The 42,921-nt window shown below is 72.9% G+C and carries 34 protein-coding genes and 2 pseudogenes (1 of these 36 cut by a window edge); 15 read left to right on the forward strand and 21 right to left on the reverse strand.

Annotated elements, in window-relative coordinates; all coding sequences use genetic code 11:
* The 3 genes and pseudogenes from mhpA to ACZ6Y1_RS06025 all read right to left on the reverse strand — a co-directional run.
* Positions 1-1,175, reverse strand: a pseudogene (mhpA, locus tag ACZ6Y1_RS06015) (bifunctional 3-(3-hydroxy-phenyl)propionate/3-hydroxycinnamic acid hydroxylase MhpA); it reaches 513 nt to the left of the window's first position.
* A 7-nt stretch (positions 1,176-1,182) separates the two neighbouring features.
* The gene (locus ACZ6Y1_RS06020) at positions 1,183-2,133 is read right to left on the reverse strand and encodes a fumarylacetoacetate hydrolase family protein (protein ID WP_469623566.1); all 951 of its coding nucleotides are present in this window, start codon (positions 2,131-2,133) and stop codon (positions 1,183-1,185) included.
* A 27-nt stretch (positions 2,134-2,160) separates the two neighbouring features.
* Positions 2,161-3,315, reverse strand: a complete 1,155-nt coding sequence (locus ACZ6Y1_RS06025; protein ID WP_469623569.1) for a VOC family protein — start codon at positions 3,313-3,315, stop codon at positions 2,161-2,163.
* Between the two features lie 135 nt (positions 3,316-3,450).
* Here ACZ6Y1_RS06025 and ACZ6Y1_RS06030 point away from each other — a divergent pair, with 135 nt between their 5' ends.
* Entirely contained in the window at positions 3,451-4,086 is a 636-nt protein-coding gene (locus ACZ6Y1_RS06030) for a TetR/AcrR family transcriptional regulator (RefSeq protein WP_469623572.1), read from the forward strand.
* Positions 4,087-4,315: 229 nt separating this feature from the next.
* On the opposite strand, the gene ACZ6Y1_RS06035 is transcribed toward ACZ6Y1_RS06030, so the two are convergent.
* From ACZ6Y1_RS06035 to ACZ6Y1_RS06065, 7 genes are all read right to left on the reverse strand, one after another.
* Positions 4,316-4,978 (reverse strand): DinB family protein, encoded by a 663-nt coding sequence (locus ACZ6Y1_RS06035; protein WP_469623574.1) that lies wholly within the window; start codon positions 4,976-4,978, stop codon positions 4,316-4,318.
* A 159-nt stretch (positions 4,979-5,137) separates the two neighbouring features.
* Positions 5,138-5,473, reverse strand: coding sequence for an ArsR/SmtB family transcription factor (locus ACZ6Y1_RS06040; protein WP_469623576.1), 336 nt, complete (start codon positions 5,471-5,473; stop codon positions 5,138-5,140).
* Between the two features lie 184 nt (positions 5,474-5,657).
* On the reverse strand, positions 5,658-6,068 hold the full coding sequence (locus tag ACZ6Y1_RS06045; RefSeq protein WP_469623578.1) for an STAS domain-containing protein: 411 nt from the start codon (positions 6,066-6,068) through the stop codon (positions 5,658-5,660).
* A 16-nt stretch (positions 6,069-6,084) separates the two neighbouring features.
* A complete protein-coding gene (locus tag ACZ6Y1_RS06050; RefSeq protein ID WP_469623723.1) occupies positions 6,085-6,456 on the reverse strand; it encodes an ATP-binding protein in 372 nt (123 codons plus the stop codon).
* A gap of 50 nt (positions 6,457-6,506) precedes the next feature.
* The gene (locus ACZ6Y1_RS06055; RefSeq protein ID WP_469623579.1) at positions 6,507-6,929 is read right to left on the reverse strand and encodes a pyridoxamine 5'-phosphate oxidase family protein; all 423 of its coding nucleotides are present in this window, start codon (positions 6,927-6,929) and stop codon (positions 6,507-6,509) included.
* Complete coding sequence (locus tag ACZ6Y1_RS06060; RefSeq protein ID WP_469623727.1) at positions 6,926-8,581, reverse strand: SulP family inorganic anion transporter; 1,656 nt, start codon at positions 8,579-8,581, stop codon at positions 6,926-6,928. The genes ACZ6Y1_RS06055 and ACZ6Y1_RS06060 overlap by 4 nt, the downstream gene beginning before the upstream one ends.
* 74 nt (positions 8,582-8,655) lie before the next feature.
* Positions 8,656-8,997, reverse strand: a complete 342-nt coding sequence (locus ACZ6Y1_RS06065; RefSeq protein WP_469623581.1) for an ArsR/SmtB family transcription factor — start codon at positions 8,995-8,997, stop codon at positions 8,656-8,658.
* Between the two features lie 342 nt (positions 8,998-9,339).
* Between ACZ6Y1_RS06065 and ACZ6Y1_RS06070 the strand changes: the two genes are divergently transcribed.
* Both ACZ6Y1_RS06070 and lanKC read left to right on the forward strand, forming a co-directional pair.
* On the forward strand, positions 9,340-9,699 hold the full coding sequence (locus ACZ6Y1_RS06070) for a zinc ribbon domain-containing protein YjdM (RefSeq protein WP_469623584.1): 360 nt from the start codon (positions 9,340-9,342) through the stop codon (positions 9,697-9,699).
* A gap of 252 nt (positions 9,700-9,951) precedes the next feature.
* Positions 9,952-12,540 carry a class III lanthionine synthetase LanKC gene (gene lanKC, locus ACZ6Y1_RS06075; protein WP_469623587.1) on the forward strand — a complete coding sequence of 863 codons (2,589 nt, stop codon included), beginning with the start codon at positions 9,952-9,954 and terminating at the stop codon, positions 12,538-12,540.
* 375 nt (positions 12,541-12,915) lie between these two features.
* On the opposite strand, the gene ACZ6Y1_RS06080 is transcribed toward lanKC, so the two are convergent.
* Positions 12,916-13,464 (reverse strand): rhodanese-like domain-containing protein, encoded by a 549-nt coding sequence (locus ACZ6Y1_RS06080; protein ID WP_469623589.1) that lies wholly within the window; start codon positions 13,462-13,464, stop codon positions 12,916-12,918.
* Between the two features lie 1,492 nt (positions 13,465-14,956).
* Between ACZ6Y1_RS06080 and ACZ6Y1_RS06085 the strand changes: the two genes are divergently transcribed.
* From ACZ6Y1_RS06085 to ACZ6Y1_RS06095, 3 genes are all read left to right on the forward strand, one after another.
* The gene (locus tag ACZ6Y1_RS06085; protein ID WP_469623592.1) at positions 14,957-16,402 is read left to right on the forward strand and encodes a hypothetical protein; all 1,446 of its coding nucleotides are present in this window, start codon (positions 14,957-14,959) and stop codon (positions 16,400-16,402) included.
* A 66-nt stretch (positions 16,403-16,468) separates the two neighbouring features.
* Positions 16,469-17,977 carry a DUF4246 domain-containing protein gene (locus ACZ6Y1_RS06090; protein ID WP_469623595.1) on the forward strand — a complete coding sequence of 503 codons (1,509 nt, stop codon included), beginning with the start codon at positions 16,469-16,471 and terminating at the stop codon, positions 17,975-17,977.
* Between the two features lie 204 nt (positions 17,978-18,181).
* A complete protein-coding gene (locus ACZ6Y1_RS06095) occupies positions 18,182-19,282 on the forward strand; it encodes a carboxylate-amine ligase (protein WP_469623597.1) in 1,101 nt (366 codons plus the stop codon).
* 22 nt (positions 19,283-19,304) lie between these two features.
* Here ACZ6Y1_RS06095 and ACZ6Y1_RS06100 read toward each other — a convergent pair whose 3' ends face one another.
* The 4 genes from ACZ6Y1_RS06100 to ACZ6Y1_RS06115 all read right to left on the reverse strand — a co-directional run bounded on the left by ACZ6Y1_RS06100 (position 19,305) and on the right by ACZ6Y1_RS06115 (position 25,372).
* Complete coding sequence (locus ACZ6Y1_RS06100) at positions 19,305-21,746, reverse strand: SpoIIE family protein phosphatase (protein ID WP_469623601.1); 2,442 nt, start codon at positions 21,744-21,746, stop codon at positions 19,305-19,307.
* A gap of 95 nt (positions 21,747-21,841) precedes the next feature.
* The gene (locus ACZ6Y1_RS06105; RefSeq protein ID WP_469623604.1) at positions 21,842-22,327 is read right to left on the reverse strand and encodes a DUF6328 family protein; all 486 of its coding nucleotides are present in this window, start codon (positions 22,325-22,327) and stop codon (positions 21,842-21,844) included.
* Positions 22,328-22,361: 34 nt separating this feature from the next.
* Positions 22,362-23,426: a tRNA (adenosine(37)-N6)-threonylcarbamoyltransferase complex transferase subunit TsaD gene (gene tsaD / locus ACZ6Y1_RS06110; protein ID WP_469623731.1), complete on the reverse strand. Its 1,065-nt coding sequence runs from the start codon at positions 23,424-23,426 to the stop codon at positions 22,362-22,364.
* Positions 23,427-23,539: 113 nt separating this feature from the next.
* Positions 23,540-25,372, reverse strand: a complete 1,833-nt coding sequence (locus tag ACZ6Y1_RS06115; RefSeq protein WP_469623607.1) for a glycoside hydrolase family 15 protein — start codon at positions 25,370-25,372, stop codon at positions 23,540-23,542.
* 175 nt (positions 25,373-25,547) lie between these two features.
* Here ACZ6Y1_RS06115 and ACZ6Y1_RS06120 point away from each other — a divergent pair, with 175 nt between their 5' ends.
* From ACZ6Y1_RS06120 to ACZ6Y1_RS06135, 4 genes are read left to right on the forward strand one after another with little or no spacing between them, the layout of a single operon-like run.
* Complete coding sequence (locus tag ACZ6Y1_RS06120; protein WP_469623610.1) at positions 25,548-25,868, forward strand: three-helix bundle dimerization domain-containing protein; 321 nt, start codon at positions 25,548-25,550, stop codon at positions 25,866-25,868.
* Positions 25,868-26,872 carry a polyphosphate kinase 2 family protein gene (locus tag ACZ6Y1_RS06125; RefSeq protein WP_469623613.1) on the forward strand — a complete coding sequence of 335 codons (1,005 nt, stop codon included), beginning with the start codon at positions 25,868-25,870 and terminating at the stop codon, positions 26,870-26,872. Before ACZ6Y1_RS06120 ends, ACZ6Y1_RS06125 begins: the two co-directional genes overlap by 1 nt.
* Positions 26,873-26,925: 53 nt before the next feature.
* Positions 26,926-29,646, forward strand: a complete 2,721-nt coding sequence (locus ACZ6Y1_RS06130) for a cation-translocating P-type ATPase (protein ID WP_469623616.1) — start codon at positions 26,926-26,928, stop codon at positions 29,644-29,646.
* Positions 29,647-29,669: 23 nt separating this feature from the next.
* Positions 29,670-31,451 (forward strand): SulP family inorganic anion transporter, encoded by a 1,782-nt coding sequence (locus ACZ6Y1_RS06135; RefSeq protein WP_469623620.1) that lies wholly within the window; start codon positions 29,670-29,672, stop codon positions 31,449-31,451.
* Between the two features lie 18 nt (positions 31,452-31,469).
* On the opposite strand, the gene ACZ6Y1_RS06140 is transcribed toward ACZ6Y1_RS06135, so the two are convergent.
* Both ACZ6Y1_RS06140 and ACZ6Y1_RS06145 read right to left on the reverse strand, forming a co-directional pair.
* Positions 31,470-32,813 (reverse strand): diacylglycerol/lipid kinase family protein, encoded by a 1,344-nt coding sequence (locus tag ACZ6Y1_RS06140; protein ID WP_469623622.1) that lies wholly within the window; start codon positions 32,811-32,813, stop codon positions 31,470-31,472.
* 297 nt (positions 32,814-33,110) lie between these two features.
* Positions 33,111-33,473, reverse strand: a complete 363-nt coding sequence (locus ACZ6Y1_RS06145; protein WP_469623625.1) for a transglycosylase family protein — start codon at positions 33,471-33,473, stop codon at positions 33,111-33,113.
* 457 nt (positions 33,474-33,930) lie between these two features.
* Here ACZ6Y1_RS06145 and ACZ6Y1_RS06150 point away from each other — a divergent pair, with 457 nt between their 5' ends.
* Positions 33,931-34,917, forward strand: coding sequence for a MerR family transcriptional regulator (locus ACZ6Y1_RS06150; RefSeq protein WP_469623629.1), 987 nt, complete (start codon positions 33,931-33,933; stop codon positions 34,915-34,917).
* A gap of 34 nt (positions 34,918-34,951) precedes the next feature.
* On the opposite strand, the gene ACZ6Y1_RS06155 is transcribed toward ACZ6Y1_RS06150, so the two are convergent.
* The 4 genes and pseudogenes from ACZ6Y1_RS06155 to ACZ6Y1_RS06170 form a co-directional block, all read right to left on the reverse strand.
* On the reverse strand, positions 34,952-35,518 hold the full coding sequence (locus tag ACZ6Y1_RS06155) for a sigma-70 family RNA polymerase sigma factor (protein ID WP_469623632.1): 567 nt from the start codon (positions 35,516-35,518) through the stop codon (positions 34,952-34,954).
* 113 nt (positions 35,519-35,631) lie between these two features.
* A complete protein-coding gene (locus tag ACZ6Y1_RS06160; protein ID WP_469623635.1) occupies positions 35,632-37,005 on the reverse strand; it encodes a cryptochrome/photolyase family protein in 1,374 nt (457 codons plus the stop codon).
* Positions 37,006-37,197: 192 nt separating this feature from the next.
* Entirely contained in the window at positions 37,198-38,742 is a 1,545-nt protein-coding gene (locus tag ACZ6Y1_RS06165; protein WP_469623638.1) for an SDR family oxidoreductase, read from the reverse strand.
* Positions 38,743-39,133: 391 nt separating this feature from the next.
* Positions 39,134-39,451 (reverse strand): annotated as a pseudogene (locus tag ACZ6Y1_RS06170) (hypothetical protein); the annotation flags it as partial.
* 123 nt (positions 39,452-39,574) lie between these two features.
* On the opposite strand from ACZ6Y1_RS06170, the gene ACZ6Y1_RS06175 reads away from it, so the two are divergent.
* From ACZ6Y1_RS06175 to ACZ6Y1_RS06190, 4 genes are all read left to right on the forward strand, one after another.
* The gene (locus tag ACZ6Y1_RS06175; protein WP_469623641.1) at positions 39,575-40,762 is read left to right on the forward strand and encodes an acyl-CoA dehydrogenase family protein; all 1,188 of its coding nucleotides are present in this window, start codon (positions 39,575-39,577) and stop codon (positions 40,760-40,762) included.
* Positions 40,763-40,838: 76 nt separating this feature from the next.
* Complete coding sequence (locus tag ACZ6Y1_RS06180; protein ID WP_469623644.1) at positions 40,839-41,297, forward strand: RrF2 family transcriptional regulator; 459 nt, start codon at positions 40,839-40,841, stop codon at positions 41,295-41,297.
* A 143-nt stretch (positions 41,298-41,440) separates the two neighbouring features.
* Positions 41,441-41,542: a putative leader peptide gene (locus tag ACZ6Y1_RS06185; protein WP_469623647.1), complete on the forward strand. Its 102-nt coding sequence runs from the start codon at positions 41,441-41,443 to the stop codon at positions 41,540-41,542.
* A 300-nt stretch (positions 41,543-41,842) separates the two neighbouring features.
* Positions 41,843-42,921: ABC transporter substrate-binding protein (locus ACZ6Y1_RS06190; RefSeq protein WP_469623650.1), on the forward strand; the 1,079-nt coding region annotated here is incomplete at its 3' end.

Genomic DNA, 42,921 nt, shown 5'->3' on the forward strand with positions numbered 1-42,921 from the left:
CCGTCCTGGCCTCCGGTCATGGCCCAGCCCATGGCGACCGCGAGCCGGATCGCGTGCCGTGCGTGCGGCTTGCGCTCGCTCTCGTACGTGTCCAGCAGCCGTTCGTCACCGCCCTGGCCCAGGACGCGGGCCAGCTTCCAGGTGAGGTTGTGGGCATCGCGCAGGCCCGAGCAGAGACCCTGACCGATGAACGGCGGGGTGAGGTGGGCGGCGTCGCCGAGGAGGAAGACGCGTCCGCTGCGCCACCGGTCGGCCACCCGCGCCCGGAAGGTGTACTGCGTCTCCCGTACGACTTCGAAGTCCCCGTCGTACGAGGGCGACAGCCACGGGGCGATCAGTTCGCGGACCGGTTGCCGCCCGTCTTGCAGCCGGAACTCCCAGCGGTAGCGGTCCTCGCCGACGCGCATGAACGTCGCCGGCCGGTGCGGGTCGCAGACCTGGTCGACCCCTTCCCAGCAGCGGACGTCGGCCTTCGTGCGGACGTCGATGACGGTCCAGCGTTCCTCGAACCGCAGGTCCTCCCACGCGGCGCCGATGGCGGCACGGGTGAGGCTGCCCGCGCCGTCGCAGCCGAGGACCGCCTCGGCCCGCAGATGATGCTCACCGTCGTCGTCGCGGTAGCTCACGCGCACGCGGCCGGCCGGGTCCGGGCCGACGCCGGTGACCTCGACACCGCCCCGCAGCTCGCACTCCGGGCGCCGGGCGAGGGCGTCGCGCAGCAGTCGTTCCAGCTCGGGCTGGTCGAACATGCTGGTCTGCGGGTAGCCGTGGTGGCCGTGCTCGGAGCGCCGGAACTCGGCCATGACCCGGTGCCGGGCGTCCAGCAGCCGCAGTCCGTTCGCGGGGCGGGCGATCGCGGCGAACTCCTCGCCCACGCCCGCGGCCTGGAGGATGCGGCGCACCTCGTCGTCGGTGGCGACGGCACGCGGGAGCGGGTAGACGTCCTGGTGGCGTTCCAGGACGACGGTGCGGATACCGCGCCGGGCGAGGAGGAGGGCGGCGGTCACACCCACCGGCCCGGCGCCGATGATCACGACGGGTACGGGGTCTGCCTGTGCGGGGTCTGTCTGTGCGGGGTCTGTCTGTGCGGGGTCTGTCTGTGCGGGGTCTGTCTGTGCGGGCCCGGGTGCGGGAGCGGGTGCGGTGTCCCGGGGGCCGGCCTGGTCGGCGGTCATGTGCGGCTCACCTCGGGTCTTGCTTCGCGTCCGTGACGGGCGTGCGCTGCTCGCCGAGGTCGATCCGCCCGTCCGCGGTCGAGATCGTCGCCGTGATCACGTCACCCGTGTGCAGGTAGTGCGGGTTACGTGCCTGGCTCTTGAAGAACGCCTTCCACTTCACGGCGGGCGGCAGCAGCGCGCCGATCTTCTCGACCGCCTTGGGCGGGGCCTTGAGGGCCGTGCCGCCGGGGGTCCCGGTGAGCAGCAGGTCGCCGGGGTCGAGGGTCTGGAAGCGGGCCAGCAACGTCAGCGCCTGTGCCGGGCGGACGATCATGTCGGCGAGGGTGCGGTCCTGACGCGGCTCTCCGTTGACCGACAGCTTCAGCCGCAGATCGAGGAGATGGGCGAAGTCCTCGGGCTCCAGCAGCGCCAGGCAGGGCCCGGTCGGTGTGAAGGTCGGGTACGACTTGCTCTCGTAGAACTGCGTCTTGGTCAGCTGCACATCACGGGCGCTGACGTCGTTCGTGATCACCAGCCCGGCGACATACGACGGCAGGTCACGCTCCTCGACCACGGTGCCGACGGGCAGGGGTGCGCCCATGACGAGCCCGAGTTCGATCTCGTAGTCGAGGAACTTCACGTGCGACGGCCGGACGATCGCCTCGCCCGGGCCACTCACCGACCCGGACGCCTTGCGGAAGAAGGCAGGCGGGATGTCCCCGGTGAAGCCCGAATCGCGGGCGTGGCTGCGATAGTTGACCATCTGCGCGACCACCCGGCAGGGAGTGGTGACCGGCGAGAGGGCGACCAGGTCGGCGACGGGCGTGCCCGCCTCCCCGGAGAGGGCGGCCTCGCGCACGGCCGCCCGGTCGGCGATCAGCTCGGCGGTGGTGGCGGCCTTGGTGTCGACGGGGACGGCGCGGTCGCCGAGGAGGACCCACCAGCCGTCGGCGGTGCGCAGGACGTTGGTGCTCATGTCAGTACCTTCGTGAGGGGTCGGGGTTCAGGATTTGGCGGCTTTGAGCAGGCCCAGCAGGCGTGCCGGGTCCAGCTCGTTGTCGCCTCGCAGGGCTTCGATGACGTCACGGATCCGCTGCGGGGAGGGGCTCGCGCCGAGGAAGTCACGGGTGGCAGGAGGTCCCCACTGGGCGAGGCCGGTGGTCGACATGGGGGCCCAGCCGGGCTCCAGGTCGCAGGAGAACAGGTCACCGTCGGCGAAGTGCTCCAGCATGAAGCGGTCGGGGTCGCGCCAGTAGTCGAAGAGCTGGCTGCCCTGGATGTGCCGGCCGATGCCCCAGCTGCGCCGGTAGCCGCGCTCGGCCAGGTACTCGCCGCCCGCGGCGATCGAGTCGAGGTCGGTCACCTGGTAGGCGGAGTGGACGTAGCCGTTGCCCGGGCCCAGGTGCATGGCCAGCGTGTGGTGGTCGACGGGCCGGCTGCCCTGGTCACAGCGGATGAACGCCATCGTCGGGCCGCGGTCGCGCCGGCCGTCCAGGAACAGGAAGTCGGACACGATCATCCCGAGGGTGTCCAGGTACCAGTCGAGGGCGCGCCCGAACACCCGTGTCTCCAGGACCACATGGCCCAGACGCTGGATGCGGGAGGGTTCACGCGGCGGGCGCTGGGTGACGTTCGTGCGACGGTGATCGGTGCCGGAGTTGAGCAGGAGCGGCTGCTGCTCGGGCAGCGCCGGCAGTTCCTGCCCGCAGTGCACGACGCGGACCGGGAAGCCGGAGGGGTCGAGCAGGTCGACCACCTTGCCGCCGCCGGGCACGTCCGCGTCCCGTACGGACGCACCCGTGGCGCGGGCCAGCCGGTCCAGGTCGGCCCGGTCGGCGGCGCGGAACGACGGGCCGATGAAACGGGAGGTCCGGCCGCGCCGGATCACCATGCACGGCGAGCCGGCGAAGGTGCCGCGCAGCCAGAGCTCGCCCTCGCTCCGGGCGGCGACACCGAAGCCGAAGTCCCGGGCGAAGACCTCGGCGCGGTCCAGATCGGGCTTCTCGAACTCCAGCCAGGCCAGGTCGGCCACCTTGATCACGGGGTTCCGGGACCGCCCGGGATGTTCGCCGCGCAGGGCGCCCTGCGCGCTGTGGAGGTCCTGATGGGCCGTCCTGACGTCCGGGACGCCGACTGCGTTGACGCGGGGTTCGGACATGGTGACCTCCAAGCAGCATTGCCGTAATGATGAAATCATCAAGTGTGACAGTTCCGTCGTCAAGATGTTCGCGGCGGGAAATGATGGATTCATCAGGACTGCGGTGGTCATCGGCTCGGCGGTTAGAATCTGGACATGCCTACGTCAGCCCCGACCAGCAACCGATTCGAGCGGCGTCGCGCCGAGACCCGCGGGGCTCTCGTCCGCGCGGCTCGCCGGATACTCGCCGAGACCGGGGACACCGGCGTCAGCATCCAGGCGATCGCCGAGCGCGCCGACGTCGGCTTCGGCTCGTTCTACAACCACTTCGATTCGAAGCCGGAGCTGTTCGAGGCCGCGGTGCAGGACGCGCTGGAGGAGTTCGGCCAGACCTTCGACGAGGGCCTGGCCGGTATCGACGACCCGGCCGAGCTCGTCGCGACGGGCTTCCGGCTCAGCGCCCGCATGGCCGAGTCGCACCCGGAGCTGATGCAGGTGCTGCGCCGCCGGGGCCTGGGTCACATCCACTCGGACAACGGTCTGGCCCGGCGGGCGCTGCGGGACGTCGAGGTGGGCATGGCCTCCGGCCGCTTCACCGCCGTCGACCCGACAGTGGCCCTGTCCGCGCTGGGTGGAACGCTGCTGTCCCTGGTGGAGCTGAGGTTCGCCCGCCCCGATGTGGACGGCGACGACGCCGCGGTGAACCTCGCCGAGATGGTCCTGCGCATGCTGGGCGTCCCGCCGGACGACGCCCACGAGGTCGCTCGTCGCCCCCTCCCCGACCTCGCCTGACCGACCACAGGCGCCCCACTCCTCACGCGGTGGACGACGAGCTTGGACGGAAGGTGACCGAGCGGCCGGTGAGGTGGGCCAGCCGGCTGGCCGGACTTCACCGGAGTACCGCGTCGGCGCGCGGGTAATGGGCACGTCCGCCGCTACGGACGTCCGGATTCGCCTGCTTCCCCCGGCGGACCTGCGCCGTCACGTCCGCGACGGGCAGGGGCAGGGGGCAGAACCGTGGTCAGGCGCCGCCGGGGGTGGACTCGGCGGCGAGGGTGCCGACGAGCGTGGTGGTGAACCCGCGGGCGACGGCAACGCCGACCGGTGCGGCCGACCTGGCGGCCTGCTCGATCTTCGCACGGTGGGCGGCGCGGGCTTCCTCGTCGATCTGCGTCTCGTGCTCGGCGCGCAGCCCGGTCCGGCCGTCGAGTCCCTCGCGCAGGATGTCGGCGTGGCCGGCGTGCCGGACGGACTCGCCGAGGACGTGGACCATGACGGCGAACAGGTTCGTGTTGGGGTAGGGCTCCGACCACCACGGCACGTGGCCGGGGGCGTCCAGGGCAAGCGCCTCGATCGTCGCGTCCGAGTGTTCCCACGTGCGCCGGTAGAACCCGATGATCTGGTCCCGCGTCTCGCCCTCGGCCGCCCACTGATCGCTGCCGTCGGAGTCCTGCCACCGGGGCAGCGGTTCCGGGGAAGGGCGGTCGAAGACCTCGCCGAAGTACCTGGCCTCGACGGTGGCCAGGTGTTTGACCAGGCCGAGGAGGTTGGTCCCGGTTGCCGTCAAAGGCCGGCGGGCGTCGTATTCGGACAGGCCGTCGAGCTTCCAGAGCAGCGCCTCGCGGTCCCGCCGCAGTCTCCCGTGCAGGTGGTCCTTCGCGAATTCACCGAATTGATCGATCACGCTGCATGCGCCTTCCGTGTGGTCACTGGGGTGCGGGTTCGGCACGGGGGAGAGCGGCCGTCTTCCGGTGTCAGAAGCGCGTTGAACCCGCACTAACGGAAGACGGCCGCCGCCTGTGGGGTGCGGGCCCCGCAGGGCCGGCACCGGGTGGGGTGGCGTTCAGGTGTGGCGGCCGGCCTTGAGGTCCGCCAGGAGTTCCGCCTGGCCCTCCAGGACGCCGGAGAGGATGCCGCGGGCGACCCGCAGGAGCTCGGCGATCTGGGGATGGGTCAGGCTGTAGTGGACGTTCGAGCCCTCCCGCCGGGTGACCACCAGGTTGGCCTTGCGCAGGACGGCGAGCTGCTGGGAGAGACTCGCCGCCTCCACGCCGACCTCGGCCAGCATCTCGGCCACCGCGTGCTCGCGTTCGGACAGGAGCTCCAGGACGCGGATGCGCACCGGGTGCCCCAGCGTTTTGAAGAACTCCGCCTTCAGCTGGTAGAGCGGCGTGCTCACCTGTGTACCTCTCCCCTGACTGCCCATCTCGTCCACCCGGAACCGTTCCTTCGTAGGGACATCCGTTCGCCCCTCATCACACCTTGCGACCTCCACAATTGCAGATCCCTGCAACTCGCGGGACTCGGTGGGGCGCCTTTCGTGACCTTCGGCCGGACCGGACCCCTGGACGGTGCCGCTGGTCTCAGACGAGTGCGGACGCCTCGGGCGACTGCCCGGTGGGCCAGTCGTCGGTGGTCCACTGTTTCACCGTCCCGCGAGCTCCGTGGGCGGCCAGGGCGGCGGCGAGGTCGCAGTGGACGGGCACGGGCGGGCAGGTCCCGTCGGGGACGAGCGAGCCGTCCGCGGGGATCGCGGCGAGCTCGAGCCGGCGCCCGCTCTCGCCGAGACGGCGGGCGGCCTGGGCGACGGCGATCTGCCCGCCGGCCGACCAGCCCATCAGCCCGGTCAGGTCGAGGATGACCGGTCCGGTGCCCCGGGCGAGCGCCCAGCCGATCGCTCCGGTGAACCGGTCGGTGGCCTCCGCGCCGAGATACCCGGCCAGGGACAGCACGCCCAGGTCCTGACGGGTGGTGTAGCGCCATTCGATCGTCATCGTCAGCTCCTCGACGTCACAGGGGAAGGGTGATCCAGATGGCCTTGCCGCGCCCGTCCGCGTCCGCCCGCACGACAGCGGTGCCGCCGAGCTCCATCGTCATCTCCACCACCAGGGCCAGGCCGCTGCCCGGCGCGGTGCCGAGCGCACGGAACAGGGCAGGCTGGTACGGGTGACGGTCGTGTACGGCGAACGCAAAGGCGCCGGGTCCGTGGGCGTAGGTCACGGTGATCATCGGTGAGGACACCGCGGCGTGACGGACGGCGTTGGTGACCAGCTCGGCCACGATCAGCAGCGCCGGTCCCACGCTCGGATGGCGGAGGCCCACCCCGCATTCCACGAGGACCAGCTCGGTGGTCTCCCGGGCGATACGCACGGCCGAGCCCATGGCGGGTACGTCCAGCACGTGCCGGTACGGCAGCGCGTCGACCTGGATGCTCACCGGCCCGCCCCCGGAACGGGGCGGGCCAGGCGGAACCCGGAAACGGACTGCGGATGCAGCCGCAGCAGGGTGTCGTGGGGACCGTGCGCCCAGCCGCGCAGGGTGCGCCGGTAGTGCGCGGCCTCATCCGGGTCGGCGATGATGTCCGCCGGGCCGTGGGCGCTGACCGTCCAGCCGGTCCCCGCCGGGGTGCTGATCTCATCCACGTGGTAGGTCAACAGTGCCCGGCCGGGGATCGCGGCGGCCTGCACGGGGGCTCGTACGACGAGGCGTCCGTACTCCATCACGTGTGCGGCGGGGCGGACGACGGCCACCTCCCGCCGGCTGTAGACGAGGCGGCCCTGGGCGGAGCCTTCGAGGAGCCACAGGGCCTCGGTACCGGAGACCTCGATCATGCGGAGGTCGGCGGGGATGGTCATCGTGAGGCCTTCCGGATGCGGTGCGGTCGGTGATGCGTACGGGGCAGCAGTCCCGCCTGCTCCAGGTACTTGCGGGCGCCGGCGATCGCCTCCGGGGTGGTGGCGTACTCGCGGCCTTCGAGGCGCAGCAGCTCCAGGGCGCCGGTGGCGTCCAGGGCCTGGCGCTGGCCGGGGCGGATGCCGGAGGTCATGACGGCGATGCCGCGCCGGCCCAGCTTCTCCACGGCGTCTTTGAGGACGAGGGCCCCGGTGGCGTCCAGGGTGGTCACCCGTGCCATGCGCAGGATGACCACCTTGACGTCGGCGACCTCGGAGAGTTCGAGGAGGAAGCGGTGGGCGCCGGCGAAGAACAGGGGTCCGTCGATGCGGTAGGCCACGATGTGCTCGGCCAGCAGTGCGTGCTCTTCCTCGCTGTGCTCGCCGGGCACATCCGGGCGGAAGTCGACCTGCTCCATCCGCGCCTGGCTCGCCACGGCCTTCAGCGCGAGGGCGCCCGCGACGACGAGCCCGATGATCACCGCGTACACGAGGTCGAGGAGCAGCGTGGCGGCGGCGGTCAGGACGAGGACGACAGCGTCCGAGCGGGTGGCCTTGGCCATCGCGCGCAGCGAGCCGACCTCCACCATGCGGATCGCCGTCGCCAACAGCACCCCCGCGAGCGCCGCCAGAGGGATCTTCGAGACCAGGGGAGCGGCGGCGAACACGATCACGGCGAGTACCGCGGCGTGGGTGAGCGCGGCCAGCCGGGACGAGGCGCCGGTACGGACGTTGACCGCGGTCCGCGCGATGGCGGCGGTGGCCGGCACGCCGCCGAACAATGGGGCCGCCAGGTTGGCGACGCCCTGCCCGAACAGCTCCTTGTCCGGATCGTGCTGCTGTCCCACCGTCATCCCGTCCGCCACCGTCGCCGACAACAAGGACTCCAGCGCGGCGAGCGCCGCGACCGCGACCGCCGGGGCGAGCAGCGAACCGAACGCGGACACGTCGAGGAAGGCGAGCGACGGGGCGGGGAGTCCCGGGGGCAGATCCCCGATCGGGGCGGCCGCGTCGAGATGGAAGACCTGCGCGATCACGGTCGCGGCGATGACCGCGACGATCGAGAAGGGGACCGTCGGCTTCCACCGCGCCCCGGCCAGCATCACCGCCGCGACACCCGCGGACAGGCCGATCGCCGTCCAGTTCGGGAAGGCCACGAACTCCACGAAGGCCCGCCACGCCACGAGCAGGACCTTCTCCCCCTCCGGCTTCTCGACGCCGAGTGCGTTGGGTATCTGCTGGAGGCCGATCACGCACGCGATCCCCAGTGTGAAACCCTCCACCACCGGCGCCGGCACGTACCGCATGTACTGCCCCGCCCGCAGGAGCGCGAGCCCGATCAGGAGGACACCGGCCATCAGCCCGACGGTGAGCACGCCGCCGGGCCCGTACCGGGCGACGATCGGCACCAGGACCACGGTCATCGCGCCGGTCGGCCCGGACACCTGGAGGTTCGACCCGCCGAACAGGGCCGCGAGAGCGCCGGCGACGACGGCGGTGGCCAGCCCCGCCTCGGCACCCAGGCCGGAGGAGACCCCGAATCCGAGGGCCAGGGGAAGGGCGACGATCGCCACGGTGAGGCCGGCCAGCAGGTCCCGGCGAGGGCTGCGGGTCATCACCGCGTAGTCCGCCCGGGCGGGCAGGACGGAGCGGACCCGGCCGATCACGGCTGCCAGGGCGGTGTTCGTGCTCACGGTGCCGGGACCTCGGACTCGCGCAGCTCCTCCAGCAGCTCGCTCTGCCCGGCCAGGACCTCGGTCAGGATCCGCCGCGCGGCCCGCATCAGCTGCGCCACGTCCCCGCCCGCCAGCTCGTAGACCACGGTCGAGCCGTCACGGACCGAGTTGACGATCCCCGACCGGCGCAGCACCGCGAGCTGCTGCGACAGGGCGGAGGGCTCGACCTCGATCGCGCCCAGCAAGTCCCGCACCGGCATCGGCCCGTCCTGCAAGAGCTCCAGAACCCTTATCCGCACCGGGTGCCCGAGCATCCGGAAGAACTCGGCCTTCGCCTGATACAGCGGAACCGGCACGGTCTCGCACCTTTCTCACGACCCCGAACGGGACAAACGCCTGGTGCTGTGCCCGCGGCTACCTACGGACACAGCAGTCACAGCATCTATGAAATTGCAGACTTTTGCAATTCAAAGATTCTGCGGCCCGCCGCGAGGATGCGCGACGTCAGCGGCTCCGCCACACGGAGCCGGTGCGACGGCCGGTGCACCTGGGCGCACGGAAGGGAAGCAGGGGATGTAGCGAATTGCAGAATGTTGCAATTTGATATTATGGCTACTTCCCTGCGTGGATGCCCGTGGGTCGGCCGGCCGGTCGTACTCCAGGGCGCCCCGCTTCCCGACGTTCAGAAACCTGCGTGAATGAGCGACAACCTGCCTCCGTGTCCGAAGTGCTCCAGCGAGTACACCTACGAGATGAACGCTCTGATGGTCTGCCCGGAGTGCGGCCACGAATGGGTACCCGCCGAGGGCGCTGAAGGCGATGCCGGCGCGACCGGTGAGCGGGTTGTCAAGGACGCCGTCGGCAACGTGCTGCGCGACGGCGACAGCGTGACGGTCGTCAAGGCGCTGAAGGTCAAGGGCAGCCCCTCGGGCATCAAGGCGGGCACCAAGGTCCGCAACATCCGTTTGATCGACGGCGTCGACGGCCACGACATCGACTGCCGGATCGAGGGTTTCGGGGCCATGCAGCTCAAGTCGAGCGTGGTCAAGAAGGCCTGACCCGCCCCTCTCGGCCCCGGAAATGACGCGCCCGACGTTTCGTGGACGCCGCTCGGCGTTCGTGCGCGGCCCTGGCCACGGGGCGACCTCCGGCCGCAGGCTGACCCGGCACCGATAGGGCGGGCCGGCCCGGGGCCGGGGCCCCGCCGTCGGTCGGCCCCGCGCACCAGTGGCGCTCGACCGGCGGCGGCGAGACTTCGCGTGCCAGTGACTGTGCCCCGTCCGGGCGTCATCACCCCGCGAGGAGATTCCGTGCTCGAAGGCTTCGGTGAAGCGCTCGCGGACCGGGAGTACTACCTGCCGTTGACCAGCGTGGCCGACCCGGGACCGCGGTTCGCTCCCCGTGAGGTGCCGCAGGGGTTGCGCGGTGTCGCGCAGGGGATATGGACGGTCTGGGGCGGAGCGCGGGCCGGGCTGGCCGAGCAGGGCTGGAAGATCCACGTGTCGGCGCGGCTGGAGCGGGCGCAGCACGTGCTCGACACGGTCGCCGGAATCTGTTTCTCCGAGGGCGTTCCGTTCAAACACCTCAGCGCACGGCTCTACTTCCTGTTCCTCCATCACAAGCACGCCCCGCGCGCCCAGTCGGGCAAGTTCTGCGCCGTCTACCCACCGGATACGGAGACCGGCCGCCGGCTGCTGGAGCGCCTGCGCGACGCGCTCGACGGGGAGGAGGGGCCCTATGTGCTGACCGACCGGCGCTTCCGCGATTCGCGGACGGTCCACTACCGGTACGGCTCCTTCGGCGCCCGCAGCCGGCTGCGGGCCGACGGCACCCGGGAGGGGCTGGTCCGCGACGGATCCGGCCGTGAGGCCGTGGACCCCCGGCTGCCCGCCTTCCACCTGCCCGCCGGGATCACGGACCCCTTCGTCGAGAAGGAGGAGGAGCCGCACGCGGGCCCGATCCTGATCCGCGACTACGAGGTGACCCGCGCGGTGCGGCTGAGCAACGCCGGCGGCGCCTACCAGGCCCTCGACCGGCGGACGGGCCGCGCGGTCTTCGTCAAGGAGGCCCGCGCCCACAACGGGCTGGTCTTCGACGGGACCGACGCGCAGCGGCGGCTGCGGCACGAGTACGACGTGCTGCGCGAACTGCACGCGGCCGCCCCCGGGGTGGGCCCGGAACCGCTGGAGCACTTCACGGAGTGGGAGCACGACTTCCTCGTCACCGAGTACGTCGCGGGACAGCCGCTGGTGGGCTGGCTGAGCCGGTCCTCCCCGCTGGCGCGCGCCGACCGTACGGCCGGGTCGGTGTCCGCGTACTACGAGGCGTGCCGGCACCTGCTGGCCGGGCTGGACGCCGCGCTGGAGCGGCTGCACGCCGCCGGGTACCGGTTCGGCGACCTCAGCCTGGGCAATGTCATGGTCACGCCGTCGGGTGGGGTCCGGCTCGTGGACTTCGAGGCGGCCTCGGCGCTGTCCGGGGCGCCCTCGGGGATGGGCACCCCCGGGTTCACGCCCCCGCCCGGCCTGCTCCGGGCCGGCACCGATCCGCTGCTGCAGGACCGGTACGGCCTGTCGGCGGTCGCGTTCGCCTTCGTGGCGCCGTTCCACGAGATCGCCGAACACGCGCCCGCCAACCTCGCGCTGCTGCGCCGCGACCTGGCGGACGCGGCTCCGCCGCAGGACCTGTGGCAGCGGGCCACCGCCTTCCACCTGACAGGGCAGCAGGCGGAGCGGCAGGACGGCCCCGGCCGCCTTCCCTCCCCCGCCGAGCTGGACGCCGATCCGCGCGGTTCCCTCACCCGGCTGGCCGGGGAGGTGGCCGCCGGGCTGCTGGAGACGGCTGACGCCGACCGGCCGGAGTGGGCCTTCCCGCCCTCTCCCGAGGCGTTCCGCACCAACAACGTGTGTCTGGCCTACGGCACGGCCGGGGTGGTGCACGCCCTGCACCGAGCCGGCACGGAGGTGCCGGAGGCGATCCGCGAACGGCTGCGCCGCGACACGCTGGCGCAGCGCGAGGAGCTGCCCCCAGGGCTGCTCGTCGGCTCGGCCGGCGTCGCCCGCGTGCTGGCCGGACTCGGCCTGCTGGAGGAGGCCGTCGACCTGCTCCGGGACGCCGACGACCACCCGCTCACCGCCTCATGCGCCACGCTGGCGGGCGGGCGGGCCGGGGTCGGCCTGGCCTGGCTCGCCGTGCACCGGCTGACCGGGGAGAGCGGCCACCTGGAGCGGGCCGCCGCCGCGGGAGAGGGCCTGCTGCGCGCCCCCGGCCCGCAGGCCGCCCTCGGCGAGCACGACGCCCGCGGCCTGCTGCACGGCCGCTCGGGGCTCGCGTTCTTCCTCCACCGCCTGGCCCGCGAAACCGGCGAGGCCCGCTGGCTGGAGGCGGGCCGCCTGCTGCTCCACCAGGAGCTCGACCGCACCTTTCCGCTGGACGACGGCGCCCTGTCCGTCTCCGACGACGCGCGGTTCACCCGTGCCATGCCGTACCTGGCGACGGGCGCGGCCGGGGTCGCGGCGGCGCTCACCCGCTACGTGGCCACCGCGCCGGACGAGCGCTGCGCCGCGGCACTGCCGAGGCTGGTCGCGGGCATCCGGGTCTCCTGCGTCACGAAGGAGGCGGGCCTGTACCGGGGGCTCGCCGGGCTGACCTGGTTCCTGACCGGGCACGCCGAGCTCACCGGCACGGAGGCCGCCCGCCTCGACGCCGTACGCGCCGCGACCGGGCTGCTGAAGTACGCCGTCCCGTACCGGCGTGGTGTCCGCTTCCTCGGGGCGGGTTCGCAGCGGTTCACCGCCGACCTGTCGAGCGGCGGGGCCGGTGTCCTGCTGGCCCTCCAACGCCTGCTCGAGGGCCCACTCCTGACGCAGCCGCCCCACCGGCCGGCCTACGTCCCATGAACACCTGGGCACGGTGGCGAGCTACTCCCGTGCCGAGGTATGCATGACCGACCGACACGACCCCGAGACGAAAGAGGAGGAACACCCATGAGCCAGATCCTCGCTCTGCAGGCACTGGAGACCGAGCCGGAGACCGACTTCTTCCCGCCCTGTTTCAGTGTCGCCTGGAGCATCAGCGACATCTTCCCCGAGCCGATGTAACGAGCCGGCGCCCGAGGAGAGCCGGGACCGGTGGTGCCGCCACCGGGCCCGGCTGCCGCTGTGTCCGGCACGGTGCGGACCGTGGCGGCGGCCGGGCGGGTCCGGACTACGCGTAGGGCACGGCCGACGCGTCCGAGGGGGCGGCGGGGCCGACGGTGTCGGCGGGGCCGGCGGTCACGCCCGGACCTCAGCGCCGCGGCGGTTGAACGGCAGCCGGCCGAGCAGCACGGCCAGCCCGCAGGTGTCTGTGACGGCGGAGAGGACCAGGCCCGCCCCGATCCCCCCGGACACCAACTGGAAGGCGGGGTGCACGAGCAGCCCGAGCAGCAGACCGAGGAGCACGATGCTCCCGGCGGCGAAGCGGACCTGCCGTTCCATCGCCCACACGGCTCGTACGGGGCCGGCGGGGTGCTGGAGCCGGTACCCGGCGGCCGCCCAGGCGCGGGTGCCGCCGGTCAGGCCGGAGGCTGTGATGCCGTGGAGCGCGAGCTCCGTGACCGCCTTGTCCGCGCGGCCGCCGGAGGCGCACACCACGAGCAGGGGTGCCCGCTCGGCCGCCGCCCGCAGATCCGGCAGGCTCTGCGCGAGCTGGTCGAAGGGCAGGTTGAGGGCGTCCGGGAGATGTCCGGTGGCGAACTCGCCGGGAGTGCGGACGTCGACGACGGTCAGCTCGCCGAGGCGCTGCTGCGCCTCGCTGACTCCGATGGCACGGGGAACGGTCATGGCGGGACGAGTCCTTACGGGGAGCGGAAGCGGGAGGAGGGGCGGGAGGGCGGGACCGGTGGCCGGCGCGGGCCGGCGCGGGCACGGGGGGGCGTCGTCCGTGCCGGGGATACTAGGCACGGCAGAGGCCACCCGGCCGGGACCGCGCCCGACTGCCACGAGTTCGCCATCTGGCAGCAACAACCCCGCCGTTCGCTGCGGCCGGCCGTGCCACGGACTGACGAGCCGGGCACGCGCGTCGCGGTCGGGAGCGCCGCGCACCGACCGCCCCGGTGGGACCGCCGAGTTGCTGAGCGGGTGGGACCGGCCGGATGGCGGGCGGGCGGCCCGCAGCAGGGCGCGGCACCGGGCAGGGAGCGGCCCCTCGGGGATATGGCCGCAGCGCCAGGCCGGTTGATGGCGGCGCTGTCGACCGGCCCGGCCCGGCGGAGTGCACGTCTCCGCGCCGCAGACCCGCCCGGGTTCGCCCGGCGGCACGGCCGGATGGCCAGGGCCAGCCCGAGGCCCGCGCCACACCCCGCTGGTCATGGGCGCCGGACCGACCGGGTGGTGGCGGCGCTGCCGACGGCCCGGCCCGGGAGCCGGAGACGACGCCTCCGCGCTGCGGAATGGCCCCAGTTCACCCCGCGGACGCGACCGGATGGCCGGGATCACCCGCCGCCGAGGCGCTACCCGGCCGACGTACACCACGAGGGCCGCGACCCCGGGGCGAGCTGGTCATGGCCGCGGCGCCCGGGGAGGCGGCGCTGCCGACGGCCCGACCAGCCCAGGAGGCGGAGACAGGCGCCTCCGCGCCGCGGAATGGCCAGTTCACCCCGCGGACGCGACCGGATGGCCGGGATCACCCGCCGCCGAGGCGTTCACCGGCCGACGTAGACCACGAGCGCGACGAGGCCGCGAGCCCGGGGCGGGCTGGTCGTGGCCGCGGCGCCCGGCCGAGGGGAGGCGGCGCTGTCGGCGGACCGGCCCGGGAGGGGGAGAGACATCTCCGCGCGCTCTCCCGCGTTCGCCCGGCGGCGTGGTCGAGGGGTTCCGTGGCCGGCGTACGCCGCGACGGCGACGGGGGCTGCTGCCACGGGCCGGGCCCCTCGTGTTGCCCGCGTGCTACGGGGACGTGAACTGCGTGAACAAGCTGTGGCCTGCGGCCCCGGAAGGATCCGGATCGTGCGGGCAGCGGATAGCGTCGCGGTCAGCGTCGTTCCGCGGTGCACCCGCCGTACGGAACCCAGGGCCTGTCGTCAACCCCCGTCGGCCCGCGACTCCTGGCACGCACTCCCGCCGCACCGGGCGAAAGCCAAGGACGTCCAACGTCCAGTACGCGGGCTTCCGCCCGGCGCACCGAGAGCACGCACCAGACGACGCGGGGCCGCCCTCCGGGCGACGACGGGAGTTCGACGACAGGCCCTGGGGCCGGCCCGCACCATCGGCAACCGCCCGTCGGCGCCCGGCTGCGCAGCCACTCCCCCTCCCTCCAGTCAACGAGGACCCCCTGATGCCGTTCTCCCTGCCCGCGGGCGGGCGCCTCGCCGTGCTCGCCCTCTCCCTCGCCGTGGCCCTCGGCGGAGCCCCGGCCGCCGCCGACCCGGCCTCGCCGTACGGTCCGCAGCCGCCTCAGAACCCGGCCACCGCGGCCAACGGCGCGGCGACCATGCACGGCGACAGCGCCTCCAGCGGTACCACCCGCTACCCGGGGCCCGGCACGGCCGGCATCAACTACTCCCGCACGGCGCTGGCTTCGGCCTGCCCCACCGTGGTCGTGGGCGGTGACGGCTACGTGGTCACCCTCTGCACGACCATCTTCGGCCGGACACCGACCGTCCACCTTCTCGACCCCGCCACAGGGGCCGACCTCGCCTCCCTCGCCCTGCCCAAGGGCAGTCTCTTCGGCGGCGTCTACTCCTACCTCGACAATGCCGACCGCCTGGTCGTCGTCGACGGGAACAACAACCTCCTCCGCGTCGGTCACCACCGCACCGGGTCGGGATGGACACTGCGGACCGACGAGTCCACCCCGCTCGGCAACGCCGTCCCCGCGGGGGACAACATCGTCGGTCTGACCCCCGACTGGGACGGCAGGGTCTGGTTCGCCACCAGCGGCGGCGTGATCGGGACCGTCGACACCACCACCGGCGCGGTGCGCGGCATCAGCACCGGCGAAGGCGTCCAGAACAGCATCTCCACCGTCCCCGGCCGCACCGCCGTCGCCACGGACCACGCCCTGTACCTCCTGTCGGCCGGCCCGGACGGAACCCCGGTCGTGGACTGGCGGGCCCCCTACGACCGGGGGCCGGCCCGCAAGCCCGGGCAGCTCAGCTGGGGCACGGGCACCACACCGAGCTTCTTCGGGCCGGGCAACGGCACCGAGTACGTCACCATCGTCGACAACGCCGCGCCGCACGGGAACCTGCTCGTCTACCGTGCGGCCGGCGGACCGGACCCGGTCTGCCGGATCCCCGTGCTCACCCAGTACGCCCGGAGCGGCACCGAGGACGCCGTCATCGCCTCCGGCCGCAGTGTCTTCGTCACCAACACCTACGGATACCCCTACCCGGCCCTTCCCGAGGGCGCTCCGGCGAGCGAGCCGTCCTCGGCGGACTTCGACGGCGGTCTCAGCCGGATCGACGTCAACGCCGAGGGGACGGGCTGCTCGGTGGTGTGGGACAGCCCGGTGAAGTCCGCCGCGCTGCCCCGGCTTTCCCTGGCCGACGGCAGGATCTACACCGTCTCGGTGACCGGACCGACCGGCAGCGCCGGTCTGAACACCTTCGCCCAGTACCACCACTCCGTCATCGACCCGGCCACCGGCGCCCAGCTCACCCGCTCCTACCTGGGCATCGGACTGGTGTACAACCCGCTCCAGATGCGGGGCACCGCCGCCCCGGACGGCACCCTCTACCAGGGCACCGAAACCGGAGTGGTCCGCATCTCCAAGCGCTGACCCGCGGTGTCGGTGGGCTGGAGTATTCTTCCGGCCACCGCACACCGACTCGAAGGATCTGAAGAGTTGACCGGCATGTCCGCCTTCCCGCTGCCCTTTCACACATCGCATTCCCGGGCGTTCGCGATACCCCGGACGCTGCGGGAACTGCAGATGATCCGGTGCAGCGCACACATCCGGTCCAAGCCGGGGTGGACCGACAAGATGCACGACGCCGGGATCGTCTCCCGGTGGACGCGGGAAGCCGTCGAACAGGGCCTCACCGAAGCGCAGGTGCGGTACGTCCTCGCCGAACTCGCGCATTACGCCGCCCTGCGGGACGAGCGGACCGGCATCGAGGTGTCCGCCGTCGACGGGGTGTGGCAGTCGGACAGCCTGATCGGCGAGGAGCTCGGATCCCGGCTGCGCGAGGCGGTCCGGGTGCTGGAGGATGTCCCCCCGGCGGAGCGGGACTGGCATCCGGGATCCGGCGGCCAGGTACTGGATCTGGTGCATCCCTCGCTGTTCTGCCTGGTGCGAGGCGTGAGCGGCGGACCCGAGCGGGCCTGGCGGAATCCGGCGAACCACTACGCTAAGTACGAGTTCTCGGAGCGGTTCCAGTGGTTGCCGACGGACGTCGACGTGAGCGAGCAGGGCGACGTCTCCTTCCGTTCGTACGTCAACAACGTGCACCCGGAGCACCATCGCGAGCTGGCTTCCGTCCTCCCGGAGCTGTTCGCGCGCATGCGTCCGCTCTGGGAGCGCGTGCTCACCGATCTGCGCCACCCGCGTCCCCCGCGCATCGAGGCCGATCCGTACGGCTGGTACGGGGAGCAGCCGGAGTACCCCGACCGGGACGGCTTCGCTGACGCCGAGGCCTACGCGCAGGCCTGTCGTGCGTGGGAGCGGGCCCAGGACGACTGGTGGGAGAACCGCCGTCCGATCGTCCCGGACGCGCCGGAGTTCACCGCGCCCGAGGTGCCCGACGCGGCCGGGCGGGTCGACCTGCGCGGGCGCTCCCTGCAGGTCATCGTGAAGCTGGCCACCATCCACCTCACCCCGGAGAAGCCCGAGTACGCCGGCGGCTCCTGGCACGTCGAGGGGATGCTGAACGAGCGGATCGTCTCGACCGGCATCTACTACTGGGACAGTGAGAACATCACCGGGAGCACGCTGAGTTTCCGGGCGGCGCTCGACGACCCGGACTACGAGCAGAGCGACGACAACGGTGTGCGCGAGGTCTACGGCCTGGAGGACGAGGACGCCCTGAACCAGGTGCTGGGATCGGTGTCGACCCCGGCGGGCCGGTGCCTGGCCTTCCCGAACGTCCTGCAGCACCGCGTCGGCTCGTTCCGCCTCGCGGACCCCTCCCGCCCCGGGCACCGCAAGATCCTCGCGTTCTTCCTGGTCGACCCGTCGGAGAGGATCGTCTCGACCTCCGACGTGCCTCCGCAGCAGCCGTGGTCCGAGACCTCGACGATGACGCCGGCCCAGGCCAGGGAATACCGCGAACAGCTGATGCAGGAACGCAAGTTCTTCGTCGACGAGCACAACGAGCAGCTCTACGAAAGGGCTTTCTCCCTCTGCGAGCACTGAGGGCCGGGGCCGACGCTGCCCAGCCGGAGCCGGTCCGGTCGGCTCCGCGCCGGTCGGCCCACGCCCGCGAACACCGCGTCGCGCCCTCGCCGCTGCCGTCACCTTGTGTCCGGTGACCGTCACTCCTCGTACGAGGATTCCCCGGGCTGCGCGGGAGTGCGTGCGCGCCGGGCCCGTGGGTAGGTGACGGGCGAGGAGATGGCCATGGACGTGCTGACGATGGGGGTCGAGGAGGAGTTCCTGCTGGTGGACGGGGCCAGCAGGCGCCCTGCGGAGCGGGCCGCCCAGGTGATCTCGTCGGCCGCGCAGGAGCTCGGGGAACAGGTGCAGACGGAGTTCTTCGCCTCCCAGGTGGAGGTGTGCACGGTGCCGGTGGCCGCCGTCTCGGAGCTGCGCACCGAGCTGGCCCGGCTGCGGCGGGTCGTCCGTACGGCCGCCGAGGAGTCCGGCTGCATGCTGGTGGCGACGGGCACGCCGGTGGTGCCGCCCGAGCGGCCGATGTCGGTGACGGACTCGGAGCGGTACCGACGGATGGCGCGGAAGTTCGCCGCCATCGTGGGCGAGTACGACGGTCTGGTCTGCGGCTGTCACGTGCACGTCGGCGCCATGAGCCGGGCGGAGGCGCTGGCCCTGGCGGGTCTGATGCGCCCCTGGCTGCCGGTGCTGCAGTCGCTGACGGGCAATTCCCCCTTCTCCCTCGGACGGGACACCGGCTTCGACAGCTGGCGGTTCGCGGAGTTCGCCCGCTGGCCCACCGTCGGCCCGGCCCCGGTGCTGCGGGAGGCGCAGTACGAGGCGTACGTGGGCGAGCTGGTCGAGCACCGGGTCCTGATGGACCGCCGCATGGTCTATTGGTACGCCCGACCGTCCGAGCACGTCCCCACGCTGGAGATCCGGGTCGCGGACACCAACGCGGACCTGGACACCGTGGTCCTCGTCGCGGCCCTGGTGCGCGGGCTGGCGGAGAGCCTGCGGGCCGAGGCGGCCGCGGAGGTGCCCCCTCCGGAGGTGCCCGAACAGTGGCTGCGGACGGCTCACGGGCTGGCGGCCGCCCAGGGACTCTCCGGGGACGGACTCGATCCGTTCAGCGGCGAGCGGATGCCGGCCGGGAGGCTGGTGGAGCGGCTGGTGTCCCGCGCGGAACCGGGTCTGGAGGCGGCGGGAGACCTCGTGCTGGTGAAGGAGCTGCTGCACCGTCTGCGGACCGAGGGCACCGGAGCCGCACGGCAGCGGGCCGCGCTGAGCCGGCGCAGCAGGCTGACCGACGTGGTCGACGAGCTGGCCCTGGCCACCGCCGCGGCGTGACCGGATTCCCGCGCCCCCGGCTTCACGCGTCCCGCGGAAGGTGGATGTCCAGGACGCACATGTCGTCCCGCCCGGCCGGGTGAACGGCCGAGACGAGGCCCGCCAGGGCGTCCCGGTTCCCTGCGCCCACGGCCTCGGCGGCCGCCCGGCCGAGGCGGTCGAGTCCCTCCGCGATGTCCTCCCCCGGGACCTCGATGAGTCCGTCGGTGTACAGGAGCAGGTGGTCACCGGGTTCCAGGGCGAGTGTCTGCTCCACGTACACGGATTCGCGGGAAGCTCCGAGGAGGGTCCCCTCGGGCAAGGGGAGGAAGCGCGGCTCGCCGCCGCGGACCAGCAGGGGCGGAAGGTGTCCGGCGCGCACCCACGACAGGGTCCGGGACGCGGGTCGGTAGCGCATCATGATCATGGTGGCCGTGGTGGGGGACGTGCCGACGGCCGTGTGCATGAGGAGCGCGTTGAGCCGGCTCATGGCGTCGGCCAGGGCCGAACCCGTGATGATCATGCCTTTGGCGGTGAACCTCAGCTGGGCCATGGTCCCGACGGCTTCCAGCCCGTGGCCGGCGACGTCCCCGACGACGAAGAGGGCGTTCCCGTCGGGCAGTTCGATGGCGCTGTACCAGTCGCCGCCGACGTTCACTCCGCTGTCGGAGGGCACGTACGCGATGTCGACGCGCAGCCCGACCAGCTCGATCGACTGCTCCGGTACAGGCAGCAGCGCGTGCCGCAGACCCTCCGCGATCGCCCGCTCCGCCCGGAGCGTGCCCCGCTGGACCAGGACGGAGCGCTCGCTCTCCAGCAGGGCCAGCTCGGCGTCGCGCAGCGGGCTGAGGTCCTGGAAGAACCCGTGCACCTTCACGGGTGTGCCGTCGGCGTCCGTCTCGGCCTCGGCGACGATCCTCAGGTGCCGGACCCCGGCCGCGGTGGTGATGCGGAACGGCTGGTCGATGGGGGCGCCTTCGCCCAGCAGTTGCTGGACGGCCCCGGCGAGCGCCGGCAGGTCGTCCGGGACCACGTACCGCGGGAGCTCCTCCAGCATCACGGGCCCGCGCCCGGGTGCCCGGCCGAAGATCTCGTAGACCTGCGCTGACCAGTCGATGGCGTCGGTGGTCAGGTTCCATTCGGCCCAGCCGAGGTTTCCCAGCCGTTCCATGGTGGTCACGCGGCGGTTCTCGCGTTCGTCCGCGTCGTGGCGGATCCAGGAGACGACCAGCCGGTCTCCCAGCCGTGCCGCGTGCACGGAGTAGAGGGACGTCCCGGGGACCCCGCCGATGACCTCCTGGTACTCGAACGGCTCGCCGTCGTACACGGCCCCGGTCTCCAGGGCGTCGACGTACCCCCGCCACAAGGGGGTTCCCGCCACGGTGGGGTAGGTCTCCAGGATCCGCCGTCCCACGAGCTCCTTCCCCCGGCGGCCGGCCACGTCCACCGAGCTGGGGGCGGCCGCGTCGATCCGGAAGTCCTCCACCTCGCCGGCCCGCGAGCGCACGGGCGACAGGAGGATCGTGTCCCCGGGAAGGGCGTCGAGGACGCTCTGGACGGCGGCCACCTCGTCGTCGTTCACCGGCTCGGGCCCCGCGTGTTCGAAGGCGCGCAGGGCGCCGCCGCACAGCCGGACCGCCTGCCGGAGCAGGTTCTTGTCGGCGTCGCCGAAGGGGCCGGAGAGCTTCCGCAGGAATCCGACGGCGCCGGGCGCCGGGCCTTCCCCGGGCAGGGGGAGCCACGCGCGGGTGCGCCACCGGGCCGGCGAGCCGATGAGTTGGTACGCCTTGGCATCGCGCTCCGCGTCCTCCAGCCAGCGGGGCTCCCCGGAGCTGATCGCCTCGAGGGCGGCGACGCCGGTGAGCGGCGGGATGTCCTGCCATTGCGCGGCCAGTGACGCGTCGATCCCCGCATGGCCGACGAGCTCCAGCCGCCCGGACCCGGCCATGTAGATCATCACGCCGTCCACCCCGAGGGGTTCGCGGAGCAACTCGTGCAGGACCTCCGCGGCGTCCCCGGGGCTCCGGGCCCCGGCGAGGGCGGAGGCCAGGGCGGACAGGAGCGCCCGTGAGCCGGAGGCTGCGCCGCCTCGCGGGCGGTACCGGGCGGAGCTGAAGACCGACCCTTCCGTCTCGGGGGGCGCGGGGGCGGCCGCCCCGGAGGGCGGCGGGAACGGTGACGGTGCCGGTGGCGCGGGCTCGGGCCCCGTGGCGGGCCGGGGCCGGATGCCGCCGAGGGTGATCCAGCACTGCTCCATCAGCGACCGGGACCGCTGCCCCGCCTCCCGCACCAGCGCCTCGTACGCCGCGTCGGCCGAGTACCCCTCCCGGGCCATCAGCACGCCCTTGGCCCGCTCCAGTACCGCCGTGGTGGACGCGAGACCCTCCAGGTCCGCCACCTCGGCGCGGAGCCTGGCCACGACTTTGGCCAGGGCCAGCACCTCGGGTGACCCACCGTCGCCGGGGGTCATCGGATCCGTCTGCATTCTTCGAGCATGGCACGGTGACGGAGTCCGGAGCAGGACCGCGTCGCCCCGGGGTGCCGACGGCCGTCACGCAGCCGCGGGGCCCGCGCCCGCGCTCAGCGCCGCGCGGTGTGGCGGATCCTCGCCCACAGGGGCAGCACGAACCAGCACACCAGGTACCAGACGAACACGGCGAGCACCAGCCACATCGCGAGGGTGTCTCGGGTCGCGACCCGCAGCACCAGGAGGAGGGCGGCGGTGCAGGTCGCCAGCAGCAGGACGAGCCCCGCGAAGGTCAGCCGCGCGGCCCAGGCGACCGCCTCGGGCTTGATGCGACGGCCCGCGACGATCCGGTGGAAGGCGACCGGAGCGATCAGCGTACCCGTCGCCGCCGCCCCCAGCACCACCGTGACGACGTAGATCGTCTTCTCGGTCTGCGCCAGCCTGGCGAACACCGGGGTGAAGACCACCGTGAGGAGGAAGCCGAACAGGATCTGCACTCCCGTCTGCGCGACACGGACCTCCTGGATGAGTTCCTGCCACTGCCGGTCCGCACGCTCGTCCGCGGTTTCGTTGCGGCCGTCAGCCACGTCCGTCGGCATCCGCTGCCTCCCTGGGTCTCACATCATCGGGCTCCTACCCGGCGGGCCGGGTGTCATGCGCCACGGCGACGGGGTGCATGGCGGCGTACTCCAGGGGCGCGGACGGGTCGACGGACAGGTCCAGCCGGGCCGGTGCCGCGCCGGCCCGTACCAGCAGGTCGCCCACGGCCGCGATCATCGCCCCGTTGTCCGTGCACAGCGTCATCGGCGGCACCCGGAGTTCGACCCCGGCCGCGGCACAGCGCTCCTCGGCGAGCGCCCGCACCCGGGAGTTGGCCGCGACCCCGCCCACCACGACCAGCGTCCGCACCCCGTACGCGCGGCAGGCGGCCAGCGCCTTGCGGGTCAGCACGTCCGCGACGGCCTCCTGCAGCGAGGCCGCGCCGTCGGCCAGCGGGATCTCCGCGCCGGTCTGCCGGTGCCGCTCGGCCCAGCGTGCGGCGGCGGTCTTCAGCCCGGAGAAGGAGAAGGCGTACGGGGCGTCGCGCGGGCCGGTCAGCGGCCGCGGGAAGGCCACCGCGCACGGGTTCCCGCCACGGGCGGCGCGGTCGATCGCGGGCCCGCCCGGGTAGGGCAGACCGAACAGCCGGGCCGCCTTGTCGAAGCACTCCCCCGCCGCGTCGTCGACGGTGTCCCCGAGGTGCAGGATCGGGTCGCGCACCAGGTCCCGTACCAGCAGGAGCGAGGTGTGCCCGCCGGACACGATCAGCACCACGCAGGGGTTCGGCAGCGGTCCGTGCTCCAGGGTGTCGGCCGCCACGTGCCCGGCGAGGTGGTGCACTCCGTACAGCGGTACGCCGGCCGCGTAGGCGAGGCTCTTCGCCCCTGCCAGTCCCACCTGCAGGGCGCCCGAGAGACCGGGGCCGGTCGTGACCGCGACGGCGTCGACGTCGCTCAGGCGCAGCCCCGCCCGGTCGAGGGCCTCCCGGACCACGGGGCCGAAGGCCTGGAGGTGGGCCCTGGCCGCGATCTCCGGCACGACCCCGCCGAAGCGGGCGTGCTCGTCCATGCTCGACGCCACGACGTGCGCGAGCAGCCTGCCGCCGGACACGATCCCGGCCCCGGTCTCGTCGCACGACGACTCGATGCCCAGCACCACCGGAGCGCCCACGCCAGCCTCGTTCGCATGTCCATTGTTGTTGCAAATTACTTGCAACAAGATACCGTGCCGGGTGGGTGCCGCTGCGCCGTGCGGCGCCGACCGCCCGGAGCTCAGCCGAGGGCGCGGTCCAGGTTGAAGGCCGCGCTGATGAGCGCGAGGTGGGTGAACGCCTGCGGGAAGTTGCCGAGTTGTTCCCCGCTCCGGCCGATCTCCTCGGCGTACAGGCCGAGGTGGTTGCCGTAGGTGAGCATCTTCTCGAAGGCCAGCCGGGCTTCCTCCAGGCGTCCGGCGCGGGTCAGCGCCTCGACGTACCAGAACGAGCAGATCGAGAACGTCCCCTCGGAACCGCGCAGGCCGTCCGGGCTGGCCTCCGGGTCGTAGCGGTAGACCAGCGAGTCGGAGACCAGGTCCGAGGTCAGCGCGTCCAGGGTCGACAGCCACTTGGGGTCGGTGGGCGCGATGAACTTGGCCATGGGCATCATCAGCACGGAGGCGTCGAGCACGTCGTCGCCGAGTCCCTGGGTGAACGCGCCGCGGCCGGCCGACCAGCCCTGCCGCATGATCTGCCGGTAGATCGCGTCCCTGCTCCGCTGCCAGCGGACGAGATCGGCGGGCAGACCCCGCCGGTTGGCCATCCGGACGGCCCGTTCGATCGCCACCCAGCACATCAGCCGCGAGTACACGAAGTTCCGCCGGCCGCCCCGGGTCTCCCAGACGCCCTCGTCGGGCTGGTCCCAGTGGTCGCAGAGCCAGTCGACCACGGTGCCGACCTCGTCCCAGTGGGCGCTGCTGATGGGCTTGCCCCACTTGTCGTACAGGTAGACGGAATCGATCATGGCTCCGTAGATGTCCAGCTGGAGCTGGCCGGTCGCGGCGTTCCCCACGCGCACCGGGGCGGACCCCAGGTGCCCTTCGAGGTGGAGCAGCTCGGATTCGGGCAGGTCCTTCCGGCCGTCGATGCCGTACATGATCTGCAGCGGACCGGCGGGGCCGGCCCCCGGCTCGATGCACCGCTCGGACAGGAAGCCCATGAACGCCTCGGCCTCGGAGGTGAAGCCCAGGCGGAGCATCGCGTAGACGCAGAAGGCGGCGTCGCGGACCCACACGTAGCGGTAGTCCCAGTTGCGCTCACCGCCGACCCGCTCGGGCAGGCTCGTCGTCGGGGCGGCCACGATCGCACCCGTGGGCACGTAGGTGAGCAGCTTCAGCGTCAGCGCGGACCGGTCCACCATCTCCCGCCAGCGGCCGCGGTACCGCGAGCGGCTCAGCCAGCGGCTCCAGAACCGGACCGTCGCCTCGAACTGCTCCTGCGCCTCGGCGCGCGGACAGCCCCGCGGGCGGACGCCGTCGCCGATCTTGTCGAGGGCGAACACCACGGACTCGCCTTCCAGGAGCTTGAAGTGCGAGGAGACGTCGGTACCGTCGGTCTCCAGCGGCACGGTCGAGGTCAGCGCCAGTGAGATCGACGGGGACTCGAAGACGGCCTCGTGGGCCTGCGCGTGCACGGTGTGCGCCTCGGCGCCGTAGCCGAAGCGCGGGGCCGCGCGGGTCCTGAAGGGGAGGCTGCCCCGTACGCAGATCACCCGGCGGATCAGCCGGTGGCGGACCGCCTCCCGCGACTCGTCCACGACGGGCATGAAGTCCTGGATCTCGGCCACCCCGTCGGCGGCGTAGAACCGCGTGATCAGCACGTTGGTGTCGGGGAAGTAGAACTGCCGGGTCCGCGCGGGCACGTCGGCGGCCAGCTCCCACGATCCGCCCCGGTCGGCGTCGAGGATGGAGGCGAACACGCTCGGTGCGTCGAAGCGCGGGCAGCAGTACCAGTCGATCGTGCCGTTCGTCCCGACGAGCGCGGCGGTGCGGAGATCACCGATCAGGCCGTGCTCGGAGATCGGCAGATAGCGCGTGCCGTCCACTCCTCCGGATCCGTTCCCGAGCTCCATGCCGGCCTCCTACCGTTTCGCTGCGGGCAGGTGCGGGGATCGAGAAGACGTCGTCCTTCATGTTAGGCCGCACCGGCCCTTCCCGGAGGGCGATCTTGTCCGGGTGAGCAGACAATGAGCGGCAAGGACCTTCTCGTGGCGAGGGCGAGATGGGCGGTTCTGCGGTCTGGAGGTCGTGGAACATGGGATCGGTACCGCCATGACGGTCGGGGAGCAGACCCGTCCGGCCGACGTGCGCCCTCCCTCCGGGGGCCCGGCCGTCCTTCCCGGTCCGGACGAGGAGTCGGTGACCGTCCGGGACATGGTGGCGCGGCTGAGCGCCGCCTTCCCGTCGGTGGACGGGGCGACCGTCGAGGCGACGGTCAGGGCCGGGTACGAAGCGTTCCACGAGGCCAGGATCAGGGCCTTCATCCCGATCCTGGTCGAACGGCGTTGCCGCAGGGCGCTGGGCGCCGCCTCGGAGCAGACCTCGGAGCAGACAAGGACCGATCGCTGATGTCCGACGAGAGAGCCGAACGCATCGCGGATTTCATCCGGCCGCTACGGGTGGAGCCGGGCTCCGAGGTGCGCCTTTCCCGCGACTTCGATCCGCGCTACAAGGCCGGCCTGAAGAAGCAGGAGGGCATCCAACTGCTGCGCAACGGGGTGTCGTTGCTGGCGGAGTACCAGGAACGGCTGGCCGCCCAGAACACGTACGGGGTGGTCCTCTGCCTCCAGGCGCTCGACGCCGGCGGCAAGGACGGGACGATCCGGCACGTGATGAGCGGCGTCAATCCCCAGGGCGTACGGGTCAGCAGTTTCAAGGTGCCCTCCGTGGAGGAACTCGACCACGACTACCTCTGGAGATACGCGCAGCGGCTGCCCTCGCGGGGCGAGATCGCCATCTTCAACCGCTCCCACTACGAGGAGGTCCTGGTCGTACGGGTCCACCCCGCGGTCCTCGACCGCCAGAACCTGCCGGAGGGCTCGGGCGGGCCGGACCTGTGGGACCGGCGCTTCCGGGATATCAACCACTGGGAGCGCTACCTCACGGACAACGGCTTCAAGGTGGTGAAGATCTTCCTGAACCTGTCCAAGGAGGAGCAGCGCATCCGCTTCCTGAAGCGGATCGACCTGCCGGAGAAGAACTGGAAGTTCTCAGCCGCCGACGTCCGTGAGCGGCGCTACTGGGACGACTACCAGCGCGCGTTCTCCGAGATGCTGTCGGCCACGAGTACGAAGTGGGCGCCCTGGTACGTCGTGCCGGCGGACCGGAAGTGGTTCGCGCGGATCTGCGCGGCGGCGGTCCTCGCGCACACGCTGATGGACATCGATCCCCAGTTCCCCGACGTGGGCGAAGAGGCGCGCAGGGACCTGCTGGTGACCCGGCGGGTGCTGGAGAAGGAGGCACCCGCCGGGGCCGAGGCCGACCCGTACGCCTCCGGGGGCCCGGAGAAGAAGAGGAAAAAGGGGAGAAAGGGGATGAAGAAGAAGGGGAGGAAGGGGAGGAAGCACGGCTAGGGCCCGTCGGACCGGCCCGGACGCGTCCGCGGCCACGGATCGGAGGCAGCACGATGACCGTGCGGTCGGTTTCCCCGGGCGAGCAGCCGCGGAGTGCGGAGGACGCCTGGTACACGCGTGATCCCGAAGAGGTCGCAGCGGCCTTCGGCGTCGATCCGGCGGTCGGTCTCTCCACGGCCCGAGCGGCCGAGCTCCTGGCGGCGCACGGCCCGAACGCGCTGCCGGCGGAGGAGCGGACACCGGCGTGGCAGCGGTTCCTCGGGCAGTACCGCAGTTACATGCAGCTGGTCCTGCTGGCCGCTGCGGCCGTCTCGCTGCTCATCCGGGAGTGGACCACCGGAATCCTGCTGATCGTCCTGACCCTGCTGAACGCGGTGATCGGCCTGCGCCAGGAGGGCAAGGCGGAGAGCGCGATGAACGCGCTCCAGTCGATGATGAAGGCCTCGGCGCGCGTGCGCAGGGACGGGACGGAGGCGGAGATCCCCGCCGACCGGCTCGTCGTCGGCGACATCGTGCTCATCACCGCCGGGGACCAGGTCGCGGCCGACGGGCGCATCATCGAGGCCAGTGCCCTGCAGATCGACGAGTCGGCGCTCACCGGCGAGAGCGTGCCGGCCGCGAAGGACACCGGCACGCTGCCGGGCGCCCTGCCCTCGCCCGGCGACCGGACCTGCATGGCGTTCATGAACACCCCCGTCACCCACGGCAGCGGGGTGCTGGTCGTCACGGCGACCGGTGCCGGCACCGAGGTCGGCAAGATCTCCGGGATGCTGTCGGCCACGGAGAAGGAGGTGCCGCCGCTCACCAGGGAGCTCGACAGCCTGACGCTGTGGATCACGGGCGCGGCGGGGCTGACCATGATCGTGATGTTCGCCCTGGGGCGTCAGCGGGACCAGGCCTGGGACGTGTTGTTCGTCAGCGCGGTCTCCCTGGCCATCGCCGCCGTCCCCGAGGCCCTGCCGACCGTCACCCAGGCGATCCTGTCCGTCGGCAGCCTCAACCTGGCCGAACGGAACGCGATCGTCAAGGAACTGCCGTCGGTGGAGACCCTCGCCTTCACCTCGGCGATCAACTCGGACAAGACCGGCACGCTGACGATGAACGAGGTCACCGTCGTCGAAGTGCTCAGTCCCACCGACCGGTACACCGTCTCGGGCACGGGCTACGGGCTGGACGGGAAGGTCCATCACGCCGCGGGATCGTCGGCGGGCATCGAGGACGCGATCCTGCCCTACCTGGTGGCCAGCGACGCGAAACTGGTGGACGGCAAGGTGGTCGGCGATCCCACCGAGGGCGCGCTGCTGGTGCTCGCGCACAAGGCCGGGCTGGACGTGGAGGGCACGAGGGAGGCCTTCCCGCGACTCGCCACGCTGCCGTTCGACCCGACGTACAAGCTGATGGCCACCTTCCATGCGGCGGTCGACGCCTCCGGCCGCCGGGTCGTGCGCTGCTTCGTCAAGGGCGCGGCGCCGGCGGTGACGGCGCGGGCCGCCACCGCGCTCGCGGCCGGCGAGAGCGTCCCGTGGGACGCGGAACTGGCCGGGCGCGCCGACGCCCAGACCCTGCGGATGGGCGGAGAGGGGCTGCGGGTGATGGCCGCGGCCACCCGTGACCTGGACCCGGACGCGTTCGACCCGGAGGGCGACCTGCTCGCGTACGTCACCGGGCTGCGGATGACCAGCCTCGTCGGCATGGTCGACCCGCCCCGGGAGGAGGCGAAGGCGGCCGTGGCCGGCGCCCAGGAGGGGCACATCCGCGTCCGCATGGTGACCGGCGACGACGTGGTCACCGGAGCGGCGATCGCCCGGCAGCTCGGCATCCCGGGCGAGGCGGTCCTCGGTGCCGATTTCGCCGCCATGAGCGAGGAGGAGCAGCTCGCCCGCATCGACGGCATCGGCGTGGTGGGCCGCGTCGCGCCGGAGCACAAGGTGCTGCTCGCCAACACGCTGAAGAAGAAGGGCGACGTGGTCGCGATGACCGGGGACGGCGTCAACGACGCGCCCGCCATCAAGGCCGCCGACATCGGGATCGCCATGGGCAGCGGCACGGACGTGGCGAAGAACGCCGGACGCATGATCCTCTCCGACGACAACTTCGCCACCATCGTCTACGCCGTCGAGCAGGGCCGCCGGATCTACGACAACCTCACCAAGTACATCCGGTTCGTCCTGCTCCTGCTGGTGGCTTTTGTGGTGACCTTCCTCGGCGCCACGGTCTTCAACATCGCGGCCGGCGAGCCCTTCACCCCGCCGCAGGTGCTGTGGATCCACTTCGTGGTCAACGCCTCCTTCGGCTTCGCGCTGGGCTTCGACCGGGAGAGCCCCGGGCTGATGCGCCGCAGGCCGCGGCCGCGCGGGGAGTCGGTGCTCACCCGGGCCGTGCTGGTCACGGTCGGACTGGCGGGGCTGGCGATCACCGTCGTCCTGCTCGGGCTGATCAAGCTCGGCGAGGCCCGCTACGACAGCACCGCGACCGGCCGGTCGATCGCGTTCACCGCGTTCGCCCTCTGCCTGATCGTGGCGGCGTTCGAGTGCCGCAGTGAGACGGATTCGGTGCTGACGACCACCACCTTCGACAGCAAGCAGATGAACCGGGTGGCACTGACCCAGTTCGTCCTCGCGGTGCTGGTGACCCAGATGGACGGCTTCCGCCGGCTCCTCGGGACGACCGCGATCGACGCACGGCAGTTCGGCTGGGCGCTGCTGTCCGCCGTCGTGCTCCTCTTCCTGTGGGAGCTGGGCAAGCTCGTGGCCCGGCGATCGCGACGCGCCTGATGGGGGCGGGGGAAGGAGGGCCGGTGACCACCCGGCACGAGGGCCGCGGGATCCGCCGCCGGCTGCGAGCCGTTCCCGGGGTCCGCGCGGCGTCGTCCTACCGGCGGGAGTGGCTGGCCAAGGACCTGGTGGCGGGTGTCGTCCTGACCACGCTGCTGGTGCCGCAGGGCATGGCGTACGCCGAGCTGGCGGGCCTGCCGGCCATCACCGGCCTGTACACGACGATCCTCTGCCTGCTCGCCTACGCGGTGTTCGGGCCCTCACGGATCCTGGTGCTGGGCCCCGACTCCTCGCTGGGGCCGATGATCGCCGCGACCGTGCTGCCGCTGGTGGCGGCCGGCGGGGACCCCGGGCGGGCCGTCGCGCTGGGGTCGATGCTCGCGATCATGGTGGCGGCGATCATGATCCTGGCCTCGGTCGCGAAGCTCGGCTTCATCGCCGACCTGATCTCCAAGCCGACGATGATCGGCTACATGAACGGCCTGGCCCTGACCATCCTGATCGGGCAGCTGCCCAAGCTGCTCGGCTTCAAGGTCGAGGCGGACAGCCTGATCGGCGAGGCCGTCGGATTCGTACGGGGTCTGGCCGCGGGCGAGACGGTACCGGCCGCCGCGGCGGTCGGCTGCGGCGGCATCGCCCTGATCCTGCTGCTGCAGCGGTTCCGGCCGAAGGTTCCCGCCGTGCTCGTGATGGTGGTCCTGGCGATCGCCGCGACCACGGCCCTCGACCTGGGCGAACACGGGGTCGGCCTGGTCGGGGAACTCCCCGAGGGTTTCCCGCCGTTCACCGTCCCCGACGTACGGCTCTCCGACCTCGGCCCGCTGCTCGGCGGCGCCCTGGGCATCGCCCTGGTGTCCCTGGCCGACACGATCTCCAACGCGTCGGCCTTCGCGGCCCGCACCGGGCAGGAGGTCCGCGGCAACCAGGAGATGGCGGGGGTCGGTGCGGCCAACCTGGCGGCCGGTCTCTTCCAGGGCTTCCCGGTCAGCACCAGCGGATCGCGTACGGCGGTGGCCGAGCGCGCGGGAGCCAGGAGCCAGCTCACCGGCGTGGTCGGAGCGTTGCTGATCGTCCTCATGCTCGTGCTGGCGCCGGGGCTGTTCCGCAATCTGCCGCAGCCGGCCCTCGCCGCGGTGGTCATCACCGCGTCCCTGTCGCTGGCCGACGTGCCGGGCACGGTCCGGCTGTGGCGGCAGCGCCGGGCGGACTTCCTGCTGTGCGTCGCGGCCTTCGTCGGCGTGGCCCTGCTCGGTGTGCTGCCCGGGATCGCGGTCGCCGTGGCCCTGTCCGTCCTGAACGTCTTCCGGCGCGTGTGGTGGCCGTACAACACCGTGCTGGGGCGGGTGCAGGGCCTGGAGGGCTACCACGACACGCGTTCCTACCCGCAGGCCGGGCAGTTGCCGGGCCTGGTGATCTACCGGTTCGACGCGCCGCTCGTCTTCGCCAACGCCAGGACCTTCCGCGACGAGGTCAGGCGGCTGGCCGCCGCGGACCCGAAGCCGAGCTGGATCGTGGTCGCGGCGGAGCCCATGACCGATGTGGACACCACTGCCGCGGACGTGCTGGAGGACCTCGACGAAGCCCTCAACGCGGGCGGCGTGCACCTGGTGTTCGCCGAGCTGAAGGACCCCGTTCGGCGCAAGATCGAGCGGTACGGACTCACCCGGACCATCGACCCCGATCACTTCTTCCCCACCGTGGAGGCCGCCGTCGCGGCCTTCCGGCGGCGCACGGGAGCGCAGTGGTCGCCGCACCCGCCGCAAGAGCCGCCCGCGCTGCCCGAGACGCCCTCCGGGGAGTGGTGAGGGAGCCGTGCCCGCCGGTCAGGCGGCCGCCTCGTGCCCCGTCGCGGCGCGCCCCATCGTCAGCGCCAGGCGGCGCACCCGGCGCCAGTTCACCGGCGGCGCGGCGCGCGGCACGCCGGGCCTGTTCCGCGGCACCCACACGCGCAGGGCGCGCGGCACGACACGGCAGAGCACCGGAGTGGGCAGCGACAGGGCCTCGCCGTCGACACCGACCGGGATGACGGCGGCGTCGGCGTCCACGACGACCTCGCGGGCGGTGGCCTCGGTCAGTCCGCGGCCCTGCCCGCTCTGCAGCAGGAGTTCCGTCGCCTCGGCCGCGCCCCCGACGTGGACGCACAGCACCCCGAGGGTGCCGGAGTCGAGCCGCTCACGGCGCCCCAGGCCCGCCGGGTCGGCCCTCTGGTAGGGGTTGTTGCTCACCAGGACGGCCTGGGGGCCCTCCATGGTCAGCGGACCGGCCCGGACCGCGAGCCGGGCGCCGGTGTTGTGGGCCAGCAGGTCCGGCAGCATCTCCAGGATGGTGCGGGCCTTGTCGTCGCGGTAGGCGGGGCTCTGGACGACTTCCGCGTACACGCCGAACGAGGCGTTGTTGATGAAGACGCGCCCCGGCCGCCGCTCGCCCTCCTCCCCAGTGTGGAGGTAGCCGATGTCGATGCGCTGCTCGACTCCGTCGGTCAGCGCCTCCAGACAGGTGGACGGGTCCTGCCTGTCCAGGCCCAGGTCCATCGCGAAGTGGTTGCGGGTGCCGGCGCTGATCACCATGAAGGGGATGTCGTGTTCCGCGGCCACACCGGCAACCAGGGCCTGCGTGCCGTCACCGCCCGCGACGCCGAGCAGGTCGGCCCCGCGCCGGACGGCATCGCGCGCGAGCTCCTCCACGTCCTCGTGGCTCTGCGGGTCCAGGACGTGGACTTCGGCTCCCAGGTCCCCGGCCCGCTCCGCGAGGCGGAACTTCTCGACCTTTCCGCCGCCCGAACGCGGGTTCATGATCAGGAACGGGTGCCGGGCCCGGCCGGCGGGCCGCTCCGGCATACCCGGCGGACGGTCCTCCAGCAGCGCGGACCTGCCCGCGTACACGGCCAGCGTCCACAGGGCGACGGAGACCAGTACGACCCACAGCAGCCCGGCCGCCGCGTACAGGACCAGGACGGTGACGGGCGCGGCGACCATCAGCAGCACGGCCGCCGCCCTGATCCATCCGGTGTGGGTCAGCATCCACCAGGCACCCGCGACCGTGAGGGCCAGTCCGGCCCATCCCACGCCCATGAGCAGCAGGCTCCGCAGCCCGCCGAAGAGCACCAGGACCACGATCGCCGCCGCGCCCGCCACCAGGGCCAGACGTGCGGCCCACCGCGTACTCATGGGGCAACCTCCCACCGCTCCGGCGCAGGCGTTCACTTCAGGGTACGAGCGGCCACGGTGTGGAGCACGTCCGTCGTGGCGGCCGGTGGACGGCCGGATGGCGGTACCGGCCGGGCCTTGGGACCATTTCCCCGGGGGTCAGCCGGCCATGACCGATGACCCGCCGGTCTCCCCCTCGCCCCGCCGGACGGTCCGTCGTCGGGCGAGGACGACCGTACGCCGTCGCGCGTGGACGGAGAACGGGCCGGGGCTCGGCGTGCTCGCGGACGTGGGGCGCCCCCTCGGAGCGGTCGTTCGTCAGTGGCGTCGTGCGCAGGTCCAGGCGCCCATGCCCTGCATCCTGGCGAGTCTCCTCGCGGTCGCGATCTGCTGCGCCTTCGTGGCGAGGTCGGCGCGCGGCGCGTACCTGCGGCCTCCTGCCGCGTTCCAGCTCGACTGGGTGAACTGCAGGCCGCCGTAATGGCCGTTGCCGGTGTTCGCCCGCCAGTTCCCGCTCGATTCACAGCGGGCGATGGCGTCCCAGTCCGGGTTGGGTTTGGAGTGGACGGCGGCGGCGTGGGCACCGGAGACGTCCAGCAGGGACACGGTCAAAAAGACTACGGAGGCCAGCAGTTGGCCGAACACGCTCCGACTTCTCCAGTCCTTCCGGTTGCGCGACATCAGTCCTCCTTCGCTGTTGGGGCGGGCCTGCCACGACAGCGGGCGGGCCCGCATCGGCCCTTGGTCGGGCCGAGGGCACAGCACAGCACGGACCGACGTGCTTCCAGCGGCACTTGCCGTCGGCGAACGGATGACGCCACCCGAACGGACGCTCTACTGCCCTCCTGAGGCCCTCCGAGCCGCATCGCCGGACCAGGACCGCCCGCCGGGCGCCGTGCGCCCGGCGGGCCGTTGGCCGCGGCGCACGTGATTGCCACCCCTCCTGGAACTGACGCAGCATCACATGCTCGGCGCGACATGCGGGTTGGCGTCTCAGGGGCCCCTGCCGTCCGGCCGACGGCGTGTCGGCTCCGACAGACCGCCCGGCCGCACGCCGGGACGCCGTCCGCGCCGGCGGGGGCCCGGTTCCCGGCAGCCCGGCCGCGCCCGCATCGTTCGTGCGTCGTAAGCTGGTCCCATGTCCGACACGGCGCACGGCCTCACGACCGGGGCGGTGGCCCGGCACCTCGGGGTGTCGCCGACCACGCTGCGCTCGTGGGACCAGCGGTACGGCATCGGCCCCGCGGTCCGGGAGGACGGGCGGCACCGCCGCTGGACGGCCGCGGACGTGGCCGTACTGGACGAGATGTGCCGGCTCACCGCCTCCGGCGTGCCCCCCGCCGAAGCGGCGCGGGCCGCCAGGTCCGGCCGTACGGGCCCGGGCACCGTTCCGGCCGCCGTCACCCACCCCGCCCGGCCCGAGCCGGTCAGCGGGCTGCCCACCGCCGACGTGCGCCGGGGGCTCGCCCGCGCCGCCGTCCGGCTCGACGGCCCCGGCCTCGACTCCCTGCTCCGTGCCGCCGTGGCGGCACACGGGCTGGTCACGGCGTGGGACGACGTGATGGTCCCGACCCTGCACGCGGTGGGCCGCACGTGGGAGTCCTCCGGTGACCAGTACGTCGAGGTGGAGCACCTGCTGTCCTGGCACGTGTCGACCGCGCTCCGGCAGGTCGCGCCCGCCGGACCCCGGTCCGCGCTCAACACTCCCCCGGTGGTCCTGGCCTGCGTACCGGCCGAGCAGCACAGCCTTCCGCTGGAGGCGCTGGCCGCGGGGCTCGCCGAACGCGGGCTGCCCGCCCGGATGTTCGGCGCGGCCGTCCCCGCCGAAGCGCTCGACGCCGCCGTGCGGCGGCTGGGCCCCGCCGCCGTCGTACTCTGGTCCCAGGCGCGCTCCACCGCGAACCACGCCCTCGCCCGCCATGTCGCCGCGCGTTCCTTCGGGGTCAGGGGAGCGCGGACGCACCCCCGGGTGCTGCTCGCGGGTCCGGGCTGGGCGGGCCGCGCCGTGGAGGCCGGCATGCTCCGCCCGGGGAGTCTGCGCGAGGCCCTCGACGTCCTCGCGCGCTGCTACGCGGATCCGCCGGGGGGCCGCCGCCTCAGCGGTCCGGCACAGGGAGTGTTGTGACCGGCGAGATTCACCGGTTCAGGGCGCCCGGCACCTAGCCGTCCACGAGACTGCTGCGCATCCGCAGCAGGCCCCGGCGGGCGTGGCTCTTGACGGTGCCCAGCGGCAGTCCCGTACGGTGCGCGATCTGCGCCTGCGTCAGGTCGCCGAAGTACGCGAGGGTCAGTACGTCGCGCTGGACGCGCGGCAGGCGGGCGAGTTCCCGGGTGATCACGACCCGGTCGAGGACGCGCTCGGGACCCTCCCCCGCGCCGTCGGACAGCGGCAGCGCCGCACCCGCGGCGGCGACGAGGTCGAGCCGGCGCGTCCGGTCCGAGAGGGCGTCGGCGGTCTTGCGCCGGGTGATGCCCACCAGCCAGGCGGGCACGGGACCCCGCTCGGGACGGTATCCGGCACGGCCCCGCCAGGCCGCGAGGAAGACCTGCTGGGTGACGTCCTCGGCTTCCCGCGGGTCGCCCAGGGCGCGGGCCGCCAGGGTGTGCACGAGCCGCCCCCAGCGCCGGTGCGCGAGGGCGAGGCAGCGCTCGTCCCCCTCGGCGAGCCCCCGGCCGATCTCCTCGTCCGAAACCGCCCGGGACGCTTCGAGGTGTGCCGTGGTCATCTGCGCGTCCTCCTGCCGGTGCCGGGTGGTCCCCCGGCTCACCAGCCTCCGGCCGGCGCAGCGGCCGGTTCAACACGCATCGATCGTGCGTCGTATCAGGTGCCTCCCCGGTCTCAGTCCCTGCCCCGGGCGTGCCGGAAGCGGGCGAGGCCGTCGGCGAGGTCCACGATCGGGTCGGGGTAGTCGTACGAGGCCCGGTCCAGTCCCTTCAGCTTCCAGGGTTCGTGGATCGAGGCACCGGGAAGCTCCGCGAGCTCCGGGACCCAGCGGCGGACGTAGGCGCCGTACGGGTCGTACCGCTTGCCCTGGAGAACGGGGTTGAGGACCCGGTGGGGCCGGGTGTCGGTCCCCGTGCCGGCCACCCACTGCCAGTTGAGCTGGTTGTTGGCGACGTCGCCGTCCACGAGGAGGTCGAGGAAGTGCCGTGCGCCCTCCCGCCAGTCGACGTAGAGGGTCTTGCTGAGGAAGGAGGCCGCGAGCAGCCGTCCGCGGTTGTGCATCCAGCCCTCGTGGGCGAGTTGGCGCAGGGCGGCGTCCACCACGGGATAGCCGGTCCGGCCCTCGCGCCACGCCAGCAGGTCCGCCTCCGCGTCCGCGCCCCGCCGCCAGTGGTCGTGCCGGGGCCGGTAGTCCCGGGTGGCCGCCGCCGGTCGGGCGGCGAGCACCTGGCGGTGGAAGTCCCGCCAGCACAGCTGCCGTACGAAGGCCTCGGCGCCCGGGCCGCCGCGGGACCGCGCCCGGTACACGGCCTCGGTCGGCGACACCGCGCCGAAGTGCAGGTACGGGGAGAGGCGCGACGTCGCGTCGCCCGCGAGGTCGTCGTGGCGCTCCTCGTAGGCGTCGGCGTGCCGGGACATCCACGCCCAGAGCCTGCGGCGCCCCTCGGTCTCGCCGCCGGTGGCCAGCCCTTCGGAGACGTCGGCCACGGAGGCGCTCGTCGGCAGCCGCTCGGAGCGCAGCCCGTGCGGTACGCGTACGGCCCCGGGGGCCGCGAGCGGCGTCCTGAGCGGTTCGTCGGACCAGCGCCTGAAGTACGGGGTGAAGACGGCGAAGTGGTCGGAGCCCTGCGGGGTGACGTCGCCGGGCGGCACCACGGTGGTGACGGCGTCGTGCACGTACAGGCGGCACCCCTCGGACTCCAGTGCTCCGCGCAGCCGTTCCTCCCTGGCGCGGGCGAACGCCGAGTGGTCCGCGGCCATGTGGACCTCGTCGGCCTCGGACTGCCGTACCAGCGCGCACACTTCGGCGACGGTGTCGCCGCCGCGCACGATGAGGCGGCCGCCGCGCTCCCGCAGTCCGGCGTCCAGGTCGGTAAGGCAGTCGGCGAGGAAGGCGAGCCGGTTGGGCGCCGCGAAGCCGGCCCGGTCCACCGCGGGGTCCCGGACGAACAGCGGCACGGTCTCGCGCGCCGCGTCCACTGCGGCGCGCAGCGGCGGGTGGTCGTGCACGCGGAGGTCGGAGGTGAACAGGACGACGGAGACGGTCATGGCGCCACTCCCGGGGATCGGCCGCCGGGCGGGCCGCTGCGGGCGCGCGCCCGACGGGCTGCTGTGCTGGTGCTGGTGTGCGGGTGTTCTGCACTCCCCTTCCGCGCGCCGGGGCTCCCTGGATGCGGGCCCCTCCCCCCGGCACCTCCCCCGGCGCCTCACCCCGGCACCACCCGGCACCACCCCGGCGCCTCACGCCGGTACGTCGGCCCCCGTACGGTCGGCAGCGGCCCGCTCCGCCGTCCGCGCGATGTTCCTGGCCATGCCGCCGAAGACCACGGCGTGGAACGGCGCCACGCTCCACCAGTACACCTGGCCCGCGAGCCCGCGCGGATGGAAGAGGGCCCGCTGGCGGTAGCGGGTCCGCCCCGCGTCGTCCCGTTCGGCGCGCATCTCGAGCCAGGCGAGCCCCGGGAGCCGCATCTCGGCGCGCAGCCGCAGCAGCGCGCCCCGCTCGATCTCCTCGACCCGCCAGAAGTCGAGTGCGTCGCCGACGCGGAGCCGCTGGGCGTCCCGCCGCCCGCGGCGCAGCCCGGCGCCGCCCGCGAGCCGGTCGAACCAGCCCCGTACGGCCCAGGCCAGCGGGAAGGAGTACCAGCCGTTCTCGCCCCCGATGCCCTCGATGACCTGCCACAGGGCGTGCGGGTCGGCGTCGACGGTACGTTCGCGTTCGTCGGTGTAGAGGCTGCCGCCCGCCCAGTCCGGGTCGGTGGGCAGGGGATCGCTGGGGGCCCCGGGCAGCAGGGCGGAGGACCAGCGGGTGGTGACCCGGGCCTCCTGGACCCGCCGGATGGCGAGCGAGAGCGCATGGTCGAAGGGGGCGGGGGTGCCGGGCGGGTCGGGCACGTAGGCGGCGATGTCGTGCTCCGTGCAGACGACCTCGTACCGCAGGGACTCGGCGAGCGGCCGGGCGAGGGCGGCGGGCACGGGGGTGACCAGGCCGATCCAGTGGCTGGACAGGCCCGGGGTGAGCATCGGGACGGGCAGGATGAGCCGCCGGGGCAGCCCGGCGACGGACGCGTAGCGGACCATCATGTCGCGGTAGGTGAGGACGTCCGGGCCGCCGATGTCGAAGGCGCGGTTGACGTCCTGCGGCATGGTCGCGCTGCCGACGAGGTAGCGCAGCACGTCGCCGACGCCGATGGGCTGGACGCGGGTCCCGACCCAGCTCGGCGTGACCATCACGGGGAGCCGTTCGGTGAGGTAGCGCAGCATCTCGAAGGAGGCGGAACCGGAGCCGATGACGACGGCGGCGCGCAGCACGGTCGTGGGGACGCCGGAGCCGAGGAGGATCCGGCCGACCTCGGCGCGTGAGCGCAGGTGCGGGGAGAGCTCCCGCTCGGGGACGTCCGCCGGGGTGAGGCCGCCGAGGTAGACGATGCGGCGTACACCCGCGGCGCGGGCCTCCTCGCCGAAGGTGCGGGCCGCGTTGCGGTCGGTCTCCTCGAAGTCGCGGCCGGCGCCCAGCGAGTGCACCAGGTAGTAGGCGACGTCCACGTCGCGGAGGGCGGGGCGCAGGCTCTCCGCGTCGGTGACGTCGCCCCTGGCCACCTCGACCCGGTCCGCCCAGGGGTGGTCGCGCAGGTGGGCGGGGGTGCGGGCGAGGCAGCGCACGTCGTGGCCGGCGGCCAGCAGCTCGGGGACGAGCCGGCCGCCGATGTAGCCGCTGGCGCCGGTCACCAGGCACAGCGTGCGGGAGGGCGCTGGTCCGGACGGGGTCCGGGGGCTGGTCGCCATGGGGTGCTCCGTTCCTCGCGGCGGGGGGCCTCACTCCGGTGCTTCTCCCCCCGCTGCCCGGACGGATGCGGGGCGACGTCGTCCGGTACGGCCGCACGGCGGGGTCCGGGACGGGCACGTGCCCGCCCCGGACGCCGCCCCGGATCAGGCGGAGGCGGAGGCGGCGCCGGCCTCCTGTGGATCCGGGTGTCCGGGGTCTCCGTGGCCCGCGCCGGGTACGCGGCGTGGGCGTCGGCGCGCAGCGGCAGCGTTTCACGGAGGGGCGGGTTCGTCGACCTGGGCGACGGCGGTCCCGTCCGCTTCCAGGTCGCCGGCCTCCTCGCTCGGGGCCGAGGCCGACCTGTAGCGCTGTCTCGGCGAGGGGCTGGTCGTCGCGTACGAAGGACCAGGCGAGCATGGTGGTCCTCGCATGCGCGCAGGTCGTCCGGCGCACCGTCATCGGCTCCGGCCGGGAGACGCCCGCGAGGGCTGGGGGGCGCACGTAGCGTGTCGTAGGACTGGGCCCCGCCATGCCGGGTGGCGAGGCAGCCGGCGACTGCTCGGCGAAGTACTGGACCATGTCATGCCGTTCGGTTCGCCCGTGCGCGGAGCACGTCGATCCCGGCACCGTTGCCGCATGCCGGTCCGTGAACTGGGACACGGATGACCGGGGACCCGGACTGCCCCCGCATCTCTCGTGCCAAGACGGTGGTGTCCACCATTCGGCCATGGTCTTGCTGAGCGGCGACCCCTTGGGCGAGTATTCCTATCAATCCGATAGGGAAAGGGGGATTGGGCTCCATGCCGTCCGGCAACCGGCCCACACCCCCGACGACGCTCCGGAGTAGCCCCCATGACCACCGCCGTCCGGCCTGCCGAAGAGCAGCGCCACGCGCTCCTGCGTACCGCCCGCGACGTGGCGGACGACCTCGCCACGGACGCCATCGCCCGCGACCAGGCGGGAAAGCCGCCGCTCGACGAGACGGCGCGGCTGCGCGAGGCCGGACTGCTGGCGGCCCTCACCCCGCCCAGGCCCGACCGCGGGGCGGACTGGCGTACCGGGTGCGCCGTCATACGGGAGATCTCCGCGGCGGACAGCTCCGTCGGCGAGGTGCTCGCCCGCCACTACGCGCACGCCTGGAGCGCACGCTTCTACGCGGCCCGCCACCAGGCGCCCGCCCTGGAGGAGGCGTCGGCGCGCGAGCAGTGGCTGTGGACGGGTGCCGTCCGCAACCCCGCGCCCGACGAGGACGCGGCCGGACCGGACCTGACGCTGAGGCCGCGCGGCACCGGCTACGTACTGAACGGGCGCCGGTCCGTGGACACGGCCGCGGGCGTCGCGGACCAGATCGTGCTGGACGCCGTCTGTTCCGGCACCGGTGACGTCCTGGTCGTACGGATCCCGCCCGGCGCGCAGGGCGTGACCGTCGAAGCCGCCCACGACCGGCTCGGGCAGCGCGTCGCCGGCGCGGGCGACGTCGTCCTCGAACGGGTCGCCGTCACGCCCGAGCAGGTGCTCGGGCGGCGCCCGCACGACGAGGAGTCGACCGCGCCGTTCACCGCCCTCGCCGGGCCGGCGCTCCGGCTCGCCCTGTGTCACGTCGGCCTCGGTATCGCCGAGGGCGCCCTCGTCGAGGCCCGCGACCTCAGCAGGGGCGGTCGCGCCCATCGGCTTCCCGGCGAGCACCCGGACCTCCTGCTCACGTACGGGGAACTCGCCTCCGCCGCCCAGACCGCCACCGCCATGGCCGACCGGGCGACGGAGGCGATGGCGCTGGCCCTGGACACGGGCACGCACCTCGACGGCGAGGAGCCCGCGGACGTCGCCGCCCTGGTCGCCACGGCCGAGACCGTGACCTCCAAGGCCACCCTGCACATCACCGCACGGGTCCTGGAACTCGCCGACGCCCCCGGTTTGGACCGCTTCTGGCGCAACGCCCGCGTGCTGACGGCCCACCACCCGGTCGCACACCGCCTGCGCTCCATCGGCGAGCACTACCTCAACGCCCCCCACCGGGTGCCGGCCGCCGTCTTCCGCTGAGCGGGGCCCGCCCGGGCGGCCCCCGGCCCGCCCCGCCCGCGCGGACGCGCCCTGATCCGTACGGGATAATGCACCCATGCGGATCTCAGCCAGGGCGGACTACGCGGTACGTGCCGCACTGCAGCTCGCGTCGTCGGAGGACGACGGGCCGGTGAAGGCCGAGGCCATCGCCGACGCCCAGGACATCCCGCACAAGTTCCTCGAGGGCATCCTGAACGACATGCGCCGGGGCGGCCTCGTGCTCAGCCAGCGCGGCGGCAACGGCGGCTACCGGCTGGCCAAGCCCGCCTGGTCCATCACCATCGCGGACGTCATCCGCATCGTGGACGGCCCGCTCGTCTCCGTGCGCGGCGTCCGCCCGCCGGACCTCTCGTACACCGGGCCGGCCACGTCCCTGCTGCCCCTGTGGATCGCCCTTCGCGCCAATGTGCGCGAGATCCTCGACGGCGTGACGCTCGCCGACGTCGCAGGCGCCGATCTGCCGGCCGACGTGTCCGCACTGACGCACACTCCCGAGGCCTGGACCAATCCCTGAGCTGTAGAGGCACGTCCCTGACCTGCTCGTTCTCACTCACCGAGATAAGTTCGTCCATCATTCGGACGACCCCTTGGGGCGATCCCCGTCGTCTGCCAAGATGCCTACCAGCCCGGTAGGAAAACTAGGAATGAGGGGTGGCCGTGCGAGCAATACATGAATCAGCCATTCTTCTGCCCGTCCTGACCACCCGCCGGCACATCGACCTGGCGCGTACGTCCAGCGCCATCTGTCAGTCCGCCTGACCCGGGTTCCGGCTCGCGCGCCGGTCACCGCCGCGCGCCCCGGCCCCGGCACCCCCGCTCTCCGCAGGCCCGGCGGCCCACTCCGCCTGCCTCGCCGCCACGCGTCACCTCCGAGCGCGGCCTGCGACACACGCGGCCCGACAGCCCGGCCCCGCTGGTCCACGGCACCTTGCGGTTTCCCCACCTGAGACGACGGTCCCATCACCGGCCGCCGCCCGGTGCGGTGCCGTGCCCGCCGAGGGCCCCGGCCGCGTGCCCCCGCCACTTCCCCGACGCCCCATCCCGTGAAAGGACACCCCCGTGTCTGCCGCCAGACCGCTCACCGCCCTCCGCGCCATCGCCGTCACCGCAGCCCTTCCCCTCCTGCTCACCGCTTGCGGCTACGGCTCCGAGGCGAAGAAGACCGAGGACAAGCCGGCCGGCGCGGCTGCGCCCGAAGGCCAGAAGCTGTCGGCCTCCGAGGTCCGGATCGGGTACTTCCCCAACCTGACGCACGCCACCGCGCTGGTCGGTCTGCAGGAGGGCCTGATCCAGAAGGAGCTGGGCGGCACCACGATCAAGCCGCAGTCCTTCAACGCCGGCCCGTCCGAGATCGAGGCCCTCAACGGAGGCTCCCTCGACATCGGCTTCATCGGCCCCTCGCCCTCGATCAACGGCTACGTCAAGTCCAAGGGCTCCAACCTGCGGATCATCTCCGGCTCGGCCTCCGGCGGCGTCAAGCTCGTCGTGAACCCGGACAGGATCAAGACCCTGGACGACCTCAAGGGCAAGAAGATCGCCACCCCGCAGAAGGGGAACACCCAGGACGTCGCGTTCCTCAACTGGATCGCGGAGAAGGGCTGGTCGGTCGACCCCGAGTCCGGCAAGGGCGACGTCTCCGTCGTCCGCACCGACAACAAGGTCACCCCCGACGCCTTCAAGCAGGGCTCCATCGACGGCGCCTGGGTCCCGGAGCCCACCGCTTCGAAGCTCGTCTCCGAGGGCGCCAAGGTCCTCCTCGACGAGACCGACCTGTGGCCCGACAAGAAGTTCGTGATCACGAACATCATCGTGTCGCAGAAGTTCCTCAAGGAGCACGCGGACGTCGTCGAGGCCGTCCTGCGCGGCACCGTCAAGACCAACGAGTGGATCCACTCCAACCAGGACAAGGCCAAGGCCTCGGCCAACGCCAAGCTCGCCGCGGAGGGCGGCAAGCCGCTGGACGCCGCCGTCATCGACCCGGCGTGGCCCAGCATCCTCGTCACCGACGACCCGCTGGCCTCGACGCTGAAGGCGCAGGCCGACTACGCGGTCAAGGCCAAGCTGATCGAGCAGCCCGACCTGGCCGGCATCTACGACCTGACGCTCCTGAACAAGGTCCTCAAGGCCGCCGGCAAGCC

It is taken from the genome of Streptomyces sp. NPDC053432, assembly GCF_055585365.1.

Coding starts and splice junctions, on each gene's coding strand:
- ACZ6Y1_RS06020 (WP_469623566.1), bottom strand. CDS start 2,133: ATGAGCACCAACGTCCTGCGCACCGCCGACGGCTGGTGGGTCCTCCTC.
- ACZ6Y1_RS06025 (WP_469623569.1), bottom strand. CDS start 3,315: ATGTCCGAACCCCGCGTCAACGCAGTCGGCGTCCCGGACGTCAGGACG.
- ACZ6Y1_RS06030 (WP_469623572.1), top strand. CDS start 3,451: ATGCCTACGTCAGCCCCGACCAGCAACCGATTCGAGCGGCGTCGCGCC.
- ACZ6Y1_RS06045 (WP_469623578.1), bottom strand. CDS start 6,068: ATGACGATCGAATGGCGCTACACCACCCGTCAGGACCTGGGCGTGCTG.
- ACZ6Y1_RS06050 (WP_469623723.1), bottom strand. CDS start 6,456: ATGGGCTCGGCCGTGCGTATCGCCCGGGAGACCACCGAGCTGGTCCTC.
- ACZ6Y1_RS06055 (WP_469623579.1), bottom strand. CDS start 6,929: ATGACCATCCCCGCCGACCTCCGCATGATCGAGGTCTCCGGTACCGAG.
- ACZ6Y1_RS06060 (WP_469623727.1), bottom strand. CDS start 8,581: ATGACCCGCAGCCCTCGCCGGGACCTGCTGGCCGGCCTCACCGTGGCG.
- ACZ6Y1_RS06070 (WP_469623584.1), top strand. CDS start 9,340: ATGAGCGACAACCTGCCTCCGTGTCCGAAGTGCTCCAGCGAGTACACC.
- ACZ6Y1_RS06080 (WP_469623589.1), bottom strand. CDS start 13,464: ATGACCGTTCCCCGTGCCATCGGAGTCAGCGAGGCGCAGCAGCGCCTC.
- ACZ6Y1_RS06085 (WP_469623592.1), top strand. CDS start 14,957: ATGCCGTTCTCCCTGCCCGCGGGCGGGCGCCTCGCCGTGCTCGCCCTC.
- ACZ6Y1_RS06095 (WP_469623597.1), top strand. CDS start 18,182: ATGGACGTGCTGACGATGGGGGTCGAGGAGGAGTTCCTGCTGGTGGAC.
- ACZ6Y1_RS06100 (WP_469623601.1), bottom strand. CDS start 21,746: ATGCAGACGGATCCGATGACCCCCGGCGACGGTGGGTCACCCGAGGTG.
- ACZ6Y1_RS06105 (WP_469623604.1), bottom strand. CDS start 22,327: ATGCCGACGGACGTGGCTGACGGCCGCAACGAAACCGCGGACGAGCGT.
- ACZ6Y1_RS06115 (WP_469623607.1), bottom strand. CDS start 25,372: ATGGAGCTCGGGAACGGATCCGGAGGAGTGGACGGCACGCGCTATCTG.
- ACZ6Y1_RS06125 (WP_469623613.1), top strand. CDS start 25,868: ATGTCCGACGAGAGAGCCGAACGCATCGCGGATTTCATCCGGCCGCTA.
- ACZ6Y1_RS06130 (WP_469623616.1), top strand. CDS start 26,926: ATGACCGTGCGGTCGGTTTCCCCGGGCGAGCAGCCGCGGAGTGCGGAG.
- ACZ6Y1_RS06140 (WP_469623622.1), bottom strand. CDS start 32,813: ATGAGTACGCGGTGGGCCGCACGTCTGGCCCTGGTGGCGGGCGCGGCG.
- ACZ6Y1_RS06145 (WP_469623625.1), bottom strand. CDS start 33,473: ATGTCGCGCAACCGGAAGGACTGGAGAAGTCGGAGCGTGTTCGGCCAA.
- ACZ6Y1_RS06150 (WP_469623629.1), top strand. CDS start 33,931: ATGTCCGACACGGCGCACGGCCTCACGACCGGGGCGGTGGCCCGGCAC.
- ACZ6Y1_RS06155 (WP_469623632.1), bottom strand. CDS start 35,518: ATGACCACGGCACACCTCGAAGCGTCCCGGGCGGTTTCGGACGAGGAG.
- ACZ6Y1_RS06160 (WP_469623635.1), bottom strand. CDS start 37,005: ATGACCGTCTCCGTCGTCCTGTTCACCTCCGACCTCCGCGTGCACGAC.
- ACZ6Y1_RS06165 (WP_469623638.1), bottom strand. CDS start 38,742: ATGGCGACCAGCCCCCGGACCCCGTCCGGACCAGCGCCCTCCCGCACG.
- ACZ6Y1_RS06175 (WP_469623641.1), top strand. CDS start 39,575: ATGACCACCGCCGTCCGGCCTGCCGAAGAGCAGCGCCACGCGCTCCTG.
- ACZ6Y1_RS06180 (WP_469623644.1), top strand. CDS start 40,839: ATGCGGATCTCAGCCAGGGCGGACTACGCGGTACGTGCCGCACTGCAG.